A 56,066-nucleotide genomic window follows, 5' to 3' on the forward strand; every position below is an offset into this window, starting at 1 on the left:
GCTCTTCTCCAGCACGAACGGCTCCTCCGCGCCGACGGCGAGCACGTAGCGGACGCTGCTGTCGTCCTGGTCCACCTGGGTGTCGAAGGGCTGGACCCCGGCCGAGGTCCAGTGGTCCACGGCCATGCCGAGCCGCTGCTTGGATTCCGCGGCCTCCCAGGACAGGCGGAGCGAGCCGTCGCCGCCGTCGAGGCGCACCGGCAGCAGCACGCGGCCGGCGTGACGTCCGGCGCGGCGCGGGTCATGGGCGGAGTGGTCATCCACCGGCTGGTCCTGGCGGTTGATGACGGAGGACGTGACGTCGGCGGAGATGTCCCGGTCGGCCGCCACCTCGAGGGAGATGCCGAGTGTTCCGCGGGACTCGTACCCGACGGCACGCCGCTCGGTGGTGGTCACGGTGGCGCCGGAGCGGCACTGCCAGGTGATCCGGCATTCGTAGACGCCCGTAGCGAAATCGACGGAGCGCCGGTAGTCCAGCACGGTGGATTCGTCGAGGCTGAGCGTCTCGCCGTCGATGATCACGGTGAAGTTGTTGGCGTCGGGGACGTAGAGGATCCGCTGGCCGGTCCGGGCGAAGCCGTACGCGTTCTCGGCGTGCTTGATGTCCCAGGTCTCGTGGAAGCCGTTGATGAAGCTGCCCGGAAGTTCGGCGTCGGCGGCCGCCCAGTGGGCGCCGCGGATGCCCAGGTGCCCGTTGCCGAGGCTGAAGAGGGTTTCCAGCGTGCCAGCGTTTCCGCGCAGGTGGACGGTCTCCACGAGCTGCCAGGGGTCGTTGGGGAACCGGGCGCGGTCCGAGGTGATGAGAGCCATGGTTTTGAGGGGTCCCTTCGGGCGGGTGTTGTGCGGCGGGTGACGTTGGGCGGGACGCGGGGTTAGAGCAGTTCGGCGAGGTCGTTGACCACCAGGGTGGCCCCGGCATCCAGCAGGGTCTGCCGGCCGGCTCCCCGGTCCACACCGATCACCGAATGGAAGCTCCCCGCGCTTCCGGCCTGGACGCCGGAGACGGCGTCCTCGACGACGACACACTCTTCGCTGGGCAGGCCCAGCAGCCGCGCGGCGTATTCGTAGGTGGCCGGGCTGGGCTTGCCGGGCAGCCCCTCCGCCACGGCGACGACGCCATCCACCACCACGGGGAAGTAATCGGACAGGCCCGCGGCCTTGAGGACGGCCGGGGCGTTGCGGGAGGAGGAGACGACGGCGAGCTTGAGTCCGCGGGCCAGCGCGGCCTCGATGAACCGCACGGATCCCTCATAGGGCTTCACGCCGCCGGCCTCGACGACGTCGTTGAAGACCTTGTTCTTGCGGTTGCCCAGCCCGTGGACGGTGTTGTGGGCGGGATCGTCATCAAGCGGGCCTTCCGGCAGCACGATGGTGCGTGAGGCGAGGAAGTCACGGACGCCGTCGAACCGGGGCTTGCCGTCGATATGGTCGAAGTAGTCGCTTTCGCGGTAGGGCGCGGCCTCGGGGACAGAGCGCAGGAAGCCGTCAAAGAGGTCCTGCCAGGCGCGCTCGTGCACGATCGCGGTGGGAGTCAGGACGCCGTCGAGGTCGAAAAGGATGGCGGAACCACCGGAGATCGCCGCGGCAAGGCCAGAGGTGGTGGGCAGTTCGGTCATGAATCGAAAGTCCTTTCAGACGGTGGCCAGGCAAGACGGCGGTTATCGACGGCGGCCGTCGGTGGCCGGGGCGGTGCGGGGTGATCCGGTGGCGGACGCCGTCCGGCTCAGCGCCGGCGGCGGGTGCTCTTGCGCTCTACAAGTTTGGTGTCCAGCACGTGGTTGGACGGGGGATTCGGAAGCCCCGGGCGGTGGAGTGATTCAATCAGCAGGTTGGCTGCGAACGCGCCTTGATCGGCTACTGGCTGGGAAATTGTGGTCAGTCCCAGGAACCAGCTCATCTGATGATCGTCTATTCCTATGATGGACACGTTTTTCGGTGCTGACAAACCGAGATCCCTCAGGGCCATGAGCGCATCGAAGGCTGTTTCGTCGCAGCCGGCAAAGATTGCGGACGGCATTCTGCGGTTTTCGACCAGCTCTGTCATGGCCAGGCGGCCGCCTTCGATGCTGGAGCCGGCGTCGATCACCAGGTCAGGATCGACCGTCAGATCGTGTTCCGTCAGGGCGCGCTCAAAGCCCCGCAGCCGCTCGCTGGCAGTGACCAAGGAGGGCTCGCCGGTTCGCACCCGGACAGGATGGCGAGGTCCCAGTGGCCCAATCCCAGCAGGTGGTTGGTGGCTGTCCGCGCCGCTTCCTCGTTGTCGATGCCGACGTTGTCCCAGGGGACGTCGTGCATGCCCACACTCGCCACGGACAGCCCGGAGCCGGCAAGGGCTGCCATTTCGGCTTCGCTCAGGGCGATATTGAGCAGCAGGACACCGTCCACACGCTGGGACAGCCCGGTCAGGTCGCCGAAGAGCTTCCGGTGAACCCTAGGCCGGTTCCGGAGGCTGATGAGGACGGTGTCATAGCCGCTGTCCGCAAACACTTCCTCGGCGGCTTCCACGGCCTGGGCGACGAACCAGGCCGTGGCGGTGGGGACGATGATGGCCACGGAGCCGGTGCTTCCGCCGGCCAGCCGGGAAGCCGCGGAGGAGGGTTTGTAGCCGAGCTTTGCCGCCGCATCGCTGACCTTGGCTTGGGCTATTTCCGAAACATTGGGCAGGTCCCGGAGGGCGCGGGAGACTGTGCAGATGGAGAGTCCGGAAAGCGCGGCGACATCCTGGATGGTCACGCGCGGGGTCCTAGCCTGCGGCACGGGCTCAGCCCTTTCTTCCCTCCGAAGTAGTAGGCCGGTGAACATGGCCGAAGTCGAGTGTAAACGCTTACAAAATTGGTATGCAAGTGGTCTGCCGAAGTAAAGCGATTGGCCATATTCAGGCTGCGCCCGCCCGGCTCAGTGGCCCCGCTCAGCGCAGCACATAGTGGCGCAGGAAGGCGCTGACATCGATGAGTTCCGCTTTGGAGATGGAGTGGCCCATGCCGGGGTAGGTCCGCGCTGTGAGCTGGGTGTGCTCGTGCAGCCACTCCTCGGTGTGCTCCGTGGCGGCATCGTTGATCACGACGTCGTCCTTGTCCCGGCCCCAGAAGAACGGCGGCCGGGCCTCGAAGGACTCGCTCATGGCCAGCAGTTCGTTGTCCAGGACAAAGCCGGACAGTCCGACGACGGCCCGGAACTGCTCCGGCCGGAGCCGAAGCAGGGTGCTGGCCATGGCCATCCCCTGCGAATATCCCAGCAGGCTGACACTGCTGTGCCGCGCCTTGACGGACTCGATCCACGCCAGGACGCCGTTCGTGCTGGAGATGATGTCCGCGAAGTCGTGCGTCAGGAAATAGTCCAGCAGGAACCAGCCGTGGTGGTCCCCGATCACCTTCGGGCCGCGAAGGGCGGCGCAGCTGAAGTCCGGCGGAAGGGAGTCGAACAGCTTCACCATCCGGGACTCGTCCGTGCCGTAGCCGTGCATCATGACCAGCAACGGCGTGCCGGCACGCTTATGTTCCGGCCTGGACCAGACGACTGTCTCCATGGGGCCAGCCTATCCAGCCCGGAAATCCGCAAGAAATCGGACGGCCGCCACGGGGATCCGCGGCGCGGGTGCCCGAAGAGTGCGCGGAACGTGCCGTGCGCCCAGAAAACTCCCGGCGGGGCGCAGGCCGTTTCGTTGAAACAACACCTACCGGGCTGTAGCGTGACGCTGGACAGCATGCTTAGCAATGCCTATTTGTCCCACAGGACACCAAGGAGCAAGCCATGAGAATCGGTTCCGCCATCTTCCTCATCGCGATCGGCGCCATCTTGGCCTGGGCCGTCACACCCGGCCTGATCCCCAACGTGGATCAGACCATGATCGGCTACATCCTCATGGTGGTCGGCGTCATCGGGCTGATCGCTTCACTCGTCCTTGCCTCCGCCGGTCGCAGCCGCACCCGCCGGGTCAGCGAGACCCGCTCGGTGGTCGACCCCAACACGGGCGAGACCATCACCCGCAACGAGAGCCGCGACGCGGGCCTCTAAACCACCGCCGCGCCTCATTGCGCCCAACGAACGACCCCGACGCCGGGCCGGACCCCAAGGGGTCCGGCCCGGCGTCTGTCATTGTGAGCCGCCCCGCCCAGCCCTCTGCGCATGCCCCACCTTTGAAGCCAACGGTGGACATGTCCCCCGGTCCGTGAATCCCCGGAGCCACATGCCCAGTTTTCGGAGCCAGAGGTGGACATAGTTCCAAAATGCTCACTCCACGGCGCGAAGACTGGACATGTCCCGCGGGAGCCGCCAAGTGATTTCTGCGTTCATGTTGTTTTTCATTGACAAAGCAACATGAAAAAAGATAAAGTCAAATAATTCCACTTCATGTGATGGGAGTCACTGAAGCGGTTGGAGAATCCGCAGGACAAACGCAATCAGTACGCAATGGAGGGTAAGTGTTCGCCGAGGAACGCCAACAGTTGATCGTGGGGCTCATCTCCGCCAGCGGCCGGGCCAGCGTCACGGACCTCGCCGAGCGTTTCAGCATCACCACCGAAACCATCCGCCGCGACCTCGCCGCCCTCGAATCCGCCGGCAGTGTGCGCCGGGTCCACGGCGGCGCCGTTTCCCCGGACCGCTTCAGCACCACCGAAGAAAGCATCCTGGAGCGGACGGTCCAGCGGCAGCCGGAAAAGACCCGCATTGCCGAGGCCGCCCTGGCACTTATCCCCCAGGACCGCTCAGGCAGCATCCTGATCGATGCCGGCTCCACCACCGAGGCCCTTGCGGAACTCCTGGCCGCCCGCACGGCAGCCAGCCGCCCTGCCGCGGGCTCCGACGACGAACTGGTGGTCATCACCCACGCGCTGCCCATCGCGTCCAGGCTGTCCGGGGAACCCGGCATCGCACTGCACCTGCTGGGCGGGAAGGTCCGCGGCATCACCCAGGCCGCGGTCGGCCAGTCCACGGTGGAGGCCGCGCGCCGGATCCGTCCGGACACCGCCTTCATCGGCACCAACGGCATCCATGCAGCCTTCGGGCTGAGCACACCCGATCCTGAAGAAGCCGCCGTCAAGGCTGCCTTCGTCCAATCAGCCCGCCGCATCGTGGTGCTGGCTGATTCCTCCAAGCTGGACGCGGAAACCCTGGTCCAGTTCGCCTCGTTGAAAGATCTGGACACCTTGATCACAGACAGGAAACCCAACCGGGAACTCGCCGACGCTCTTGCGGAAGCCGGAGTGGAGGTGGTGGTCGCATGATTGTCACCCTGACCGCCAACCCCAGCCTGGACCGCACGGTGGCCCTGCCCGGCCCCCTGCTCCGCGGTGAAGTCCAGCGGGCCGTCTCGGTCCGGCAGGAATCTGGCGGCAAGGGAGTGAACGTCTCCCGCGCCCTGGCGGCCTCCGGATTGAAGACCATTGCGGTGCTTCCCGGAGCGGAGGCCGATCCGGTGCTTGCCGGGCTGCGGGAGGGCGACGTGCCCTTCGCCGCCCTCCCGATCGGCGAGCCGCTGCGCAGCAACGTGGCACTCACCGAGCCCGGCGGCGTCACCACAAAAATCAACGAACCCGGTCCGATACTGAGTGGGGACCAGCAGGAAGCCCTGATCGGGCTGCTCCTGGACCACTCCCGCGGCGCCGCCTGGGTTGTCCTGGCTGGATCCCTCCCGCCAGGAGTTCCTGTCGACTTCTACGCCACCGTCACCCGGCGGCTGCGGTCCATGCATGACGGCGGCGATGCGCCCCGCATCGCCGTCGACTCCTCAGGCGGACCCCTCGCAGCAGCGATCTCCGGCGACGCCTCGGGAAAGCCGGACCTCCTGAAACCCAATGCCGAGGAACTGGCGGAACTGGCTGCCGCAGCCGGCTTCGCCACGCACAAATCCGCCGAAGAACTCGAAGCGGATCCGGAGGCTGCCGCAGCGGCCGCCGCCGCCGTCGTGCGTTCCGGAGTGGGTGCCGTGCTGGCAACCCTGGGCTCCAGGGGTGCGGTACTTGTAACGTCCGACGGCGCGTGGCTGGCCACGCATCCGCCGGTCAAGGCTGTCAGCACTGTCGGCGCCGGCGATTCCTCGCTGGCCGGCTACCTGCTCGCCTCCAGCCAGGGCGCCGCCCCGGCCGATTGCCTCCGTCAGGCGGTGGCCCATGGTGCCGCCGCCGCTTCCCTGCCGGGCTCCACTGTCCCGGCAGTAAACCAAACCACCCCTGATGCCGTAACCATCACGGCCCTCCGGAAGGATTGACAGTGACACAGCTCATTACTACCGAACTGGTCGAGCTCGACCAGAATCTGGGCAGCTCGCCCGAGGACGTGATCCGGCACCTGGCCGGCAGAGTCGCAGCCAACGGACGCGCCACCGAGGTCGAAGGCCTCTTCGCCGACGCGTTCGCGCGGGAGCAGAAGACCGCCACGGGTGTCCCCGGCGGCATCGCGATCCCGCACTGCCGCTCGACGGCGGTCACGGTACCCACACTGGCCATGGCACGGCTCTCGCAGCCGGTCGATTTCGGCGCCAAGGACGGACCCGCGGACCTCATCTTCTTCATCGCGGCTCCCGAAGGCGCGGACCAGGACCACCTCAAGCTCCTGTCCAAGCTCGCCCGCTCCCTGATCAAGAAGGACTTCACCGCGTCGCTGCGTGCCGCGTCCTCGCAGGCGGAAATCGTTGAGCTCGTCGAAGGCGCGCTGGCGGACAAGCCCGCCCACGCTGCGGCTGAAGCCGCGGCTGCTTCCACGGCCCCCGCCGCCGCCGGTGCCGCCGCCGGTGTTTCCAAGGCCGGCGGGCCCAAGCGCCTCGTGGCCGTCACGGCATGCCCCACCGGCATCGCCCACACCTACATGGCCGCAGATTCCCTCGTGGCCGCGGCCCGGGAAGTCGGCGTGGACCTGCAGGTCGAAACCCAGGGCTCGTCCGGCGCCAAGCCGCTGGATCCCGCGGTCATCGCCGCCGCGGACGCCGTGATCTTCGCCGTGGATGTGGACGTCCGCGGCAAGGAGCGCTTTGCCGGCAAGCCGGTCATCAACGCCCCCGTCAAGCGCGGCATCGACGAGCCGGACAAGATGGTCCAGGAGGCCTTGGCCGCAGCGGACAACCCGAACGCCCGCCGCGTGCCGCATTTCGGGGCCGAGGAGCAGGCTGAGACCGAAGCCATGGAAAAGGGCGAGCACATCGGCCAGAAGCTGAAGAAGGCGCTGCTCACCGGCGTCAGCTACATGATCCCGTTCGTGGCAGGCGGCGGTCTGCTGATCGCCCTCGGCTTCCTGATGGGCGGTTACCTGATCACGAAGTACGCGGATGCGATCGTCGTGGACAACAGCCTCTTCAACCTGCCGACGCAGTTCCCGGACAACGCCTGGGGCCCGCTCGGCGCCTACATCGGCGCCGTACTGTTCAAGATCGGCGCCCTGTCGCTTGGCTTCCTGGTACCCGCTTTGGCCGGCTACATCGCCTACGCCATCGCTGACCGGCCGGGCATCGCGCCAGGCTTTGTCGCAGGTGCGGTCGCCGGGTTCATGGGTGCCGGCTTCCTCGGCGGCATCGTTGGCGGCCTGCTCGCCGGCTACGTCGCACACTCGATCGGCCGGATCAATGTGGCCCGCTGGCTGCGCGGCCTGATGCCGGTGGTCATCATCCCGCTCCTGGCTTCCCTCGTCGCTTCGGGCCTGATGTTCCTGATCCTGGGTGGACCGATCGCGGCGATCAGCAAGGGCCTGAGCGGCTGGCTGTCCGGCCTCACCGGTGCCAGCGCCATCGCCCTCGGCGTGATCCTGGGCCTCATGATGTGCTTCGATCTCGGCGGACCCGTCAACAAGGTCGCTTACTCCTTCGCCGTCGCCGGACTGGGAGCAGCCAGCATCACCAACCAGGCGCCCTGGCAGATCATGGCCGCGGTCATGGCTTCGGGCATGGTTCCGCCGCTGGCCATGGCACTCGCCACGGTCCTGGACAAGCAGCGTTTCAGCCTGGCCGAGCGTGAAAACGGCAAGGCGGCCTGGTTGCTGGGCGCCTCGTTCATCTCCGAAGGCGCCATCCCGTTCGCTGCCGCCGATCCGCTCCGGGTCATCCCGGCCAGCATGCTCGGCGGTGCGGTCACCGGAGCCATCTCGATGGCTTCGGGGGTCGGATCGAAGGCCCCGCACGGCGGCATCTTCGTCTTCTTCGCCATCGACAACTTCGTGATGTTCGTTGTCGCGATCCTGGTCGGAACCGTCGTGACCGCGCTGTCCGTACTGGCGCTCAAGCGCTGGGCAGTCAGGAAGTCCGTTGATACGGTGGAAGCAGTTCCCGTTACCGTCTGAGCCGGTCCAGAACGACTTCCTAGCCGCTACTCAAAGCTGATATTCAAGGAGCAGAAATGACCGAACGTAACGCCACCATCGCCAGCCGCGTCGGGCTGCACGCCCGCCCGGCCGCCATCTTCGCCGAGGCAGCAGGCGAGCTCGATCTGGAAATCACCATTGCCCGCCTGGGCGAGCCGGAGGACGAGGCCATGGATGCCGCCAGCATCCTCTCGCTGATGAGCCTGGGCGCATCGCACGGCGAGGTTGTGGTGTTGAGGGCCGAGGGCGAAGGCGCGGACGCAGCACTCGACCGCCTCGTGCAGATCCTCGAGACGGACCACGACGCCGAATAGCACTGTCCGGCCGCACGCATGGCCCGGCCGCACCCGAACGGGGTGTTGCCGGGCCGTCGTCGTTCCCCCGGTTCCTAGCCCTCTCAACAAATTCATAAGTGACCTTAGTAAGGCTTGTCTTCGCCAATCCACGCCGATAGTTTGGAATTCGCGGCACCTTTTCACCGGGCCGCCGCTGGAATGGTTCCCGGCCGAAGGAGATGACCCCGTGGCAAGCGCACAGGCAAGCACTGAAGTCGGCGTTCCCGTGGCGTTCGACGACGACCTGCGGAAGCCGAGGTAGCCATGCCCAACAGGAAGAAGACCGGGGCTGAGAGTCCGAGCATCAAGGATCCGGAACTGTACGAGGAACTGCGGGACGACGGCGCGTCCAAGCAGAAGGCCGTCCGCATTTCCAATGCCGCCGCCAAGAGAGGCCGCTCTGCTGTGGGCCGCAAGGGCGGCGAGGCGGGCGACTACGAGGCCTGGACGGTCCCCCAGCTGAAGGAACGCGCCAAGGAAATCGGCCTCAAGGGCTATTCGGCGAAGAAAAAGAGTGAGCTCATCTCCGCGCTCAGGAACTCCTGATCCCGATGGCCACGGGCGCCGGACCCGCCGCTTCAGGCGCCTTGGCGTGCGCTTTTCGCCTCATCCTTGGGGGCAGCTTTCGGCGCGGGCTTGGCCGCAGTCTTGGCCACAGTCTTGGCCACAGTTTTCCGCGTGGCCGCGGTCGATTTCGCGGTGGCCTTCGCCGCGGGCTTCCCCTCCGCGGGAGCTTGGCCGCCTCCGCGCTTCCTTTCCAGACTCCGTTTGAGCGCTTCCATCAGGTCGATCACTTCGCCGCTGCCGGCCTCGGCGGCGGGCACACCGAAGGTTTCCTCGGTGTCCAGGGACTCCCCCTTTTCCAGTTTCGCCTCGATGAGCTGGCGCAACTGCAGCTGGTAGTCGTCCGTGAACTGTCCCGGCTCGAAGTCGGCGGCCATCGAATCGATCAGGGCAGCGGACATTTCGCGCTCCTGGGCGGAGATGCGGATGGAGGTTTCGAGGGCCGGGAAGCTGGCCTCCCGCACCTCGTCGGCCCAGAGCAGGGACTGCAGCATCAGCACGTCGTCGCGGATCCGCAGGGCCCCCAGCCGGGTCTTCTCCCGCAGCGCGAACTGGACAATGGCCACCCGGTCCGTGTCCTCGAGGGCCCGGCACAGCAGCACGTAGGCCTTGGGCGATTTGGAGTCCGGTTCGAGGTAGTAGCTCTTCTCGAACATGATGGGATCGAGCTGATCGGCCGGAACAAACTGCACCACGTCGATCTCGTGGCTGTTCTCCGCCGGGATGGCCTTGAGCTCCTCACGGCTGAGGACTACGGTGCGGCCCTCGTCCTCGTAGGCCTTGTCGATGTCCTCGTAGTCAATGATCTTGCTGCAGACTTCGCAGCGGCGCTGGTAGCGTATCCGCCCGCCGTCGGTGTTGTGGACCTGATGCAGGCTGACGTCGTGGTCCTCCGTGGCGCTGTAGACCTTGACGGGGACGTTGACCAGCCCAAACGCTATCGCGCCTTTCCAGATGGCTCTCATGGGACAAGTGAACACCAGTGCCGTACGGAGGTGAAGACCTTTGCCTGACAATGTAGGCCCGCCTGAGCGCAGCAGTCCGTCCAACGGTAAGCAGCGTGTCCGGGTGGATGGGCGCGAGCTCGTGGTGACCAACCTGGACAAGGTCATGTATCCGGAGACGGGCACCACCAAAGCCGATGTCCTGGCCTACTACGCCGCGGTGGCGCCGGTGCTGATCCCGGCCGCCGCCAACCGGCCCGCCACCCGGAAGCGCTGGGTCCACGGAGTGGGCACCCCCGAGGCCCCGGGGCAGGTGTTCTTCCAGAAGAACCTGGACGAATCCGCTCCCGGCTGGGTGCCCCGGGCCTCGATCAAGCACAAGGAGCACACCAACCAGTACCCGCTGGTCAATGATCCCGCCACCCTCGCCTGGCTCGCCCAGATTGCGGCCCTGGAAATCCACGTTCCCCAGTGGCGGGTGGATTCGCACGGGAACGCCATGCCGCCGGACCGCATGGTGCTGGACCTGGACCCCGGGGAGGGTGCCGGGCTGGCGGAGTGCGTGGAAGTTGCCAAACTGGCCCGCACCATCCTGCAGGACGTGGGCCTGGATCCCGTACCGGTGACCAGCGGCAGCAAGGGCATCCACCTCTACGCCGCCCTGGACGGGACCCGGAGCTCCGAGCAGATCTCGGACTTCGCGCATGAACTGGCCCGGGCGCTGGAGGCGGACCACCGGGAGCTGGCCGTCAGCGACATGAAGAAGGCGCTGCGCGCCGGCAAGGTCCTCGTGGACTGGAGCCAGAACAGCGCCGCGAAGACCACGATCGTGCCCTACTCGCTGCGCGGCCGGCCGCGGCCGACGGTGGCGGCGCCGCGGACCTGGCGCGAGCTCAGTTCCCCGTCCCTGCACCAGCTGGACTACCAGGAGGTCATGAAACGGGTGAAGTCCGGCAAGGATCCGTTCGCCGCGATCTCAGGGGGCAGGCGATCCGGCGGCCATCCGGCCGGCGCTCCCAAGGAGGCATCCGACGTCGAACCGGCCGGCGGCGGCGATACCGATCCCCGGCTGGAGCCATACCGCGCCAAGCGGGACTCGGCCTCCACGCCGGAGCCCTTCGCGGCGGAGCGGCACGGCAGCGGGACCGACGCCGGCACGCTGCGGGAGAAGTTCGTCATCCAGGAACACCACGCCAGCCGGCTGCACTACGACTTCCGGCTGGAGCGCGACGGCGTACTGGTGTCCTGGGCGCTGCCCAAGGGTGTCCCCACGACCGGCGCGAAGAACCACCTCGCGGTCCAGACCGAGGACCACCCGATGGACTACGCGGACTTCGAGGGCACCATCCCCAAGGGCCAGTACGGCGCCGGGACCGTCAGCATCTGGGACCGCGGATACTACGAATGCGATAAATGGATCGCGGGCAAGGAAGTCATCGCCACGCTGACCGGCGAGGAGGGCGGCGGCCTCGGCGGGACCCGCAGGTTCGCCCTGATCCACACCGGCCAGGACAACGACCAGTGGCTCATCCATCTGATGGAGGCCCACGGTTCGAAGAAGGGGCCCCCGGCAGCACCTGCGGACAGCCCGGACGTTGATGCCGGGCAGGCAGCGGTCCAGGCCCCGAACCGGGCCCCCGCACCCGGCCCGGACGTCCCGGACTTCAGCCCGATGCTGGCCAGCTCCGGGACTACCGCTGATCTGCCGGACAAGGACTGGCAGTTCGAACTCAAGTGGGACGGCGTGCGGGCCCTGATCGTCGCAGACGCCACGAAGATCCGGCTCATCAGCCGCAACGGCAACGACATGTCCGCGAGCTACCCGGAGCTGACGGACCGTTCGTGCTGGCCGGAACAGGACTTCACCGCCGACGGTGAGATCATCGCCGTCGGACGCTCCGGCCGCCCCGACTTCGGGCTGCTGCAGGGGCGCATGAAGCTCACCAAGCCCGCCGACGTCGCGAAAGCGCAGGCATCGACACCGGTGCGGTTGATGCTGTTCGATCTGCTGTCCGACGGCGGCGCGGATCTCCGCCGCCTGCCACTGCGGGAACGCCGCGCCCGCCTTGAGGAGTTTTTCCGCCCCTCCGGTTGCCCGGTGGAGCTTTCCGGGGTGATCGACGGCGACGCCACCCACATCCTGGAAAGCGTCCGGGAGCTGGGGCTGGAGGGCGTGATGGCGAAACGCACCGACGGCCGCTACGTCGGGCAGCGCAGCAGGTCATGGCTCAAGCTCAAGTTCGAGCGGACCCAGGAGGTGGTGGTCGGGGGCTGGCGTCCGGGAAAAGGCGAGCGCCAGAATTCCGTGGGCTCGCTGCTGCTGGGGATCCCCGAAGGCTCCAAGCTGCGGTACGTCGGACGCGTGGGCAGTGGCTTCAGCACCCGCGAGCTCAAGGAACTGAGGCGGCAACTGGACGCCCTGCCCCGGAAGACCTCCCCCTTCGAGGAGGTGCCCGAGGAGGATGCCTCGGATGCCCACTGGGTGAGCGCCAGGCTCGTCGGCGAGGTCACTTACGGGGAATGGACCGGCAGCGGCAAGCTCCGGCACCCGGTGTGGCGCGGCTGGCGGCTGGATAAGAAGCCGGCAGACGTTGTGGCCGAACACGGCTGAACCCCGGCTGAGGCAAGATCCCGGGACCCGACCCAGAACATGCAAACAGCCCGGAGACTTCCCCTTTGGGATGCCCCGGGCCGTGTGGCTCGTGGAACGGGAGCTGCGTCGGAGGCCGTTTTGCGGCGCCCTTATGCGCTCCTAGTCGTGGTGCGGGAGCTGCGGGCGGCTGGTCCGGTGGGTTGCGGCCTCAGCAGTCTCGTTACCCTGGCGCCCACGGACCGCGTCGCGATCCTTCGGATGGCGGTGCTTGCCCATGCCGTCCGGCCACTGCTGCCCCTGGGACGTGGCGGGCGGCGCGTGATGCACGGGTTCGGGGCCAGGAGCCTCATCGATGGACTCCGCCAAATGGCTGGCTACGTCAGGCTCGATCTCTTCTCCATGGTGATGATCCGCCATTGCTCTTCCTTTCCGCTGTGCATTACCGCTGTGAAATGAAGTGTTCATCCATGGTAGGTCGGCAGGGGTGAGATGTCTCTAGGGGGCTACCAGCGGACCTTCTTTTCTGCGGGGCCCTGTTTTCCGCTTGCATGGGTTGGCTTATGGCTGTGTCCGACGCTCTGTGAAGCGGCGCCACCACGCGACTTGCTGGCCAGCATTTCCTTCTGGGCATCGGTCAGGCGGGATTTGATGCCCTTCGCCGGCTCCTGCTGATTCGTTTCAGGCTTGTTCGTTTCAGGCTTGTTCGTTTCAGGCTTACTGTCGCCGTTTTTGCTCTCGCCGCTTTTTTCGGTGTCTTTGCCAGTCATGAACTGCTCTCCTAGTGTGGCTTTTTTATCAGCACTCCGCTGGATTCAACCCTAAGCGCTTTCCGGACACCTTGGGTACCCCTTTTCCACGTGCCAACGGGACCCGCAGCCGGTGATCCCGGGCCGCCCGGGAGGCGCATTCCCGGCCCAAAAACCGGCTCCGGGCGCCCGTGGAGGAAAAACTTTACGCAGGGCGCAGCTACCCGCGCCGATTCCCAACAATGGCGCGGTGAAACAGCGGAAAAGAATTCTCCGGATTCGGCCCGATTCGGAGCCGAAACACCGGATCATACGGCATCAAACTCGGAAACTCCATGAAAATCGCGTAAAATTGAAGGCCTGCCCGGAGCGGGGCAGCTACAAGTCGCAAGCAAATGACCTCCATAGGAGTTGCCCAAATGCCCAAAGACCGAAGCATGACCGACTCTTCAGCAGGCGTGATGAACGCCAGCGGAACTAACCAAGTCGCACCCAGGGGTGCGAAGAAACCTAAGCTACTTGCCCGCCGTCGACTCCGCGAGTCCGACGTCAACGTTGTCGACCAGCCGATGCTCAAGAAAGCACTCGGCGGCACCATCGTGGGAAACACCATGGAATGGTACGACGTCGGCGTGTTCGGCTACCTGATCACCACCATGGGACCTGTGTTCCTGCCCGAGGCGGACAAGTCCGTCCAGACACTGTTCCTTCTGGGGACATTCGCCGCAACCTTCATTGCCCGCCCTCTCGGCGGAGTCATCTTCGGCTGGTTCGGCGACAAGATAGGCCGACAGAAGGTTCTGGCCACCACGCTGATGCTGATGGCAGCAAGTACCTTCGCCATCGGCCTCCTGCCCGGCTACGCGCAGATCGGCATTTTGTCAGCTGCCCTGCTGGTGCTGCTCAAGATTGTCCAGGGCTTCTCAACTGGCGGCGAGTATGCCGGCGCCACGACCTTCGTCAGCGAGTACGCCCCGGACAAACGCCGCGGCTTCTTCGCCAGCTTCCTGGACATGGGCAGCTACCTCGGCTTCGCCATCGGTGCCGCCCTCGTCTCCGTGCTCCAGCTGACGCTGGGACAGGACACCATGGAGCAGTGGGGCTGGAGGATTCCGTTCCTCCTGGCCGGCCCGCTGGGCCTGATCGCGGTCTACTTCCGGAGCAAGATCGAGGAATCCCCGCAGTTCCAGGCGACCCTGGATGCCCAGGAAGACCTGGCCAAGGATGCAACTGCCGGAGACACCGCCGCTTCCAAGGGCCCGGTGGCCATTGTGAAGGCGTACTGGCGTTCAATCATCGTTGCGATGATCCTCGTCGCGGCCGCCAACACTGCAGGCTACGCCCTTACGTCTTACATGCCGACGTACCTTACGGAGTCCAAGGGCTACGACCCCGTCCACGGAACCCTGCTGACGATCCCCGTGCTCGTCATCATGAGCCTCTGCATTCCGCTGACCGGCAAGCTGTCTGACCGGATCGGCCGCCGCCCCGTGCTGTGGATCGGTGCCCTCAGCACAGTGATCCTGGCTGCCCCTGCGTTCCTGCTGATCGGCGTCGGAGAGATCTGGTCCACCATGCTTGGACTCGGCCTGGTCGCCTTCCCGGTGACGTTCTACGTGGCCAATCTAGCCTCGGCCCTGCCGGCGCAGTTCCCGACCTCCAGCCGTTACGGCGCCATGGGCATCACGTACAACTTCTCCGTGGCCATCTTCGGTGGAACCACCCCGTTCATTGTCGCTGCGCTCATCTCGGCTACCGGCGATGACATGATGCCGGCGTACTACCTGATGGCCACCTCGGCGATCGGTGCGGTTGCCATTTACTTCCTCAAGGAATCGGCCCAGCGGCCGCTGCCTGGTTCCATGCCCAGCGTGGACACCCAGGCCGAGGCCCGCGAGCTGGTCGCGACGCAGGACGAGAACCCGCTGATCGACCTTGACGACATGCCGTTCGCCGCGCCGGCCACGGATTCCGTTGTGGATTCCGAGCCTGCCAGGGTTCCCGTCCGGGCCTGAGCTTGAACCTCTAGTCCAGAGCCCCGCCTGAAGGCCTGTCATGTGTGCTTGTTCCCTTGGGAAAGTACGCAGGGCAGGCCTTAGGCTTGTCCACGGCATCTTTGAGACCCGGAGACGGAGGCTACCCTGCAGTCCCTTCTGCGCCACGTCCGCACCCTGCACAGCTTCGCCCCGGCGAACAAGGACCACGTCTCGGCGTGGCGTGTGGCGATCAGCGTGGCCGTGCCGTCCCTGGTGCTGCTGGCCTCGGGACGCCCGGACCTCATCACCTACGCCGTTTTCGGCGCCCTGACCGGGATGTACGGCCGCTCGGAGCCGCATCAGCTAAGACTGCGGCACCAAGGCCAGGCGGCCTTCCTCCTGCTCGCCGGGGTGGGGGTCGGTGTCTTCCTCTCGGTCAATCACATCCATACGTGGGCGCTCGTGATCACTGAGACTGTGCTTGCCGGTGCCGGATCACTGTTCGCTGACAAGGCGCGCCTGTTGCCCAATGGCCCCTTCTTCGGGATCCTGGCGCTGGGCGCCTGTGCGTCCATCCCCACGGCCGTTCCGTGGCATGCCGCCGTGCTCATCGCTGCCGCGTCGGCCGCTTTCTCGATGGTGGTCGGCTTCGGCGGATGGGTCCGGGGCCGCACCTGGCAACCCGGGTTGGGGCGGGGTGTCGCCCCCCTGCGCGGTGTGCGCCTCCGGGCGGCGTGGATCCATGCTGCCCGCTACGTGGCCGCGGTGGGGGCAGCCGGGTCCGTCGGTGTCCTCAGCGGCAGCGGCCACCCGCACTGGGCCATGGCCGCGGCTGCTGTGCCGCTTGCCGGAGCGGACATGCCCAGCAGCATCCACCGTGGCGTCCACCGCATCGTCGGCACCCTCGTGGGGCTCGTGGTGGTCGCAATCGTGCTGTTCCCCTGGGCGTGGTCCCCGCTGCAGTTCTTTCCGGGGCAGGAGGCCGCTGTCCTGGCCCTGTTGGTGATCGTCCTCCAATTCACCACGGAGCTGTTCATGACCCGGCACTACGGCCTCGCCATGGTGTCCTTTACGCCCGTGATCCTGTTGATGACGCAGCTCGCCGCGCCTGCCGACCCCGGTGTCCTGGTGACCGAGCGTGCCGTCGAGACGCTCGTGGGCGCCGGCGTCGGCATCCTCGTGGTGGTGCTGATCCGCAGCCGGCGCCGCTCCGCCCCGGGACTTTGATCCGGGTTTCGGTGCAGGGGGATCAGCCGGTGATCCCGGCTTACTTGGCGCGCCGCGGCGGCCCTGCCACCAGCCGCGCCGGCAGCACCCGGGCGGCCGCGGCCAAGACTTTGTAGCGCTTGCTCGGTATAGAGACCGCCTTGCCGTTTTCGTTGTCGGCCAAGCCCTCGCGGACCACGCGCTCGGCCTGCAGCCACATCCAGCGAGGCGTCACCGTTTTGTCCATGCCCATCCGGTCGTGGAACTCGGTGTGCGTGAATCCGGGGCACACCGCGGTCACGTTCACACCGTGCGGGGCGTAGGCCATATTGGCCCAGCGGGAGAAGCTGAGCAGCCACGCCTTCGCTGCCGAGTACGTTCCGCGGGGCAGGAAGGCCGCGACGCTGGCCACATTGATGATCCTGCCGGACTTCCGCTCCAGCATGCCCTGCAGCGCGGCGTGGGTGAGTTCCATGGCGGTCTCGACGTGCAGCTTGAGGTGCTTCTTTTCGTCCGCGATGTCGTTTTCCGCGAAGGAATGCAGCAGCCCGATCCCCGCGTTGTTGACGAGGATCCCGACCGGCTGTGCGGGGTCGGTGAGCCGGGCGACGACGGCGGCGACGCCGGCGTCGTCCGTCAGGTCCGCGGCAATCACTTCGGCCCGGGCACCGTACCGCTTTTCCAGCTCCGCCGCCGTCGCCATCAGCCGGACGGCGTCCCGGGCCACGAGCACCACGGGATGCCCCTGTTCGGCGAGCTGGCGGGCAAACTCAGCGCCGATGCCAGCGGTTGCTCCGGTGATCAGGGCGGTGGTGTCCGCCGCTTTCGCAGTGAGTGGGTTCATAGCGACAGCCTAACCTCAGCCCGTGGTCAGGCCGGCGGCTGCCCGGCGGGCAGTTCGTCTTCCGCCGGGCCGCTGCCGTCCGTCAGGTCGCGGTTCCGCAGCTCCTCGGCGGCCAGCTCGTACCAGGTGTGGGCGCCGAAGGACGGGTAGCTGCTATCAAGGTGGCGGTACAGGGCATCGGCCAGTTGGCACAGCGCGCTGTCCGAGAGCGCCCGGACCGTAGCCCCGGGATCCACAGTGCCCTCGAAGTTGTCGGAGAGCTCCAGCCCGCTGACAGTGTTCAGTTCCGCCGGGACCTGGCTGCAGGCCTCCCCCAGGCGGGCGTCAAGACCGGCGAGGACTTCGCCGTCGGCGCCGACGTGAAGCAGGCAGATAGGCAATTCTGCGGGTTCGTCGAGAGCGAGGCGGAACTGCCCGGTGCCGCCGGGAGCAGCAGTTTCGCCGGAGTCGCCGGCGTCCGGGCCATTCTGGATCCCGGCGTCCGCCATGCGCCGCAGGTCCAGCAGCACTTCCGGGTCCAGGTGGGCGGCGCCGTGCAGGTCGATGGTGACGTCAGTGCCTGCTCCGAGGCGGCCGGCCCGCCGCACGATCTGTAACAGGGCGGGTGATTCTGACCGGGTAACGCAGCCGGTGACTTCGAGATTCACACGTCCGGGGTCGACATCCACACGGACAAGCACGCGCAGTTTATGGTTCACGGGGGTTCTCCCAAAGGACACGTCCAAGAGCCAACTGCATAACTCAAATAAAACCATACGAGTTTGTGGTCCAGCTCACAACCCCGCTGGCGCCCCGGCAAACTTTCAGGCGGCAGACGCTCAGGCGCCTTCCGGCGGCTGCTCCGGCCAGTCGACGTACTGGTGGTAGGCCTCGTGTTTGCGCAGGTACCGGTACATGAAGGGGCAATGCGGGATGATCCTCTTGCCTGAAGCAACCACGTCGTCGAGGGCGAAGTGGGCCAGCACCTTGGCGAGCCCCTGGCCCTGGAATTGTTCCGCCGTGTCGGTGTGGATGAAGTCGATATGGCCGGGCCTGTCGATGAACCGGACCTGGACGGCGAGCTTGCCGCCGACGTGCAGCTCATAGCGGTGCAGGGCATCGTTCCGGGTCGTGGAGACGTCCGGGGTAAACGTGTCTTCAGTGGTTGCCGCGTTCTCCGTCATGGTTCGACATTGGCACTTAAAGGCGGGCGTGGCAATGCCGGTCCGGAACCGTCGGGCAGGGCATCTGCCGCTGTCCGCACCGGAACACGGCCCAGGAGCAGGGCGGCGAGGGCAAAACACGCCGCGCCCCCGCCGAGGAGCCCCAGCGTCAGTCCGTTGAGGGCCGCGTCGGACACCGGGATGAAGACGACGACGGCGGCCGTCACCACGGCGGCCGCCGGCCGGCTGCGCGCGTGCGCGGACGCCGTCGGCCGTTCTTCCAGCCTGCCGAACAGCGCCAGGACCGGCAGCAGCAGCGCGGTGACGGCCAGCAGGACCAGCGGCCGGCCCCACCACCAGGCGGCGCTCCCGCCGGCCGGCTGGGGAAATCCGGTCAGCAGGAGCAGCCCGGACATTGCCGCCAGCAAGGGCAGGTGCCACAGGTAGATGGTCATGGAGCGGCGGCCGGCCACCGCCACTAGCCGCCGCACCCACCCGGCGGAGGCGAGCCGGGAGAGCCCTGGACGGAAGAGCTTCAGGGCCGCGGCCTGCGAGATCCCGAGGAACAGCAGGCTCAGGTTGGGCGGATTGAGGTTCACCAGCATGTTTCCGGGGTACAGCCCCAGCAGCACCAGCACCCCCAAGCCCAGGTTGCCGCCGGCGATGATCCCCACCAGCGCGCTCCGCCGCAGAGGCAGCCGCAGATTGTCCGCGATGATGAATCCGAGCTGCTGCACGGCGCACCACAGGAAGATCATGTTGGCGTAGGCCAGGAGCGGCAGCACGCCCCGGAGGCAGTCCACGGCCACCACGAGCGAGGCGAGGCCGGTCAGCGTCAGCCAGGGCGCGCGGGAGTGCAGGGCGGCCAGGAGCGGGAGGTTCAGCTGGGCCGCCAGATAGGCGGCGAGGAACCACAGCGGCATGCCTGCCCCCGTCACCAGCAGCTGGACGACCTGCGGGTCCACTCCTGCCAGCCGCGCGGCCCACAGCCCCGTGTACATGCAGGCCAGCAGGACCGCCGCCGGGCGGATGAGGCGCAGCATCCGCGCCTGCATGAAATCGAACGCGTTGCCGCCGCGGGCGCGCAGCCGGCGCCAGGACTGCAGCCCGGTGATGCCTCCGGCCACGAAGAAAAGCGGCATCACCTGCAGGACCCAGATGACGGCCCCGAACCAGCGCTGGAGCCCCAGCGTGTTTTCCGTGGTCACGGTGCCGTCCGGGTGCAGCACCGGGCTCACCATCATGGTGTGTCCCACCACCACCAGCGCAAGGCAGAAAAACCTGGCAAGGTCGATCGCCAGGTCGCGTTCCGGCACGATTGCCGGTCCGCCGCCTTCCCGCTGCTGGCGAACACGCATTGCGCTCCCTAGAACCTGCACACGCGAAACCTGCGAACGCGGCCGCTTATGTGCCGCGTAGCCTCCATTGTCGGCCTTGGCCGGGCCAACAGCCAGCGTCAGCGCGAGCACCGGCTAGCCTCCCCCGTCCGGGCCCCGCCTCAGCGGGACAGCGTGCCCAAGGCTGCGGCGGCGAAGTTCCGAGCTGCGGCATCCCACTGGCCCAGCAGGCCCTGGAGGTTTTCGCCGTCGGCCCGGTGCGCGGCGGTCTGCTCCTCGAGCATGGCCAGCACGCCGGTGCGGAGCTCGGTGTTGAAGTTGACCTTGCCCACGTTCATGGCGGCGGCCTTGACCAGTTCCCGGGCCGGGATGCCCGAGGCGCCGTGCAGCACCAGCGGGATGCGGGTCCGCACGGCGATGTCCTGCAGCACATCCCACCGGAGCCGGGGCTCCCCGTTGTACTTCCCGTGGACGTTGCCCACCGCCACGGCCAGCAGTTGCGCTCCGGTCCGAACCACGAAGTCCTCCACCTGGGCGGAGTCGGTGAGGCCGGCAGTGCCTTGCGCAGGTGCGCTGCCCGCGGCGTCAGTCCCGAAGGCCCGGTCCTCGTCCCCGGCGAGGCCGCCGAGTTCCGCTTCGATCACGACGTCGGTGTGCCGCAGGGCGTCGAGGGCTGCGCGGACGCCGCGGACCAGGGCGATGTTCTCCTCATACGGCAGGGACGATCCGTCCACCAGCACGGAGTCCGCGCCCGCGGCGACGGCGTCGGCGATCATCGTCGGCTCGGCGGCGTGGTCCAGCTGCACGGCGATTGGAACGCTGGCGGCGTCGGCGAGTCCTCGGAGGGCGGTGATCAGCCGCAGCCCGTTGGGCGTGGCCGCAGTCTTCGGCGCCCCCAGCAGGATTGCCCCGCGGCCGGCCTCCTCCGCCGCGCCCACGACGGCGAGCGCGGTGGTGAAGTCGTAGCAGGTGAAGGCCGGCACGGCCGAGCCCTGCTGGAGGGCGGAGGCAACGAGGGTGTCGAGTCGGGCGCGCATCAGATGCTCAGGCCTCCCACCAGGATCCAGGCCACAAACGTCAGGGCGAAGCCTGCCAGGCCCAGCACGGTGGTGAGCACGGTCCACGTCCTGAGGCCGTCGGCGACAGTCAGGCCGTAGTACCGCACCACAACCCAGAAACCGGCGTCAGTCACGTGGGACAGGCCCAGCGACCCGAACCCGATGGCAATCACGATCACGGCGATCTGCGCGGGAGTGTAGCCGCCGCTGGCGACGGCCGCCGAGAGCAGGCCCGTGGTGGTGACGATGGCGACCGTGGCCGAGCCCTGGGCGGCGCGGAGGGCGAGCGAGATGATGAAGCCGAGCAGGAGCAGGGGCACGCCCAGCGTGTCCAGGGTCTTCGAGAGCGCCGCGCCGATGCCGGACACCTGCAGGACGCCGCCGAAGACGCCGCCGGCTGCAACCACCATGAGGATTGACGCGATGGGCGGAAGCGCGCCTTCGAAGATCTCGCCGGTTTCCTTCAATGACCAGTGCCCGCGGACGGCGAGGAGGAAGAAGGAGAGGGCCACCGCCACGAGGAGGGCGAAGAACGGGTTGCCGAAGAAGGAGGCGACGCCGTACCAGTAGTTCTGCTTGTCGATCACGAGTGTTCCGACGGTACCTAGCAGGATCTGGGTGATCGGGGCGGCGATGAGGAAGATGATCAGGCCCGGACGGGGCGGTGCGATGGCGTGGTGGCCGGGACCATCGTGGCCGGCGCGCACCAGGGAATGAGAGCCGAATTCGTCAACCTGCGCTTTGACGGCTGGAAGCAGCTCGTAGTCTTTGCGGTTCATGATGCTGGCCACCCAGTAGGACAGGAAGCCGAGCGGCACGCAGATCGCCAGCGAAATCAACGCAATCAAGCCGATGTCGGCGCCGAGCACTCCGGCTCCGGCCACGATGCCCGGGTGCGGCGGGACTGCTACGTGGATGGAGAGCATGATGCCCGCCATCGGCAGGCCGAACTTGATCGGGTGCAGATTGGCGATCTTGGAGAAGGCGTAGACGATCGGCACGAGCACGATGATGCCCACCTCAAAGAAGACGGGGATGGCCACGAGGAAGCCGACTGCGGTGAGCGCCACGGCCACGCGTTTGGCGCCCAGTTTCCGGGTGAAGTGGTTGGCGAGCGACTGCACGCCGCCGGACACCTCGATCATCCGGCCCAGCACGGCACCCAGGGCGATCAGGATTGCGACCTTGCCCAGGGTGCTGCCCACACCGTTGCACACCACGGTGAAGACGTCCTTGAGCGGGATCTGGGAGGCCACGGCCACCAGGATGCTGACGGTCAGCAGGGCCACGAAGGCCTGGATCTTGAAACGGATGATCATGAGGAGCAGCAGTGCCACACCGGCGGCCGCAATGGTCAGCAGCAGTGGAGTACCCAGCTCCACGGCCGGCTTGATGACGGGCGCGTCTGCGGCGCGCACCATCAAGGGATTGAACAGGGGTGTCATGAGGGGGCGTCTCCTTTGACAGGACAGTCTTCGAAAAGGCTAGCGGTTGTGAGGTGCGACGACGGGGGGAAGGGGGATCCGCTGTCGGGCTTGTTGGGGTGGGGGCTAAGCGGTGCGCTTGGCGGGGGCGAGAACCTTGATGACGGCGGAGTCGTCGGCCGCGGCGAGACCCTGGGCCTGGCCCAGGAGGTAGAGCTGCTCGGCGGCGGCCGCCACCGGGGCGGCCAGGCCGGCGGCGCGGGTGGCCTTGCCCACGATGCCCATGTCCTTGACGAAGATGTCCAGGCGGCTGAGGACCTCGGCGCCATCCTCCGTGTAGGCCTCGAGGATGCGGGGGCCGCGGTTGGAGAGCATGAAGGAGCCTGCGGCGCCGGCTTCGAGGGCGGCGAGGGTCTTGGCCTGGTCCAGGCCCAGGGCGTCGGCCAGGGCCATGGCCTCGGCGGCCGCGGCGATGTGGACGCCGCAGAGCAGCTGGTTGACGGTCTTGAGGGCCTGGCCGTCGCCGGGCTTGTCGCCGACCACGGTAAGCGTGGAGGCCAGCAGTTCCAGGACGGGGCGGGCGGTTTCGAGGGCGGCGGGCTCGGCGCCGACGACGATCAGCAGATCGCCCTCACCGGCGCGCTTGGGCCCGCCGGAGAGCGGCGCGTCAACCAGCGCGACGCCGATTTCGGCCAGCCGGGCGACGGTGGCCGGGATGGCCTCGGTGCCGACCGTGCTGGTCAGGATGACGACGGCGCCCGGCTTCAGCACGGAGGCGACGCCGTTCTCACCGAAGAGGACGTCGTTGAGCTGCTCGCCGTTGCGGACGGCGAGCAGCAGGGCGTCGGATTCTTCGGCTGCCGCACGGGCGGAGGCGAAGGTCCGGACGCCGGCGTCTTCAGCAAGCTTCAGGCGCGGCTCGACGATGTCGAAGCCGTGGACGGTCAGCTGGGTGGCCAGTCGGGTGGCCATGGGCAGGCCCATGGCGCCAAGGCCCAGGACGGTGACTTTGTATTCTGCGGTCATGGTTTTCTCCGTTGAAACGAGGGATTGAGGAGCGGGTGATTGAGCTTTGCGCCGGTGATTGAGCCCGTCGAAATCAAGGCCACCGGTTGCTGAGCTTGCGGGTGACCTGGGCCAGGGACTCGTCGTCGCCCACATTGCCGGCAAAGACGATGTACGGGATTCCCTTGGCGGGCCCGTCCACCGGCTCCCACAGGCTCACGATGCCCGGCAGCATGGGGCCGCGGACAATCGCGTGGCGGATCTGAAGGCCATGCGCGGCGACGTCGGAGGACGTGATGCCGCCCTTGGCGATCACGAAGCGCGGCGGGAAGGTCTTGAGCGTGCGGTTCACTACCGCGACGACGGCGGCGGACACCGTGCGGGCGATCCGCAGGCTTTCGGCGGCGTCGCCGGTTTTGATCAGCAGGCGGCTCGTGTGGACGATCACGTCGCCGCGGCGAAGGTCCGCCACCACGCTTTCGACCGTCTCGTCCAGGTAGCCCTCGGCGCTGTCGCAGAGGAGCGTGTCGACGTCGATCTCCACAACGCGCGCCGCGCCGTGCTGCGAGGTGAGGGCATTGAGCTGGCGCGTCGTGACGCCGACATGCGAGCCCACGACGATGAGGCCGCCGGCGTTAGACGGCGTGTTGCCGGCATAGGCTTCTTCGCCGCTGAGCTCGGTGCGGATTTCCTGGCCGATGCGGGCCCGGACGAACGGCGGCCCGACGCGGTAGAGCAGCTTCTTGCCGCGGCGCTCGGCTTCCTCCAGGCCCAGGGCAAGGGCGCGGAGATCATTTTCGGAGACGATGTCAGCCACGATCGGGGTGGAATCCGTGGCGGAGTCGATGGCGTCGGCGATGGCCTTCGCGGACACCTGCGGATCCACGGCAGAGCCGTCCGAAGAAGCGGCCGAAGACGAGGCGGCCCGGATGATGTTCAGGTCCAGGACGATCACCGAGTCCGCGGAGAAACGGCCGTGTGACTTCTCCTCGACATACTTGGCCATCTCCGAGTTCGCGAAGCCGAAGCTGGCATCCCGGGCGAATTCGGTCTCGGCCACCGGGGTGAGCCGGCCGGCGTCGGCACCGGTGCCGCGCATGTAGTGAACGCCGCCGATCGTGACGCGGCCGGCGTCGGGGAATGCGGGGACAATCACGACGCCGTCCGTCGCCTCACCGCTTACAGCGGTGACCGTGGCCGCAATGACGTCCGGTTCCAGCGGGTAGTGGCCGCGGAGGGTGGAATCGCTGCGGCTGACGAAGCTCAGGCGCAGCCCGGGCTCCCTGGCCGCTGCTGCAAGCGCATTCCGGACCACTTCTTCATTGCGGACTGCCGCCTCTGCCGGGTCAAGGCTCCGGGTGTTGGTCAGCACGTAGACGGCGCACTGTCGCTGGCCGTTGATTTCGTGGGCGAAGGCCCAGGCGAAGTCCGCGACCTCCCAGCGGGTGAGGACCGGCAGGTCCGAAACGGACTGGGTGCCGGTGGGGTCGTCGTCGAGAACCACCAGGACGCGGGGGAATGCCTCGGATGAGGCGGCCAGGCTATCTGCCACAAGGCGGGCGGGTATCTGTACCTCCGCGGGAAAAGCGGCCAGCACATCTGCTTCGAGGGGCACTTTGCACTCCATTGTGTGTATAGATCTGCGATACATCAGTATCCACAGGATAGGAATTTGTAAGATGTCTGACATCTGATTTCTGAGTGCTAGTGTGGCATATGGCACAAAGACGCGCAAGTAGGCCCCGCAAGTAGGCCCCGCAAGTAAACTTGGCCATCAAGCAGAACTGAGTCGCTGGACGGGGAAAATTGGCTAGGAAATCGTTGGTCGGCGTGGTGGCGGATGAACTGCTGGACCGGATCATAGCCGGTGAGTTTCCGCCCGGCGCGAGCGTCCCCGGGGAACTGGAGCTAAGCGCCCGTCACGAAGTCAGCCGCATGACCGTGCGCGAGGCGATGAAGACCCTTGAGGCCCAGAGAATCCTCAGCGTGGAGCGCGGCCGGGGCACGTTCGTGAACCCGCTGAACCGGTGGGCCTCCCTCGAGGCCGTGCTGCGGGCGGCGTCGGAAGGCAAGAACGACGCCGCGGCAGCCATTCAGCTGATTGAGCTCCGCCGGATGCTGGAAACCGGGGCCTGCGAGCTGGCCGCACGGCGGATCGCACACGCCGATATCCAGGTTCTCCGTGGATTCCTGGCAGCGATGCGGCTGGCGCACGGCCAGAACGACGTGGCTGCGTTCGTCGAGGCGGACCTGGCCTTCCATGACCTCATCCTGCAGGCTTCCGAAAACGTTTTTGTCGCAGTGTTGTTTGAGCCGCTGCACCGGGTCCTGGAAAAGCGCCGGACGGAGACGTCCAAAGTGCCGGAGATCCAGGAGCATGCCATCGGCCACCATCAGAGCATCGTGGATGCGCTCGCCTCACGCGATCCGCACCGCGCCCGCGACGCGATGGACGCCCACATGCAGCAGACACTCGATGACCTCAAGACCTACGTCCTGGCGGACCGTTCCGCCTGACCCGGCCTGACGCGGACGCTTCGAGTCGGCCGGACGCTTCTAGTTGGCCGGCCCGCTCAGGCGAGCGAGAGGAAGAGCTTTTCCAGTTCAGCCCGGTCCAGGCTGGGGTCCTCCTGCTGCATGCACTGCTGCAGGCCCGTGGCGATGATGGAGAATCCCGCCTTGTCCAGGGCGCTCGAGACAGCAGCCAACTGGGTAACGACACTCTTGCAGTCGCGGCCCTCTTCGATCATCCGCGTGACCGCCGCAAGCTGTCCCTGGGCACGGCGCAGGCGGTTGATGACTGACTTCATGTCGGCGGGATCGAGTTGCATTGGTTCCTCCGGGATCAACAAGCTCCCTCCATCGTATACCCCCCTCAGTATTTACCATACCCCCGGGAGTATGCTATGCCCTTATAGTGCTCCGGAGTCCGTGGCGCTAGGGGCATAAGTACCTAGCGCAGCATCTAATTTCGGCGTATTGCTGGACGTGTGAACGCCGCCAGGTTCCTCGAGCCGGGCGCCGGCCATACCGGCGCCAAAGGCCCCGCCACAGGGGCATTCAGCCCAGAGCCGCGGAGCGCAGGGGCATGGAGCCCGCGGCCATGGAGCCGGTACGTCGCCATGGGAGACTCTTTCACGGCAGGCCTCGGGGACCCGGAACCGCTGAGTCCTGGCGGCATCAGGGGCTGGGCGGACCGCATCGCCGAGGAGCTCAGCCAAGGGCGCGGCGATTTCAGGTACGCAAACCTCGCCATCAGCGGCCTCCTCCTGCGCCAGATCATCGACCAGCAGCTTGGCCCGGCCATCGATCTGAAGCCCGATCTCGTCACGCTCTCTGCCGGCGGGAACGATCTGGTGTTCCATCGCGGCGACCCAGACCGGATGGCCGCCACCCTCGACGCCGCCGTGACAGCGCTCAGCGCCACCGGGGCCACTGTGGTGCTGTTCACGGGCCCGGACTGGGGCGAGACCCCCTTACTCGGCCACACGCGGGGCAAGGTCGCCGTCTTCAACGAAAACATCCGCACCATTGCCGCCCGGCACAACGGCGTCATCGCCGACCTGTGGACGCTGCGGCAGCTGGCCGATCCGCGGATGTGGGATCGGGACCGTCTGCACTTTTCGCCGCTGGGGCACCACACCATAGCCACGATGGTCCTGGACACCCTCAATGTGCCCCACAGCCTGCGCCCCCTGGAACCCAAGCCCATGCCCGCCGGCAGCTGGCGGGAAACCCGGGCCGAAGACCTGGCCTGGGTGACGCACTACCTGTTCCCTTGGATGATGAGCCGGATCAGGCCGCGGGCCGACGATCCGCCCCTGACGGCCAAGCGGCCCGAGCCCGGTCCCGCCCTCGGATCCCCCGGCGCCGGCTCCGCACCCCTAGTCCGGCCGGGATCCGTCGGCTAGTCTGCAGGAACGGCCCACAGCCGGGTATCGATGGCGATCACGAGGAGCGAAGTTGTCTAATCACACCTACAGCATTTCTGAAATTGTCGGAACCTCGAATGAAGGCGTCGACGCTGCCGTACGGAACGGGGTTGCCGAGGCCGCGAAGACCCTGCGAAACCTTGACTGGTTCGAGGTCAAGGAAGTCCGCGGCCACCTCGAAAACGGCCAGGTTGCCGACTGGCAGGTGACCATCAAGCTCGGATTCCGCCTGGAGCGCTGACGTCCGACGCCGGGGTGCCGGCCCCCGCAAGGGGGGCCGTCCCCGGACAAACCACGCGCCGCCGTCGGGGACCGGGAGGAAAAGATCCATGCGGTACACGCACCTGGGCCGCTCCGGCCTGACGGTCTCCCGCCTCTGCCTGGGCACCATGAACTTCGGACCCCAGACCGGGGAGGCGGACGCCCATGCCATCATGGATTCGGCCCAGGAATCCGGCATCAATTTCTTCGACACGGCCAATGTCTACGGCGGCTCCAGCCACCGGGGCTGGACGGAAGAAATCCTGGGCCGCTGGTTCGCCCAGGGCGGCGAGCGCCGTGAACGCACGGTACTGGCCACCAAACTTTTTGGCACCATGACGGACCGGCCCAACGAGTCCAAGCTGTCGGCCCTGCACATCCGCCGGGCGCTCGACGCGAGCCTCAAACGGCTGCAGACGGACTACATCGATCTCTACCAGTTCCACCATGTCGACCGGAACACGCCGTGGGACGAGATCTGGCAGGCCATCGACGTCGCTGTCCAGCAGGGCAAAATCCTGTATTCGGGCAGCAGCAACTTCGCCGGCTGGCACATTGCCCAGGCCCAGGAAACTGCCGCGCGCCGCAACTACAACGGCCTGGTCAGTGAGCAGTCCATCTACAACCTGCTCACCCGCAACGTGGAGCTGGAAGTCATTCCGGCCGCGCAAAAGTACGGGCTGGGGCTCATTGCGTGGTCACCACTGCACGGCGGCCTGCTGGGCGGTGTCCTGAAGAAGGAGCGCGACGGTGTCCGCCGCACCACGGGCCGGGCCCTCGAATCGCTCAAGTCGCACCAGAAACAGATCCGGCGGTATGAGGACTTTGCCGATGAACTGGGTGAGGAACCGGGGGATGTGGCCCTCGCCTGGCTGCTGCACCAACCCGCCGTGACCGCCCCGATCATCGGTCCCCGCACCCGGGAGCAGCTCGACGCGGGCGTCAGGGCCCATAAATTGAATCTCGACGCCGATGCGCTCAAGCGCCTCGATGAGATCTTCCCGGGGCACAGGACCGCACCGGAGGATTACGCCTGGTGAAGCCCCCGGCCGCCGCTTGCTCGCGGCTTCGGCCCGGACTCGCAGTATCGAAACGTCGAGTCCGGACGAAGCCCGCGAGCCGGCAGAACCAGCGTGGATTTCCGGACCGAATTTCCCGGACCTCTGTGGAAGTCTGTGATTTTCCCAGCCCGGGTGGCTCTTTGATACTAAGCATGATTAGTATTGAGGCAGAAGGATGAAGCGCACCCGGCGATCCGGGTGTCTCCTCAATGAAAGAAGAAGGAACAATAAAATGGGTTTTCTCGGATTTCTGCTTCTGGGTCTTATCGCCGGAGCCATTGCTAAAGCAATCCTCCCCGGCCGTCAGGGTGGTGGCATCATCGTGACGCTGATCCTCGGCGTCGTTGGTGCCCTCCTCGGCGGCTTTATTGGCAGCGCACTTTTCGGTGTGGGTCTCAACGAGTTCTTCTCGCTGTCGACCTGGCTGCTGGCCATCGGCGGCGCGATCATCGTCCTGCTGATTTACGGCATGATCACCAGGCGCTCGGCCCGCTAAGGCGGAGCCTGACCGGAACCCGTTCCCGGGAATTTCCACGGGACCGGGTTTTTGGCACACGGCCAAGGAAACTGGCCAAGACCTAAGCCAGCCACGTCTTCAGGGGCGTCTACTTCAGAGCAGGGGTACAGCATGAAAGGCAAACTTCTCTTCGGTACCGGAATAGCCGCAGGCTACATTCTTGGATCGCGCTCAGGGCGGGCAGCCTATGAAAAGCTCAAGGCCCGGGCCGCAGCCCTCTGGGAAAGCAAACCGGTCCAGGACAGGGTGTCGGCAGCAACGGAGGCGGTCAAGGACAAAGCACCGGAGGTGTCCGAGCAGCTCACCGAAGCCGCCCACCGGGCAGGCACCGTCATCAGCTCCGCCGTTCACCGGGATGCCGCCATGAAAGGCACCACCAGCGGCGCCCGCCCCGAGACCGTCAGTCCGGTTACCCCGGATGTCCTTTCCGACCCCGCCCTCAATGACCAGGCCGGGCAAGACTGGTCCGACGAAGGCGGTGCCACACCCGCCGGCGCCGCCACCAACGTCGATCCCGACAAGGTGCCCTAACGGCCCGTTGTTGCGCCGCCCGGCGCGCGCGGCCCGGCGTCACGCATCACCGCTCCGACAACCACCGTGGCATCCAGCTCCTCGGAGCTGAGCACCCGGGCGGTGAGGCCGTTGCGGAGGAAGATCCCGACGGTCTGCGGCGCCTGCCGGCGGCTGGTCTCGATCAGCAGGTGACCGCCCGGTGCCAGCCATTGCCGCGCCGCGGCGGCGACCCGGCGCTGCACGTCCAGCCCGTCAGCACCGCCGTCGAGGGAGACCCGAGGCTCGTGCAGTCGGGCCTCCTGGGGCATTGTTTCGATCACAGCCGAGGGCACATAGGGCGCATTGACGGCCAGCACTCCGACCCTCCCCCGCAGCCGCGCCGGGAGCGCGTCATAGAGATCCCCTTCGTGGACCTCCCCGCCCAGTGCGAGGAGGTTCCGGCGCGCGCACACCACGGCGGAAGGCTCGACATCGGCGGCGTGCAGCTCGACCGGCCCCGCGAGGGCGGCGAGAGCTGCCCCTACCGCGCCGGAGCCGCAGCAGAGATCGACGACGACGGGCGCCGGGCGGCCGCCGTCGGACGGTTCCAGGAGCAGTGCGGCCTGGCGGACGAGTAACTCGGTGCGGCGGCGGGGCACGAAGACCCCCGTGTCGACGGCGATCCGAAGTCCGCAGAATTCCGCCCAGCCGAGGATGTGCTCCAGCGGCAGGCCGGAAACCCTCCGGTCGATCATTGCTTCGAGCTGCTCCGGCGTCGGGGCGGCCTCGATGAGCAGGCGGGCTTCTTCTTCGGCGAATACGCAGCCGGCTGCCCGGAGTCTCGAGACGATGGCGGGCTGTGGTTGGCTGGGTCTAGGTTGGACGGGTTTTGGTTGGAATACAGACATGGGAGCGCCTTTCGATCTGGTGTCAGGCGCTCCCGCGGTCATCTAGCCGCGGCTGGCGGTCCGGCAGCGGCCGGAGAGCACCCTTTCTGGACTTGCGTGAATGGGACTCACCTCCTTCTGCTGTTGCTGGATATTCCCCATGCTACCGAATGCCGGCTGCCACGTGCCGAATCATGCCGGATCATTGTGCCCCTGCTCAGCACTCCACGACGTTGACGGCGAGGCCTCCGCGGGAGGTTTCCTTGTATTTGCTTTTCATGTCGGCTCCTGTTTCGCGCATGGTTTTGATGGCTTTGTCGAGGGATACTTTGTGGCTGCCGTCGCCGTGCAGGGCAAGGCGGGCGGCGTTGATGGCTTTGACGGCGGCGATGGCGTTGCGTTCGATGCAGGGGATCTGCACGAGCCCGCCGACGGGGTCGCAGGTCAGGCCGAGGTTGTGTTCGATGCCGACTTCGGCGGCGTTTTCAACCTGTTCCGGGGTGCCGCCGAGGATTTCGCAGAGCCCGGCGGCGGCCATGGAGCAGGCCGAGCCGACCTCGCCCTGGCAGCCGACTTCGGCGCCGGAGATGGAGGCGTTGGTCTTGAACAGGATCCCGACGGCGGCCGCGGCCAGGAGGAAGCGGATGACGCCGTCGTCGCCGGCGCCGGGGACGAACCTGGTGTAGTAGTGCAGGACGGCCGGGACGATGCCGGCGGCGCCGTTGGTGGGGGCGGTGACGATCCGTCCGCCGGCGGCATTTTCCTCGTTGACGGCGAGTGCGAAAAGGTTCACCCATTCCATCGCGAGCAGCGGGTCGGCGGAGCCGGCGCCCCGCAGGCCGGCGTCTGTTGCGGTGAGGGTGCGGAACAGTGCCGGGGCGCGGCGCGGGACGTTCAGGCCGCCGGGCAGGATGCCCTCGGCGGCGCAGCCGTTGTCCACGCATTCGCGCATGACGGCCCAGATCGCCAGCAGCTTCTCCCGGAGGTCGGCTTCGCTGCGCCAGGTGAGTTCGTTGGCGAGCATGACGTCGGAGATGGACATTTGCTCCCGCCGGCAGATGGCCAGGAGTTCGTCGGCGGTGGCGAAGGGGTAGGGCAGCACGGTCTCATCCGCCACCACGCGGTCCTTGCCGTCAACGTCACCGTCGGTGTTTCCGTCGACGACGAATCCCCCGCCCACGGAGTAGTAGCTGCGTTCGCGCAGCACCTCGCCGCCGCGGTCCAGCGCCCGGAACGTCATGCCGTTCGGGTGCGCGGGCAGCGACGTGCGGCGGTGCAGAACCATGTCCTCGTCCCAGTTGAAGTCCACCCGGTGGTGCCCGCCGATCCTCAGTTCGGCGTCCAGGGCCGCGGCCGCCACCTGGTCCTCGGCGGTGGCGGTGTCCACGGTCTCGGGGACCTGGCCCTGCAGGCCCAGGACCACGGCCTTGTCCGAGCCGTGGCCGCGGCCGGTTGCGCCGAGGGAGCCGAACAGCTCGGCCCGGACCCGGGCGGTGGCGGTGAGCTGCCCGGACGCTGAGAGGCCGTCGGCGAACCGTTTGGCTGCCCGCATCGGGCCGACCGTGTGGGAGGAGGAGGGCCCGATGCCGACGGAAAACAGGTCCAGCACGCTCAGCGCCATCAGGGAACCTCGGGGGACGCATATTCCCGCATGGCATCGAGCAGCCAGCGGCCGAGGAACTCCGCGAAGGAGGCGCGCGGGAACACCCGGAACGTCTCCTCCCCCGTTTTCAGCAGCATGGCGGGGATATTGCCGATCTCCGTGGCCAGGGCCATGCCGGGCCTGAACACGCGCGGGTGCAGGTCCAGCGGGCAGCCCTTCTCCAGCACGTCCCGGGCCCGCGGGCCGCTGAGTTCGAAGGTGGTGCGGTTGGCGGAGAGGTCCACCACCTGGCCTTCGGCGCCGTCCAGGGCCTCGGTGAGGGCCCGGACCAGGTCTCCGCCCAGGGTGTCATGGGCGTCTTCCGGCGCCACGGCGAGGAACTCGCTGGGGCCCAGCCAGAGCACGGTGATTCCTTCACCGCCGCCGGGCTCACCGCCGCTGACGTCGCCGCAGCGGGACGGCAGGCCGCCGGTCACCGAGGCGATCCTGGCCCCTGCCGCGGAGCCCCGGTCGACCCGGATCCCCGCCATCGTCTGGAAGGGAATCTCTCCCAGTTCCACGGTGCCGTCCACGGAACCGGCCTCGAAGGCCGCCGCGAGGTGCGATGCCGGGCTTCGGCGGGCCGCCCGGAGTCCGTTGAGGTATGCGGGTGCTGCTGTTTCAGCCATCTTTGCGGGTCCCTTCAGGGTCAAAAAGTACGGTTTCTGCCACGACCACGTCGACCAGCTGGTTTCCGGCGGCGGCCACGAGGGTTTCCCCGATCCGGTTGCGGCCGTTCCTGATCAGGGCCAGGGCGAATGATCTGCCCAGGGCGGCGCTGTGGTAGCTGGAGGTCACGAAGCCCTCCATGGGGACCGGGCCGTAGGCGGGGTTCAGGCTGATGCCCTGCTCCACCAGCTGGGTGCCTTCCGGCAGCCGGATCGTGCCGTCCACGGGCAGGACGCTGACCAGGTGATTCCGGTCGGTCCGGGCGGCGTCCGTGCGGGCGTAGGAGCGTTTGCCGATGAAGTCCTTGGCCTTGGACACGACCCAGTCCATGCCGGCGTCCTGCGGGGTGACGGTCCCGTCGGTGTCCTGGCCGACGATCGGGTAGCCCTTCTCGGCCCGCAGCACATGCATGGTCTCGGTGCCGTACGGGGTGATGTTGAACCCGGACCCGGCGGCTGCCACCGCTTCCCAGGTGGCCAGCCCGTACCAGGCGGGCACGTTGATTTCGTAGGCCAGTTCGCCGGAGAACGAGATCCGGCAGATCCGCGCCCGCACGCCGGAGGCGAGGGTGGTTTCCCGGAAGGTCATGAACGGGAAAGCCTCAGCCTCCAGCCCGCCGTCCGCCGCCAGGTCCGGGGCAAGTTTGGCGATCACCGCCCGGGATTTGGGCCCGACGACGGCGATGGTGCTCCACTGTTCCGTCACGGAGGTGCAGTGCACGTCCAGTCCAGGCCATTCGGTCTGCAGCCATTCCTCCAGCCAGTCCAGGACCTTCGCGGCGCCACCGGTCGTGGTGGTCATGAAGAAGCGCTCGTCATCCAGGCGCAGGGTCACGCCGTCGTCGAAGATCATTCCGTCCGGCGTGCACATGACCCCGTAGCGGGCCGAACCCGGCGCCAGTTTCTTGAACGCGTTGGTGTAGATGCGGTTCAGGAATTCGCCGGCGTCTTTGCCGCGGATTTCGATCTTACCCAGCGTGGTGGCGTCCATGAACCCCACCGAATCCCGGACGGCGGCGCATTCACGCAGCACCGCGGCGTCCATGTCCTCCCCGGCGTGCGGGTAGTACCAGGGCCGCTTCCACTGCCCGACGTCCTCGAACAGGGCGCCCCGGGCCGCGTGCCAGGGGTGGATGGACGTCAGCCGTGCCGGGTCGAAGAGTTCGCCGCGCTGCCGCCCGGCCAGCGCCGCGAACGCGACCGGCGTGAACGGGGCCCGGTACGCGGTGGTGCCGATCTCCCCGATCCCGGCCGTTCCGCCGCCGCCGTGCTTGAGGGCCGCGGCGATCACGCCGATCGCGTTAACGCCGGAGGTCTTGCCCTGGTCGTTGGCGGTGCTGATCGAGGTGTAGCGCTTGATGTGCTCCACCGAGCGCATCCCGGCACCCGTGGAGCGCAGGACGTCCGCGACGGACTGGTCGCGCTGGAAGTCCACGAAGTGGTGGTGCCAGTCCTCCGGTCCGCCCTCCTGGCCCGGCACCAGCCAGAGCTGGCGGGTCGGAGCCGAGGCGCGCGGCGCCCCAGGCACTGAAGGTTCGACGTCTGCGCCGGAATTTTCAGGGCTGAAGCCGGCGGCGTTGGCGGCCGCAGCTCCGGCGGAAATCCCCTCCGCAAGGCAGTCGCCGGTTTCGAAACTGCCGCGGCCCGCGCCTGCCACCTGCTGGTTCGGAACCACCGTGCTCGGAATGAAGGCCGCCAGGTCATCGTCCCAGCGCAGCTTGCCCTGGCGTTGGGAGTGCAGGTGCACCACCGGTGACCAGCCGCCGGATACTGCGAGCAGGTCGCAGGCGATCTCTTCGATGCCGGAGGTGAGTCCGCCGTCGTCGTTGATGCTGCGGACGGTGACCCCGTCCAGCCGGCCACCGGTGCCGTTGCCGGTGGTGTCGGCCACGGCGCTGCCGATCAGCACCCGGACGCCGGCCTCCACTGCTGCGGCGGCCGTTTCGGTGAGTTTCGGGCGGGCGTCGACGACGGCGGCAACCTTGCCTCCGGCAGCCAGCAGGTCCGCGGCCAGAAGGTACGCGGAGTCGTTGGTGGTGCCGATGACCACGCGGGAACCGGCGGCGACGGCGTAGCGGTTGAGGTAGCTGCGGACCGCGGAGGCGAGCATGATGCCGGGGCGGTCATTGTTCTCGAAGACCAGGGGACGTTCGTGCGCACCGGGGGCCAGGACCACCTGGCCGGCGCGGATGTGCCAGATCCGCTGGCGGGACACCCCAGCCGCGGCCGGGGTGGTGAGGTGGTCGGTGCGGTTCTGGGCCGCGATGACGTAATTGGCATCCCAGGAGCCGAACGCGGTGGCGCGGTTCAGCACCGTGCACTCTTCCGCGGAGACGAGTTCGGCTTCAACGTCGGCCACCCAGTCCAGTGCCGGCCGGCCCTCGATCGTCTCACCACGTGCCGGATCGGTGGACCCGGAGAGCCCGGAACCTGACAGCAGGGAACCGCCGAGTTCGGGCTGGTCATCGATCAGGATCACCCGTGCGCCGGTGCGCACCGCCTCGCGTGCCGCGGCCAGCCCGGCGGGCCCGCCGCCGATGACAAGGACGTCGGTGTGGACGTACTTCTTGTCGTACTCGGCACGGTCCTCCTCCGGGTCCAGCCGGCCCAGGCCGTTGAGCAGTTCCGCTGCCAGCCCGTCGACCAGCGGCACGGTGGTGGCCGGCAGCATGGACTCGGCGACGTGCCCGGGGAACCGCGGGGCGATCCTGACCAGGGCGTTGGGTTCCTCCACGCCGGCGGCCATGATGCCGCGAGGCCTGTCCTCGTAGAGGGAGTTCCCTGCACTGATGTGGCCGTTGGCCAGGAGCGCGGAGGCGAGGGTGTCGCCGGGGTGGCCGGGGTATTCGCGGCCGTCCAGGGTGAACCGCCACGTGACGCTGCGGTCAATCCTGCCGCCGGCGCTCAGGCGTGCGGGCTGCTGCTGGGCGGTCATTTGAGGGCTCCTTCCGGGGATGCCGGGCTGGTGGCTGTGGTGATCGTTGCTGGGGCGGGGCGGGGTTCGCCCATCCGGTAGACGGCCTGGATGTCGTAGCTGACCGTGTCGCGGAGCATGTTGAACCATTGCCGGCAGCCGGTGCTGTGCAGCCAACGCTCGGCGAAGGCGCCCTTGGTGTTGTCACGGTAGAACAGGTACTCGGCCCATTCGCGGTCGTTCAGCTCAGCGGGGTTGTGGGGGTAGGCAACGTGGGCCTGGCCGCCGTAGGAGAATTCGGTCTCGTCCCGGGGACCGCAGTCGGGGCAGGGGATCAGGAGCATGTCCTTACCTTTCTAGTGGGCCACGGCGGCCGCGCCGTGTTCATCGATCAGGGCACCGGTTTCGAAGCGTTCCAGCGCGAAGGGCCTGTTGAGCGTGTGCGGGGTGCCGGTGGCGATCGTGTGCGCGAACGTCAGACCCGCGGCGGGGGTGCCCTTGAAGCCGCCGGTCCCCCAGCCGCAGTTCACGAACATGTTCTCCACCGGGCTCAGGCCGACAATCGGGGAGGCGTCCATCGTGGTGTCCACGATGCCGCCCCAGGTCCGCAGCACGTGGGCCCGGGCGAAAATCGGGAAGAGTTCGACGGCGGCGGCCATCTGGTGCTCGATCACGTGGAAGGAGCCGCGCTGGCCGTAGCCGTTGTAGGAATCCACGCCGGCGCCCATCACCAGTTCGCCCTTGTGCGCCTGGGAGACGTAGACGTGGACGTGGTTGGACATCACCACCGTCGGGTGCACGGGCTCGTGCAGTTCCGAGACCAGGGCCTGCAGCGGGTGGGACTGGATCGGCAGCCGGAACCCGGCCATCTCGGCCAGCACGGAGCTGTGGCCGGCCGCGCACAGGCCGACCTTTCCGGTGTGGATGGTGCCCAGGCTGGTCTTGACCCCGACCACCCGGTTGCCGTCCTTGAGGAAGCCGGTGACCTCGCAGTTCTGGATGATGTCCACGCCGAGTTCGTCGCATTTGCGCGCGAACGCCCAGGCCACGTGGTCGTGCTTGGCGATCCCGGCCCGCGGCTGGTACGTCGCACCCATGACGGGGTAGCGGATGTTGTCGTTGATGTTCAGGATGGGGCAGAGTTCCTTGACCTGGGCCGGGTCCAGCCATTCGGCGTCCACGCCGTTGAGCTTGTTCGCCCCGACCCGGCGGATGCTCTCGCGCACATCGCCCAGGGTGTGGGCCAGGTTCATCACGCCGCGCTGGCTGAACAGGAAATCGTACTCGAGCTCCTCGGGCAGGATCTCCCACAGCTTCAGCGCGGTCTCATAGATCGCGGCGCTCTCGTCCCAAAGGTAGTTGGAACGGATGATGGTGGTGTTCCGGGCCATGTTTCCGCCGGCCAGCCAGCCCTTCTCCAGGACCGCGATGTTGGTCATCCCGTGGTTCTTCGCCAAGTAGTAGGCGGTGGCCAGGCCGTGGCCGCCGCCGCCGACAATCACGGCATCGTAGGAGGTCTTCGGCTCCGGGTTGCGCCAGAGGAAGTCCGGGTGTTCCGGCAGCTGCTCCGTGCTCACTGTGCCGCTCCCATCATTTCCGCCTCAAGCGCCAGGTCTTCAGAGCCTGCGCCCGCCTCGCTGCCCGCATCCACGGCATTCAGCCGCGGGTAGAGCGGGAACCGTGCCGCCAGGGCGGCAACGCGGCCGCGGAGCCCGGCCTCGGTCGCCTCGTCGGGCAGGTCATCCACGGCGGGGGCGGTGAGCGCCGAGGCGATGATGTCCGCCACCTCGGTGAACTCCGCGGACCCGAAGCCGCGCGTGGCCAGCGCCGGGGTACCGACCCGCAGGCCGGAAGAGACCATCGGCGGGCGCGGGTCGAACGGAACCGCGTTGCGGTTCACCGTGATGCCGATCCGGTGCAGCCTGTCTTCGGCCTGCTGTCCGTCCAGCTCCGAGTTGCGGAGATCCACCAGGACCAGATGCACATCGGTGCCGCTGCTCACCACCGAAATGCCGGCGGCTCCGACGTCGTCCTTCAGCAGCCGGGAGGCCAGGATCCGGGCACCTTCCAGGGTGCGCTCCTGGCGTTCCCTGAATTCTTCGGAGGCGGCGATTTTGAAGGCAACGGCCTTGGCCGCGATCACGTGTTCCAGCGGACCGCCCTGCTGTCCGGGGAAGACCGCGCTGTTGATCTTGCGCGCGTACTGTTCCTTGCTGAGGATCACTCCGCCGCGCGGGCCGCCCAGGGTCTTGTGCGTGGTGGTGGTGACGACGTCCGCGTACGGGACCGGGTTCGGGTGAAGTCCCGCGGCCACGAGGCCGGCGAAGTGCGCCATGTCCACCATCAGGTAGGCGCCCACGAGGTCGGCGATCCGGCGGAAGCCGGCGAAGTCCAGCTGCCGGGAGTAGGCGGACCAGCCGGCCACAATCAGTTTGGGGCGGTGCTCCAGAGCCAGGGCCTCCACCTCTGCCATGTCCACCAGATGATCATCTTTGCTCACGTGGTAAGGGACGACGTTGTAGAGCCTGCCGGAGAAGTTGATGCGCATGCCGTGGGTGAGGTGGCCGCCATGGGCCAATGCCAGTCCCATAATCGTGTCGCCCGGATCCAGCAGGGCGAACATGGCCGCGGCGTTGGCCTGGGCGCCCGAGTGCGGCTGCACATTCGCGGCCTCCGCCCCGAACAGTGCCTTCACCCGGTCAATCGCCAGTTGTTCGATGACGTCCACGTGCTCACAGCCGCCGTAGTACCGCTTCCCGGGGTAACCCTCCGCGTACTTGTTGGTCAGCACCGAACCCTGCGCCTCCATGACCGAGGCAGGAGCGAAATTCTCCGACGCGATCATCTCCAGCGTGGACTGCTGGCGCACCAGTTCACGGTCGATCGCCCCCGCCACTTCGGCGTCCACATCCGCAAGCACCCGGGTCAACTGCTCTGCCATGGTCTCTCCCAATCGCTGAAATACTGCTGTTGTTACACTGATATATTAGAACTGATGCAATAGTATGTTTGAGATCACAGGGCGTCAATACCCGTCCCTGCACCGGTACTCCACCCTCGCCAACGGGAGCGAATAATGAGCATGGCCCTGGACAACGCCGCCGAAGCGCCTGCGGCCGGCGCATCCCTCGCTGAACAGGCCTACCTCCAGTTGCGGGACAAGCTGATAATGCTGGACATCCGCCCGGGCGCGCCCATCAATGATGCCCAGATCGCCGCCGAGCTGGGCATCGGCCGCACACCGGTCCGCGAAGCCATCAAACGGCTGGAAGGTGACCATCTGCTGGTCTCCTACCCGAGGCGCGGAACCTTCGCAACCGGCGTCGACATCACCGAACTCGCCGACGTATCCGAAATCCGGGAGCTGCTCGAGCCACTGGCCGCCCGGCGCGCCGCCTCCATGGCCAGCGAGGAGCTGCGGCAGGAGATCCGACGGACGGCGGCAGCCATCAGTGCCATGAAGGGGAACGAAGCTGACCACCGGACGCTGATGCGCTACGACATCACCGTGCATCGCCTCATCTACCGTGCCGCGGCGAATCCGCATCTGGAAGACGTGCTGATCCGTTACGACAACCTGGCCACGCGCATCTGGTGCCTGGTCCTGGACAAGATGCCGTCGTTGGGCGGCCACGTCGCCGAACATGCGGAGCTGCTCAACGCCATTGCCGACGGCGACGCCGAACACGCCGCCGAGCTCGCACTGCACCACGTCACCAGCTTCGAGCAGTCCGTCCGCAAGGTTTTGTAGTCCTTCCGTCCGGCGCGCGGGCAGCGGCGCGGAAGACGCGGACGCGACGCACGGCGCGCTGCCCGGGTGACCGGATCCCAGACGGCCTTGACGTCGTTTGAGACTATGGCTTCTATGATGGCCGACGACTTCTCCCCACTTGACCCCGAATCCGGTGCGCAGCATGGCGGCGTGCAGTCCGTGGACCGCGCCATCACGGTGCTTGAAATCCTGGCCCGCACCGGCGATGCCGGCGTCAGCGAGATCGCAGAAGAAATGGGTGTCCACAAATCCACGGCGTCGCGCCTTCTCAGCGCGTTGGACGCCCGCGGCATGGTGCAGCAGAACAGCGAACGTGGCAAATACCAGCTGGGTTTCAACATCCTGCGGCTGGCCAGCGCCATCCCCTCCCGGCTGAGCCTGGTCAAGGAAGCCAGGCCAGAGCTGGAGGATCTGGTGGGCAAGTTCGGCGAAACCGTCAACCTTGCCGTTCTGCGGTCCCACTACGCCGTCAATGTGGACCAGGCCATGGGTCCGTCCACGCTGGCCACGCAGGACTGGATCGGTGGACTGACGCCACTGCATGCGACTTCCAGCGGCAAGGTGCTGCTCGCCGCCGTGTCCGCGGAGGTCCGCAGCCGTATCCTTGCCGAGGCCGGTTTGGAACCCTACACTCAACGGACCATCACCTCCCGGGACGAACTGGAAAAGCAGCTGGCCGGCATCAATGAGGCCGGCTATGCCACGAGCTACGAGGAACTGGAACCCGGCCTGAACGCCGTCGCCGTGCCGGTGCGCAACCACCGCGGAGTGGTGATCGGCTCCGTGAGTATTTCGGGACCGGCTTTCCGTTTTGACCCCGAACGGATACCCGGCCTGATTGATGAACTCAAGCAGGCCGGGCACTCGATCAGCGCGAAGATGGGCTACATCGACGCTTAGGCGCTCTTGGGGGGCGCTGTGGCGCCCTTCCGCAGGAGGTCAGCAGGGAGATTAGCTAGTAGTCCCGACGTCGCTGATCTTTTCCGTCACCCAGCTGTGGAACGCTTCGATGTGGTGTTCGCTGGGCACCAGCACGCCGCCGTTCGCATAGATTTTTGATCCCATTGCCGGCTGGCAGCGTTCGCAGGCGTCGAAGTCCTGCTCATTGACGCGGTGAAACAGTTCCACCGAGGCGCTGACGTCCTTGCCGCTTTCCACCACGCTGGGCAGGTACAGCCAGTCACATTCAACAATGGTGCGGTCCGCCGCCATCGGGAACATGCGGTGGATGATCACGTGGTCCGGGACGAGGTTCACGAAGACGGTGGGCTTGATGGTGACGGCGTAGTAGCGGCGGTCCTGGTCCTCCCCCACCCCCGGGATCCGGTCCAGGCCCTCAGAGCCGTCAATGGTGAAGCCCTTGATGTCATCGCCGAATTCCGCGCCGTGGCCCACAAAGTACTGGGCCGCCAGTCCGTCGGCGAACTCCGGAAGCACTTCGGTCAGCTCCGGGTGGATGGTGGCGCAGTGGTAGCACTCCATGAAGTTCTCGATGATGAGTTTCCAGTTGGCCTTGACGTCGTACCGGATGCGCCGGCCCAGGCTCAGGTTGGCGATGTCGTAGTCGTCCACCGCGCGCAGGTCACCGAGCCGTTCCTCGATTGCGCCCATGACGTCGGCCTCGAAGGACGGCGGCTCATCGGCCAGGCAGACCCAGACGTAACCGAGGTACTCCCGGACGTGGACCTTCACCAGCCCGTACTCATTGCGGTCGATATCGGGCATTTTGGTCAGGTTCGGGGCCGCGATGAGCTTGCCCTCGAGGTCATACGTCCAGGCATGGTAAGGGCACTGGAACGAGCGGTTGGCCTCGCCGGATTCCTCCATGCAGAGCTTGACGCCGCGGTGCCGGCAGATGTTATAGAAGGCGCGGACCTCGCCCTTCCTGGTGCGGTTGATGAGCACACTCTCACGTCCCACCTGCACCGTCTTGAAGGATCCGGGCTTTTCGAGGTCGGCCGTGCGAACGGCGCAGAACCACATCTGTTCGAAGATGCGCTCCTGTTCTAAACGGAAGACCTCCTCGCTCACGTACGTGTGGCCCGGCAGTGTGGGGATCAGGCTCGGTGAGACTACTTCGGTGGTCATTTATGCTCCTCTGCGGTGACGGACGTCGGGGTGGTAATGCGTGTGGTAATGCGTGTGGCCGGGGCCGGCTTTCAGGGCGATGGGACAAGGTTGCCGGCAGCACCGGCCGCTACAGCATTCAGCTGACGCCGCCACCGGGTAAAGAGCCGTGGCTGGTTGGCGCCCAGCACAGCCACGGGATCGGCACCGCGGTAGTAAACAGCCAGGAAGCTGTGCTCCGCGGGATCGCCGGCCTCGATGGCCACGCGGTCAGCCTCCCGGGCATGGCCGGCGAACTGAAGCTTTACGTTGTATTGGTCCGACCAGAAATACGGCAGGCTTACGGGACGTTGCGGGGCAGCCGGGTCCAGGACAGCAGACACTGCCAGTGCCGGCCGCTCGGCAGCCGCGCTCCAATGCTCAACGCGGTGATGCCGCCCGGACCGCTCGTCCCACCATGCGGCGCAGTCGCCCACGGCAACCACGCCCGGGATGCTGGTGCGGCCCATCGCATCGCAGAGGACGCCGTCGCCCAGTTCGAGGCCTGAACCGGCCAGCCAAGCAATATTCGGTTCGGCTCCGATGGCCACGAGCACGACGTCGGCGGGCAGGTAGCGTCCGCCGTCCAGTCGGATTCCGGTGACGTTTCCCTCGCCGCTGTAATAGGAGTGGATACTCGCGTCACAAACCAACTCAACACCATTGAGCCCATGGAGCCGGGCCATGACTGCACCCATCTCAGCCCCCAGCGGCCCAGCCAAGGGCACAGACGAGGAACAGATCACCGTGACCTCCATTCCCAGCGCACGCGCCGTGGAGGCCACTTCCGCTCCGATGAACCCGGCTCCCACGATGACCAGGCGTCCGCCGGGGAGAAGTTCCGGCGCCAGGTCCTGCGCATCCTCCAGCGTCCGGAGCGTGAAGACATTGTCCAGTCCCGCCAGTTCCGGCAGTGTGCGCGCCGAGGCGCCGGTGGCGATCACGAGCCCGTCGGCCTGGACAGCCCGGCCATCACTGAGGGTGACAGTCCGGGAGGCCGCATCCAGCCGTACAGCCTTGGCGCCGAGGATCCATTCGGCCTGCAGCGGTTCGGCGTCCGGCCCGATCCCCGGAGCTTCCAGGAACAGGTGGTCGCCGTGCAGCTTGCCTGCCAGAAAATCCTTGGACAGCGGCGGCCTGTCATAGGGCCGGTGCGGCTCGTCGCCGATAATGAGGAGCCTCCCGCAAAATCCCTGCGCCCGGACTGCCCGGGCCGCGGATATTCCGGCGAGGGATGCCCCCACGATTGCCAAAGTCTGCATGGCCGCCTTCCCGTAACGTTAGATGCAACGAATTGCGTATGGCGCAACAATCGTCTTCATGCGAGACAGCGTGACTTACGACACAAGCCAGTGTCAATACCCCGAGCGTGTTCCGCTCAAGCCCTTGACAAGGGCGAGTGGTATAGATCACGCTGTTGCGTATTGTGATCGGCGTTGATGATGGTACAACGCGGTAAGCGGGCCCGGCCCGTTACCAGTGAAGTCACCAGTGAAGAAGAGGTTCATCAGATGCACAACGCATGCCCGCTCAGCGCACTGGCTCCCGGAGAGGCAGTCCGACTCGACACGTCCCCGCCCATCGCCGTCTTCCATACCGAAGACGGCGAACTCTTCGCACTTGACGACACCTGCACCCATCAGGACGCCTCGCTGGCGGACGGCTGGGTGGAAGGGTGCGAGGTCGAATGTCCCCTGCACGCCTCCAAATTCAATCTGCGGACCGGAGCGGTCGACGCACCGCCGGCCAAGCTAGCCGTCCGCGTCCACACAGTGATGGTGGTGGACGGCCAGATCATGGTCCAGGAATCCGAGGACGTTCCCAATCTTCCTCCCGGCCTAACCGTCGACGGACACGCCTAGGCCCTTCGCAGCACTCCAACCCAAGCACAGAGGTGAAGATCTTGACGCTACAACTGAGCAATGAGCTCCAGGAGTTCGCAGCCCCGCCGGCGCAGCTTCCGGCCGCGCAGACCGCGCCGGCACCCGGGCGGCAGGCGACGCCGTTCGTCCTGACAGTGGCTTGTCCCGAACGCCGCGGAATCGTCCACGCCGTCTCCAGCTTCCTGGCCATGCGTGGCTTCGATATCGCCGAACACCAGCAGTTTGACGACCATGTGAGCAACACGTTGTTCCTGCGCACCGCATTCACCGGAACGCTCGCCGCCGTTCCCTCCCCCGGATCACAGGACTGCGGCCAGACCAGCAGCGAAACCGACAGCACGGCGGCTTCCCTCGCCGTTGACTTCGCCGCCGTCGCCGACGAGTTCGGTATGACGTTCCGCTTCCACGACGACCGCCCGCAGCGGGTGCTGGTCATGGTCTCCAAATTCGGCCACTGCCTCAACGACCTGATCTTCCGCTGGCGGGCCGGCAGCCTCGGCGCCGACATCGTCGCCGTCGTATCCAACCATGAGGACCTTCGCCCCATGGCGGAAGCCGCAGGCCTGCCGTTCATTCACGTCCCCGTCACGGCGGCCACCAAGCCGGAGGCCGAGGCCCGGATGCTCAGCCTCGTGGACGAATACCAGGCCGACCTCGTGGTGCTGGCCCGCTACATGCAGGTGCTCTCCGACGAACTGTCCGGAGCCCTCCTCGGCCGGGCCATCAACATCCATCACTCCTTCCTCCCGGGGTTCAAGGGCGCCAAGCCCTATCACCAGGCCTACGAGCGTGGCGTCAAGCTGGTCGGCGCGACCGCGCACTACGTCACCGCCGAACTCGACGAGGGCCCCATCATCGAGCAGGAAGTTTTCCGCGTGGACCACACCGCGGACCCGGAATCACTGGTCACCACCGGCCGGGACGCCGAGGCCATGGCGCTCTCCCGGGCAGTGAAGTGGCACTGCCAGCACCGGGTGCTCCTCAACGGCTCCCGGACCGTTGTCTTCCGCTAGAAACCGCCACACTTGGCGCCCCCGACCCCCAAAAAAGGGCGCGCCGCCTGCAGCATGCCGTAAGTCAAGATTAGGAGCTTCCGTATGAGGGCTACACCCCGCGTCGTAATCATCGGCGCCGGCATTGTCGGTGCGAATCTGGCAGATGAACTGTCCACCCGTGGCTGGACCGAGGTGACGGTAGTGGAACAGGGTCCGCTGAACCTGGCCGGCGGCTCCACGTCGCACGCACCCGGCCTGGTGTTCCAGACCAACCCGTCCAAGACCATGGCGGAGTTTGCCACCTACACGGTCAACAAGCTCCTGGCCCTCAGTGACGAAGGCGTCTCCTGCTTCAACCAGGTGGGCGGTCTGGAGATCGCCACCACCCCCGAACGGCTGGAAGACCTCAAGCGCAAGCTGGGGTACGCCACCTCCTGGGGCATCGAGGGCCGCCTCATTGATCCCGACGAGTGCTCCAAGCACTATCCGCTGCTGGACCAGGGCATGGTGCTCGGCGGACTCTACGTGCCCTCCGACGGTCTGGCCTCCGCGGCCCGGGCAGTCCAGCTGCTCATCCGCAAGGCCACCGCCGCGGGGGTGACGTTCATCGGTTCGACGCCGGTGACCGGCGTCGAACAGTCCGGCGGCCGGGTCACCGGCGTGCAGACGCCCGACGGCGTGATCCCGGCCGACATCGTGGTGTCCTGTGCCGGGTTCTGGGGGCCGAAGATCGGCGCCATGGCCGGAATGGCCGTGCCGCTCCTGCCCCTGGCCCACCAATACGTGAAGACCACCGTGGTGCCCGAACTCACCGGCACCAACCTGGGCACCAATGCGCTGGACCTGGCCAACGGCGCCAGGCTGCCCATCCTCCGGCACCAGGACAAGGACCTGTACTTCCGCGAGCACGGGGACAGGATCGGCATCGGCTCCTACGCCCACCGCCCTATGCCCGTGGCGCTGGACACTCTCCCGGAAGTCGCGGCCGCGCAGATGTCCGAGCACCGCATGCCGTCCCGGCTGGAGTTCACGGAGGAAGACTTCCTGCCCTGCTGGGAGGACAGCAAGCAACTGCTGCCCGCCCTGCGCGGGGCCGGGATCGCCGACGGCTTCAACGGCATCTTCTCCTTCACCCCCGACGGCGGCCCGCTGATCGGCGAGTCCCCCGACGTCGAGGGTTTCTACGTGGCCGAGGCCGTCTGGGTGACCCACTCGGCCGGCGTGGCCCGCGCCGTGGCGGAGCTGCTCATCGAGGGTCAGTCCCGGACGCCGCTGCACGAATGCGAGGTCTCCCGGTTCGAGAAGGTGCAGACCTCCGAGAGCTATGTCAGCGAAACGTCCCAGCAGAACTTCGTGGAGATCTACGACGTCCTGCACCCGCTGCAGCCGCGGCAGTCACCGCGGGACCTGCGCGTCAGCCCGTTCAATTGCCGGCAGAGGGAGCTTGGCGCGTTCTTCCTGGAGGCCGGCGGCTGGGAACGTCCGCACTGGTTCGAAGCCAACCGCGCCCTCCTCGCCGAGCTGCCGCCCGAATGGCAGGCTCCCGAACGCGAGCCTTGGGCCAACATGTTCCACTCCCCCATTTCCGCAGCGGAGGCGTGGAAGACGCGTACCGGCGTCGCACTGTACGACATGACGGCGCTGAAGCGGCTGGAAGTTTCCGGCCCCGGCGCGCTGGCACTGCTCCAGCGCCTGAGCGCCGGTCAGATCGATAAGAAGCCGGGCGCCGTCACCTACTGCCTGCTGCTCGCCGGCGACGGCGGGGTACGCAGCGACATCACCATAGCGCGGCTGGATGAAACCACCTTCCAGGTGGGCGCCAACGGCAACATCGACGTCGACTACCTCACCAGGGAGGCCCGGAAGCAGACGTCCGAGAACGTCAGCCAGTGGGTCCAGGTCCGCGACATCACCGGGGCCACCTGCTGCATCGGGCTCTGGGGTCCGCTGGCCCGGGAAGTCGTCGCGAAGGTCAGCACCGACGACTTCAGCAATGACGGCCTGAAGTACTTCCGCACCAAGCAGGTCCGGATCGGCGGGATCCCCGTTACCGCCATGCGCCTGTCCTATGTGGGCGAACTCGGCTGGGAGCTCTACACCTCCGCCGACTACGGACTCAAGCTCTGGGACGTCCTTTTCGCTGCCGGCCAGGACCAGGGCATCATTGCCGCCGGCCGCGGAGCCTTCAACAGCCTGCGCCTGGAAAAGGGCTACCGCCTCTGGGGCACCGACATGACGCCCGAACACGAGCCGTACCAGGCCGGGCTTGGCTTCTCCATCGGCAAGAACAAGGAATCCTTCGTGGGCTCCGAGGCCCTTGTCGCACGCCGCGGGCAGCCGGCCACCAAGCAGCTCCGCTGCCTGACGGTGGACGACGGCACCTCAGTGGTGCTGGGCAAGGAACCCGTGTACTTCAACGGCGAACCCACCGGTTACGTCACGAGCGCCGCTTACGGTTACACGGTGGGCAAGCCGATCGCCTACGCCTGGTTGCCGGCGCACACCGCCGAAGGCGACACCGTCGAAATCGAGTATTTCGGGAAGCGCATCGCCGCCACCGTGACCGCCGAGCCCCTGGTGGATCCCGGAATGGAGCGCCTGCGCGGCTGAACGGTTCCACCCTGGCTCTACAACGAAATTCCGAGACCATGCCCAAGGAGACTTACCTGATGACGAACGAGAGCTACGACTACGTGATTGTAGGCGGAGGGAGCGCCGGATCAGTGCTGGCGGACAGGCTCAGCGCCGACGGAACACGCACTGTCCTGGTCTTGGAAGCCGGCCGCAGCGACTACCCGTGGGACCTGTTCATCCAGATGCCGGCGGCCCTGACCTTCCCCAGCGGCAACAGGTTCTATGACTGGCAGTACGAGTCCGATCCCGAACCCCATATGCATGCCCGGAAGATCGCCCACGCCCGGGGCAAGGTGCTTGGCGGTTCCAGCTCCATCAACGGCATGATCTTCCAGCGTGGCAACCCGCTTGACTACGAACGCTGGGGGGCGGACCCCGGGATGGAATCCTGGGACTTTGCGCACTGCCTGCCGTACTTCAAGCGAATGGAAACCGCGTTGGCGGCAGAACCGGACGATGAACTGCGCGGCCATGACGGTCCGCTGGTGCTGGAGCGCGGCCCGGCCCGCAATCCCCTGTTCCAGGCGTTCTTCCGTGCCTCCGAGGAGGCCGGCCACAAGCGGACCCACGATGTCAACGGGTACCGGCAGGAGGGTTTTGGCCCCTTTGACCGCAACGTGCACAAGGGCCAGCGGCTCTCGGCGTCACGGGCCTACCTGCGGCCCAGCCGCGGCCGGAAGAACCTGACGGTCCGGACCCGGGCGCTGGTGTCGAAAATCAACTTCACCGGGACTGTGGCCACCGGCGTCAGCTACCGCAGGAACGGCCGCCTCCGCACGGTCAGCGCCAAAGAGGTGGTCCTGTGCGGCGGTGCCATCAACACCCCGCAGCTCCTGCAGCTCTCCGGTGTGGGCGACCCGGCGCACCTGAAGTCGCTGGGAATTCAGCCGGTGGTTGACCTGCCCGGCGTCGGTGAGAACCTGCAGGACCACCTGGAAGTGTATGTCCAGCATTCCTGCACTCAGCCGGTCTCGATGCAGCCCAACCTGAGCCTGTGGCGTTACCCGCTGATCGGGCTCCAGTGGCTGCTCGGCCGCCGCGGGCCCGCCGCCACCAACCACTTCGAAGGAGGCGGGTTCGTCCGCTCCAATGACGACGTCGCCTACCCCAACTTGATGTTCCACTTCCTTCCGGTGGCCGTGCGTTACGACGGGCAGAAAGCTGATGCCAAGCACGGCTACCAGGTCCATGTCGGCCCCATGTATTCGGATGCCCGGGGAAGCCTGAAAATCACGTCCACCGACCCCGCAGCCCACCCGTCAATGCTGTTCAACTACCTGTCCACGGAACAGGACAAGCGCGAATGGGTGGAAGCCATCCGCGTCACGCGGGACATCCTCGGCCAGCCGGCCCTGGCTCCCTTCAGCGGCGGCGAGCTTTCCCCCGGCCCGTCCGTGCAGACAGACGCGGAGATCCTGGACTGGGTGGCGAGGGACGCCGAAACCGCACTGCACCCCTCCTGCACGGCCAAGATGGGACCGGCCTCGGACCCGATGGCCGTGGTTGACCCGCTCACCATGAAAGTGCACGGAACTTCGGGTCTGCGGGTTGCGGACGCCTCGGCCATGCCGTACGTGACCAACGGCAACATCTACGCACCGGTCATGATGCTGGCGGAAAAAGCCGCGGACCTGATCCTCGGCCGGCAGCCCCTGACGGCGGAGAACGCCGAGTTCTACCGGCACCGGGCCGTCACGCCGGGCGACGCCGTGGAGGTCCCGTCCGCCGAGCCGGCCACGGCCGCCGCGCCGGCTCCGAGCCTGGGCCGCGCATGAACAGCGTCCAGCTCTCCGGGACGGTGACCGAGACCTTGACCGGGACGCTCCGCGGTGCGTATCTCAACGGCCGGTGGACTGCGCCCGTAGCCGGAAACACCCGAATCATCACGTGCCCCGCGGACGGCAGGATTGTGGCGGAAGTGGCCGAATGCACTGCCGCGGATGCCGAGGCAGCTGTCGCCAGCGCCCGTAAGGCATTCGACGACGGCGTGTGGCCGGGAACCAGCGAAAAGGAACGCGGCCGGATCCTGCTCCGCACGGCGGAGCTGCTGGAACGGGACAAAGCCGCGTATGCGACGGCAGAAGCCCTGGACACCGGCAAACGCTACGTCGAAGCCGAATACGACATCGACGACGTCGCCGCCTGCTTCCGCTACTACGGCGGCATCGCCGGGACGGACGCCGGACGGGTCATCGACACCGGCGTCCCGGGGACCATCAGCCGGGTGGTCCACGCCCCTGTGGGCGTCTGCGGCCTCATCACCCCCTGGAACTACCCGCTCCTCCAGGCCTCGTGGAAGGTGGCGCCCGCCCTTCTGGCCGGCAACACCTTCGTCCTCAAACCCAGCGAGCTGACACCGTCCACCTCCATCCTCCTCATGGACACCCTCCGCGAGGCGGGCCTGCCCGACGGCGTCGCCAACCTCGTGACGGGCGCCGGCCCCGAAGTCGGCGCGGTGCTGAGCAATGACCCACTGGTTGACCTCGTGTCCTTCACGGGCGGACTCTCCACCGGCAAGCGCATCATGGCAGCGGCCGCTTCCACCGTGAAGCGCGTGGCGCTCGAACTCGGCGGAAAGAACCCCAACATCGTTTTTGCCGACGCGGACCGGGAAGCGGCCATCGATAACGCCCTGACGGCGGTATTCCTGCACTCAGGCCAGGTCTGCTCGGCAGGCACCCGGCTCCTCGTCGAAGAGTCGGTTCACGACGAGGTGGTTGCGGAGCTGGTCCGGCGGGCACGGACCATCAGGCTGGGGGGCCCTTTCGACGACCGGGCCGAAACAGGGCCGCTGATCTCCGCCGCGCACCGTGACAAAGTCCACGCCTACGTCCAGGCCGGCATCGCCGAAGGCGCCAGCCTGCTGTGCGGCGGCTTCATCCCGGACACCGGGCCCCTGGCCGAGGGCAGCTACTACCCGCCCACCATCCTGGATGCCTGCCGCAGCGGAATGCAGGTGGTGCAGGAGGAGTCCTTCGGACCCGTCCTCACTGTGGAAACCTTCACCACGGAGCAGGCAGCCGTCCGGCTCGCCAACGATACGGTGTACGGCCTCGCCGGTGCCGTGTGGACTTCCGACGCATCCCGCGCCCAGCGTGTTGCCGGCGGACTGCGGCACGGGACCGTCTGGATCAACGACTACCACCCCTACGTTCCGCAGGCTGAATGGGGCGGCTTCGGTCAGTCAGGCAACGGCCGCGAACTCGGTCTGCAGGGCCTGGCGGAGTACCGCGAAACCAAACACATCTGGCAGAACATCGACCCCAAGCCCAGCCACTGGTTCGAGCCTCCACAGGCAGGAGTACAGCAATGAACAGTCCCGACATATCAGTGCGCAACCTTTGGAAGGTCTTCGGACCCGGAGGTGAGAAGATACCCAACGATCCCGAGCTGTCGGCCCTGAACTCGGCGGAACTGCTGGAACGCACCGGTTGCGTGACCGCCGTCCGCGACCTGAGTTTCGACGTCGCCAAAGGCGAGGTTTTTGTGGTCATGGGCCTGTCCGGCTCCGGGAAGTCCACCTTGATCCGCTGCCTGACCCGGCTGATCGAACCGACCTCCGGGCAGGTCCTGGTGGACGGCAAGGACGTGCTGCAGGCAGGGACCGCGGAGCTGCGCGAATTGCGCCGGCGGAAGATGTCCATGGTGTTCCAGCACTTCGGCCTTCTCCCGCACCGCACCGTCCTGGACAACGTCTCCTACGGCCTGCAGATCCGAGGCGCCGCCAAGGACGAGCGCTATTCCCGCTCACGGGAAATCATCGAACTGGTGGGGCTCAAAGGGTATGAACAGCACTTCCCGGACCAGCTGTCCGGAGGCATGCAGCAGCGGGTCGGCCTGGGCCGCGCCCTCGCCGGCGACCCGGACACCATCTTGTTCGACGAACCGTTCTCCGCCCTCGATCCGCTGATCCGCCGGGACATGCAGGCTGAAATCATCCGTCTGCACAAGGACATGGGCAAGACCATGGTGTTTGTCACCCACGACCTCTCCGAGGCGCTGAAACTGGGGGACCGTATCCTGATCATGCGCAATGGCGAGACCGTCCAGTGCGGCACCGGCGACGACCTGGTGGGATCCCCGGCGGACAAGTACATCGAGGATTTCGTGTCCGAAGTCCCCCGCGCGGATGTCCTGACGCTGAAATGGATCACCCGGCCAGTGGGAATCGGCACCCCTTCCGATGCTCCCGTCCTCGGCTCAAACACCATCATCCGCGACGCCATTCCCACCGTGATGAACTCCTCCTGCCCTGTCCTGGTGGAAGACGCCGGGAAGATCACGGGCCAGATCGACCGCGACAGCATCCTCTCGGTGCTCCGCAGCCCGGAAGTAGCGGCCTGATGTCCACACTCGTCCGTGACAGAGCGCCGGTCCAGACCGGCGGCACCCCCGTGCGTGAACCCCGCCGCCGGCCCAGCCGGCGCACGGTGCTGCTGGCAGGTGCAGGCGTCCTCTGGCTTCTGGGCTTCCTGGTCCTGCACGGCACCGGTACCCTGAAGCTGCCGGCCTCGGAACTGACCGATCTGCACCGCACCCTCAACCAGTTCAACGCATGGGTTGCCGCAAACCGCAACGGCAACCCCGTCTTCCTGTTCGTACTCTCCCCTCTCCGGGCCGCCGTCGACGCCGTCGCAAACGTGTTCATCACAGTATTCGCGGCCAGCGCCACAGGCCTGCGCCTACCGGAAATCGGTTGGCTGGGGACGGTCGGGCTGCTGAGCTGGATCGCCTACGCCGTGGGCAACGCCCGGGTGGCGCTGCTTACGGCGGCCGTCTTCATCTTCTTCGGCCTGCAGGGACTGTTCGTCGAAGCGTCGTACACCTTCGCCCTGGTCATCACGGCGGTGCTGCTCACCCTGCTGATCGGCATTCCGGTGGGCGTGGCGGCAGGAGTCAACCGACACGTGGCAAAAGCGGTCACCCCGGTGCTCGACTTCATGCAGACGCTCCCCACGTTCGTGTATCTGGCTCCCCTGGCACTCATCTTCCTGATCGGCCCCGCATCCGCAGTCATCGCCACCGTGATCTACGCGGCACCTCCGGTGATCCGCCTGACGGCGCACGGGATCCGATGCATTCCGGCCGATACGCGGGAAGCGTCGGACTCGTTGGGAACCACTGGCCTGCAGCGTCTTTTGACGCTCCAGCTCCCGATGGCCCGGCGCACCATCGTGATGGGCATCAACCAGACCACCATGGCCGCCCTGTCAATGGTCACCATCGCGGCGCTCATCGCGGCTCCGGGGCTCGGCCAGGTGGTGGTCCGGGCGCTGCAGTCGCTCGACGTCGGCACCGCAGTCAACGCGGGACTGTCGATTGTCCTGCTGGCCATTGTCTTGGACCGCGTGACCACGGCCGCGAGCCAAAGGGCCGAACCAGGGGCGCGCCAGCGCAGCAAGTCATCCCGCCGCACCCGGCTCGTGCTTCTCGCCGTCACACTGGTGCTCGCGGCGGTGCTGGTGCAGCTGTCCCGGACCATGCTCTGGGCTGCAGCGTTCCCCAAGGACCTGAACATCGGACCCGCCATTGTCAGCGGAGTGACGACCGCCAGCGGGTGGCTGCAGACCCATCTGTCCCTGTTCACCGTGTCATTCAAGGAAGCGGTGACCACCGGCATCCTGAATCCGTTCCAGTCGCTGCTCACCGAAACCCCGTTCTTCATCCTTGTGGCCGTTATCGCACTGGCCGCCTACGCGATCGGAGGCTGGAAACTTGCCGCCCTGACCACGTTCTGCCTGGCCGTGATCATCGTCCTCGGGCTGTGGAGCGACGCCATGGTCACCTTGGCCGGAACGCTGGTTGCCACGGTGGTGGTGATGGTCCTGGGCGTGGTGTTCGGCGTGGCAATGGGCCGGTCCAACAGGATCGACCAGCTCATGCGGCCGATGCTTGACGCCGGCCAGACCATGCCTGCCTTTGTCTACCTGGTCCCGTTCCTGGGGCTTTTCGGAGCCACCCGGTTCACGGCGATCGTGGCCGGCATCATCTACGCGGCACCGGTGGCCATCAAGATCACGGCGGACGGCATTGCCGGGATCTCCCCCACCGTGGTGGAGGCCGCCGTGGCCAGCGGCTCAACCCCCTGGCAGGTCATCACCAAGGTGCAGCTGCCCATGGCCCGGCAGTCGCTAGCCCTCGCCGCCAACCAGGGCCTGATCTACGTACTCGCCATGGTGGTGGTAGGCGCCCTGGTAGGAGCCGGGGGCCTCGGCTACGACGTCGTCGCGGGATTCGTCCAGAGTTCGCTCTTCGGCAAGGGCCTCGCGGCCGGCCTGGCCATCGTTTTCCTGGGCATCCTGCTGGACCGCATGACGCAGGCCGCCGCCGCCACCCCCGTAAGGAAGATCCCGACCACCCAAACACCCACAACATCAGCGCCCGCAACATCAACGCCTTGAGCGGAAACGCGACAGGCCCAAGGAAACACACGCTCTCCAAAACCCGCCCCAGAACAAGGAGATGTACCCATGGCTAGAGCCGGACAGCTATTGAAACGAACTATGCCGACGGTCGCAGGTGCCCTCGCAGCCGGCTTGCTGCTTGCCGGTTGCGGCGGTGCGACAGTCAACCAGGCAGCGGCGGGCACAGGCGCGGCGGAGGCGCCCTGCGGAACCGTGAACGTGGCGCTAAACGCCTGGGTTGGATATACCGCGAACGCGGCTGTTTACAGCTACGTGGCCAAGAACAAGCTCGGCTGCACGGTGGTGCAGAAGGACCTTTCGGAACAGATTTCCTGGCAAGGCTTCAGCTCCGGCGAGGTGGATGTGGTGATCGAAAACTGGGGCCACGACGACCTGGTGAAGCAATACATCACGGACCAGGCTGTGGCCGTTGACGCCGGGCCCACGGGCAACGACGGAAAAATCGGCTGGTACGTGCCACCGTGGATGGCGGCAAAGTACCCGGACATCACCGACAGCAACAACCTGAACAAATACGCCTCGCTCCTGACCACGTCCGAATCAGGCGGCAAGGGCCAGGTCCTGGACGGCGATCCGGCCTTCGTCACGAATGATGAGGCCTTGGTCAAGAACCTCGGACTTGATTACAAGGTGGTCTTCTCCGGTTCGGAGGCGGCGCTGATCCAGTCCTTCCGCACCGCGGAGAAGGACAAGACGCCGCTGCTGGGGTATTTCTACGAACCGCAGTGGTTCCTCGCCGAAATTCCGCTGGTGAAGGTCAACCTGCCGAAATGGACCGAGGGTTGCGACGCAAATGCCGAGAAGGTGGCTTGTGACTATCCTGATTACAAGCTGAACAAGATCATCTCCAAGAAGTTCGCGGACAGCGGTTCGCCGGCAGCCAAGCTGGCAAAGGCCTTCAAGTGGACCAACGAGGACCAGAACTCGGTTGCCACGGACATCCAGGCTGGCACGAAACCGGAAGCCGCTGCCCAGAAGTGGGTGGAGGCCCATCCCCAGGTGGTGGAAGGCTGGCTTAAGTAGCAGGCAGCACAACAACAAATAGGCGGGCGTGTCCTCATCCGAGGACACGCCCGCCTTGTGCTCCGGGAGCGTGGCAGCCTCGACGTCCCGGTGTTGAGCAGCCGGTGTTGAGCAGCCGGTGTTGAGCAGCCGGTGTTGAGCAGCCGGTGTTGAGCAGCCGGTGTCGCAGCTTGGGCGACGGCGGACGTTCTGGGAGACTGGATCGGGCCGGAGCCTGCCCAGGCAGGGAACTACGCCGGCAGTCCGCGAATGGACCACCTCCGGCAGCTTGGAATATCTCGTTTATGGTGCTTCTCGACCGGTCAACGCTCATGGTGGTCTTCGCCGTGATGTCGCTGACCATGCTGGCCCTGTTCTACTTCGACACCTACCGAAAAAGCCGGGCACCCTTTGCCGGCTGGTGGTGCCGGGCCGTCGGCTCCTTCTTCTGCGCCGCGATCTTCTACTTCCTGCGCGAGTCCTCGTCCCAGGCCTGGGCCTCCAGCGTGGGGAACGGCGTGATGGTGCTCGGTTCCGGTTGCGTCTGGGCAGGCGCACGCTCGCTGGCAGGCCGCCGGGTCCGGCCGTGGCTCCTGGCCGTCCCCGGCGGCCTGGCCTCAGCAGTGGCATTCGCCCTCCGCTCGTCAAACGACACGGATGGCCAGCATCGCCTGCCTCGCCATGATGGGCGCCGCGATCGGCCTGGCGTCCGTTGAACTGTGGCGCGAGCGCGCGACGTCCTGGCACCTGGTGCGCTCCCTCGCCGTAGCCACGGCGGTCTGCGCTGTCTACTATCTCGGCCGGACCGCGGGACTGGCCCTGCTGGGACCCGAGAGCCCCACCTTCCAGCTGCTGTTCGGCGCCGGCGTCACCCTGCTGATGGCCATGGTGCTGCTGGTGGTGGTTTCCTCCAGCATCACGGCGCTGAACAACGCCCGCCGCACGGAGGACCTCAAGGAACTTGCCTCCCGCGACGCACTCACCGGCCTCTTGAACCGCGGCGGCTACCTGCAGCAGGCGCAGCAGCGGCTCCGTGCCAACCTTGACGCGGGCGTCGAAACGGCGATCGTCATGGCAGACCTGGACCGGTTCAAAGCCATCAACGACCGGTTCGGACACGATGCCGGGGACAGCGTCATCCGCGCCTTCAGCGACGCCTGCCGCTCTACCCTGCGGGCCGCGGACCTCGTCGGACGCTACGGCGGCGAAGAATTCGCCATGCTGCTGACCGGCGTCGACGCCGAGGAAGGTGTCCGGATAGCACAGCGGATCAATGCCGCCCTGGCCGAGCACAGCGGCCTGCCGGACGGTGCGGGGGCACCGACCGCGAGCTTCGGCATAGTTGACACCCGCAACAAGGCAGCCGGCCTCCAGCGACTCATGAGGGAAGCCGACAGAGCCCTGTACGAGGCAAA

At 66.8% G+C, this 56,066-nt stretch carries 53 protein-coding genes (2 of these 53 only partly in view); 27 read left to right on the forward strand and 26 right to left on the reverse strand.

Going from position 1 to position 56,066, the window contains the following annotated elements; translation table 11 throughout:
* The 5 genes from ACQCSY_RS07760 to ACQCSY_RS07780 form a co-directional block, all read right to left on the reverse strand.
* Positions 1-810: the 5' end (the start) of a glycoside hydrolase family 65 protein gene (locus ACQCSY_RS07760; RefSeq protein WP_427134580.1), read on the reverse strand. Its footprint begins 1,521 nt before the window's first position; the window shows 810 of its 2,331 coding nt (coding positions 1-810); its start codon is at positions 808-810; its stop codon lies off the left edge, out of view.
* A 62-nt stretch (positions 811-872) separates the two neighbouring features.
* The gene (locus ACQCSY_RS07765) at positions 873-1,616 is read right to left on the reverse strand and encodes an HAD family hydrolase (protein WP_427134582.1); all 744 of its coding nucleotides are present in this window, start codon (positions 1,614-1,616) and stop codon (positions 873-875) included.
* Between the two features lie 107 nt (positions 1,617-1,723).
* Positions 1,724-2,185, reverse strand: a complete 462-nt coding sequence (locus ACQCSY_RS07770; protein WP_427134584.1) for a LacI family DNA-binding transcriptional regulator — start codon at positions 2,183-2,185, stop codon at positions 1,724-1,726.
* Positions 2,119-2,733 carry a LacI family DNA-binding transcriptional regulator gene (locus tag ACQCSY_RS07775; protein WP_427134586.1) on the reverse strand — a complete coding sequence of 205 codons (615 nt, stop codon included), beginning with the start codon at positions 2,731-2,733 and terminating at the stop codon, positions 2,119-2,121. Before ACQCSY_RS07775 ends, ACQCSY_RS07770 begins: the two co-directional genes overlap by 67 nt.
* A gap of 175 nt (positions 2,734-2,908) precedes the next feature.
* On the reverse strand, positions 2,909-3,526 hold the full coding sequence (locus ACQCSY_RS07780) for an alpha/beta hydrolase (protein WP_427134588.1): 618 nt from the start codon (positions 3,524-3,526) through the stop codon (positions 2,909-2,911).
* A gap of 224 nt (positions 3,527-3,750) precedes the next feature.
* Here ACQCSY_RS07780 and ACQCSY_RS07785 point away from each other — a divergent pair, with 224 nt between their 5' ends.
* From ACQCSY_RS07785 to ACQCSY_RS07810, 6 genes are all read left to right on the forward strand, one after another.
* Entirely contained in the window at positions 3,751-4,014 is a 264-nt protein-coding gene (locus ACQCSY_RS07785; protein ID WP_427134590.1) for a DUF6458 family protein, read from the forward strand.
* 407 nt (positions 4,015-4,421) lie between these two features.
* Positions 4,422-5,225, forward strand: a complete 804-nt coding sequence (locus tag ACQCSY_RS07790) for a DeoR/GlpR family DNA-binding transcription regulator (RefSeq protein ID WP_427134592.1) — start codon at positions 4,422-4,424, stop codon at positions 5,223-5,225.
* Entirely contained in the window at positions 5,222-6,208 is a 987-nt protein-coding gene (locus ACQCSY_RS07795; RefSeq protein ID WP_427134594.1) for a 1-phosphofructokinase family hexose kinase, read from the forward strand. Before ACQCSY_RS07790 ends, ACQCSY_RS07795 begins: the two co-directional genes overlap by 4 nt.
* Positions 6,209-6,210: 2 nt before the next feature.
* Entirely contained in the window at positions 6,211-8,265 is a 2,055-nt protein-coding gene (locus ACQCSY_RS07800; RefSeq protein WP_427134596.1) for a PTS fructose transporter subunit IIABC, read from the forward strand.
* A 56-nt stretch (positions 8,266-8,321) separates the two neighbouring features.
* Entirely contained in the window at positions 8,322-8,600 is a 279-nt protein-coding gene (locus ACQCSY_RS07805; RefSeq protein ID WP_427134598.1) for an HPr family phosphocarrier protein, read from the forward strand.
* 285 nt (positions 8,601-8,885) lie between these two features.
* Complete coding sequence (locus tag ACQCSY_RS07810) at positions 8,886-9,167, forward strand: DUF7218 family protein (protein WP_427134600.1); 282 nt, start codon at positions 8,886-8,888, stop codon at positions 9,165-9,167.
* Positions 9,168-9,199: 32 nt separating this feature from the next.
* Here ACQCSY_RS07810 and ACQCSY_RS07815 read toward each other — a convergent pair whose 3' ends face one another.
* Positions 9,200-10,150, reverse strand: a complete 951-nt coding sequence (locus ACQCSY_RS07815) for a Ku protein (RefSeq protein ID WP_427134601.1) — start codon at positions 10,148-10,150, stop codon at positions 9,200-9,202.
* Between the two features lie 145 nt (positions 10,151-10,295).
* On the opposite strand from ACQCSY_RS07815, the gene ACQCSY_RS07820 reads away from it, so the two are divergent.
* Positions 10,296-12,740: an ATP-dependent DNA ligase gene (locus ACQCSY_RS07820; RefSeq protein ID WP_427135735.1), complete on the forward strand. Its 2,445-nt coding sequence runs from the start codon at positions 10,296-10,298 to the stop codon at positions 12,738-12,740.
* 141 nt (positions 12,741-12,881) lie between these two features.
* Here ACQCSY_RS07820 and ACQCSY_RS07825 read toward each other — a convergent pair whose 3' ends face one another.
* The gene (locus ACQCSY_RS07825; protein ID WP_427134603.1) at positions 12,882-13,139 is read right to left on the reverse strand and encodes a hypothetical protein; all 258 of its coding nucleotides are present in this window, start codon (positions 13,137-13,139) and stop codon (positions 12,882-12,884) included.
* Between the two features lie 86 nt (positions 13,140-13,225).
* Positions 13,226-13,489, reverse strand: coding sequence for a hypothetical protein (locus ACQCSY_RS07830; RefSeq protein WP_427134605.1), 264 nt, complete (start codon positions 13,487-13,489; stop codon positions 13,226-13,228).
* 398 nt (positions 13,490-13,887) lie between these two features.
* Between ACQCSY_RS07830 and ACQCSY_RS07835 the strand changes: the two genes are divergently transcribed.
* Together ACQCSY_RS07835 and ACQCSY_RS07840 are read left to right on the forward strand one after the other, a co-directional pair.
* Positions 13,888-15,483 carry an MFS transporter gene (locus ACQCSY_RS07835; RefSeq protein WP_427134606.1) on the forward strand — a complete coding sequence of 532 codons (1,596 nt, stop codon included), beginning with the start codon at positions 13,888-13,890 and terminating at the stop codon, positions 15,481-15,483.
* Positions 15,484-15,609: 126 nt separating this feature from the next.
* Positions 15,610-16,671 (forward strand): FUSC family protein, encoded by a 1,062-nt coding sequence (locus ACQCSY_RS07840; RefSeq protein WP_427135737.1) that lies wholly within the window; start codon positions 15,610-15,612, stop codon positions 16,669-16,671.
* A 40-nt stretch (positions 16,672-16,711) separates the two neighbouring features.
* On the opposite strand, the gene ACQCSY_RS07845 is transcribed toward ACQCSY_RS07840, so the two are convergent.
* The 8 genes from ACQCSY_RS07845 to ACQCSY_RS07880 form a co-directional block, all read right to left on the reverse strand.
* Positions 16,712-17,494, reverse strand: a complete 783-nt coding sequence (locus ACQCSY_RS07845; RefSeq protein ID WP_427134608.1) for an SDR family NAD(P)-dependent oxidoreductase — start codon at positions 17,492-17,494, stop codon at positions 16,712-16,714.
* A 26-nt stretch (positions 17,495-17,520) separates the two neighbouring features.
* Positions 17,521-18,192, reverse strand: coding sequence for a hypothetical protein (locus ACQCSY_RS07850; RefSeq protein ID WP_427134610.1), 672 nt, complete (start codon positions 18,190-18,192; stop codon positions 17,521-17,523).
* Between the two features lie 120 nt (positions 18,193-18,312).
* On the reverse strand, positions 18,313-18,657 hold the full coding sequence (locus ACQCSY_RS07855; protein WP_427134612.1) for a GNAT family N-acetyltransferase: 345 nt from the start codon (positions 18,655-18,657) through the stop codon (positions 18,313-18,315).
* Positions 18,654-19,994: an acyltransferase family protein gene (locus tag ACQCSY_RS07860; RefSeq protein WP_427134614.1), complete on the reverse strand. Its 1,341-nt coding sequence runs from the start codon at positions 19,992-19,994 to the stop codon at positions 18,654-18,656. Before ACQCSY_RS07860 ends, ACQCSY_RS07855 begins: the two co-directional genes overlap by 4 nt.
* A 140-nt stretch (positions 19,995-20,134) precedes the next feature.
* Positions 20,135-21,010 (reverse strand): class II fructose-bisphosphate aldolase, encoded by an 876-nt coding sequence (locus ACQCSY_RS07865; RefSeq protein WP_427134615.1) that lies wholly within the window; start codon positions 21,008-21,010, stop codon positions 20,135-20,137.
* Positions 21,010-22,476 (reverse strand): GntP family transporter, encoded by a 1,467-nt coding sequence (locus tag ACQCSY_RS07870; RefSeq protein WP_427134617.1) that lies wholly within the window; start codon positions 22,474-22,476, stop codon positions 21,010-21,012. Before ACQCSY_RS07870 ends, ACQCSY_RS07865 begins: the two co-directional genes overlap by 1 nt.
* A gap of 105 nt (positions 22,477-22,581) precedes the next feature.
* Positions 22,582-23,481, reverse strand: a complete 900-nt coding sequence (locus tag ACQCSY_RS07875) for an NAD(P)-dependent oxidoreductase (RefSeq protein WP_427134619.1) — start codon at positions 23,479-23,481, stop codon at positions 22,582-22,584.
* Between the two features lie 73 nt (positions 23,482-23,554).
* Positions 23,555-25,075 (reverse strand): four-carbon acid sugar kinase family protein, encoded by a 1,521-nt coding sequence (locus ACQCSY_RS07880; protein WP_427134621.1) that lies wholly within the window; start codon positions 25,073-25,075, stop codon positions 23,555-23,557.
* A 191-nt stretch (positions 25,076-25,266) separates the two neighbouring features.
* Here ACQCSY_RS07880 and ACQCSY_RS07885 point away from each other — a divergent pair, with 191 nt between their 5' ends.
* Positions 25,267-25,977, forward strand: coding sequence for a FadR/GntR family transcriptional regulator (locus ACQCSY_RS07885; RefSeq protein WP_427134623.1), 711 nt, complete (start codon positions 25,267-25,269; stop codon positions 25,975-25,977).
* Positions 25,978-26,033: 56 nt separating this feature from the next.
* Here ACQCSY_RS07885 and ACQCSY_RS07890 read toward each other — a convergent pair whose 3' ends face one another.
* Positions 26,034-26,291 (reverse strand): metal-sensitive transcriptional regulator, encoded by a 258-nt coding sequence (locus tag ACQCSY_RS07890; RefSeq protein WP_427134625.1) that lies wholly within the window; start codon positions 26,289-26,291, stop codon positions 26,034-26,036.
* Between the two features lie 159 nt (positions 26,292-26,450).
* Between ACQCSY_RS07890 and ACQCSY_RS07895 the strand changes: the two genes are divergently transcribed.
* The 5 genes from ACQCSY_RS07895 (at position 26,451) to ACQCSY_RS07915 (ending at position 29,762) form a co-directional block, all read left to right on the forward strand.
* Positions 26,451-27,371: an SGNH/GDSL hydrolase family protein gene (locus ACQCSY_RS07895; protein WP_427134626.1), complete on the forward strand. Its 921-nt coding sequence runs from the start codon at positions 26,451-26,453 to the stop codon at positions 27,369-27,371.
* 52 nt (positions 27,372-27,423) lie between these two features.
* A complete protein-coding gene (locus ACQCSY_RS07900) occupies positions 27,424-27,633 on the forward strand; it encodes a dodecin (protein WP_427134628.1) in 210 nt (69 codons plus the stop codon).
* An 88-nt stretch (positions 27,634-27,721) separates the two neighbouring features.
* Positions 27,722-28,693: an aldo/keto reductase gene (locus ACQCSY_RS07905; RefSeq protein ID WP_427134630.1), complete on the forward strand. Its 972-nt coding sequence runs from the start codon at positions 27,722-27,724 to the stop codon at positions 28,691-28,693.
* Positions 28,694-28,946: 253 nt separating this feature from the next.
* Positions 28,947-29,210: a GlsB/YeaQ/YmgE family stress response membrane protein gene (locus ACQCSY_RS07910; RefSeq protein ID WP_427134631.1), complete on the forward strand. Its 264-nt coding sequence runs from the start codon at positions 28,947-28,949 to the stop codon at positions 29,208-29,210.
* 132 nt (positions 29,211-29,342) lie between these two features.
* Positions 29,343-29,762, forward strand: a complete 420-nt coding sequence (locus ACQCSY_RS07915; protein ID WP_427134633.1) for a hypothetical protein — start codon at positions 29,343-29,345, stop codon at positions 29,760-29,762.
* On the opposite strand, the gene ACQCSY_RS07920 is transcribed toward ACQCSY_RS07915, so the two are convergent.
* The 7 genes from ACQCSY_RS07920 to glyA all read right to left on the reverse strand — a co-directional run bounded on the left by ACQCSY_RS07920 (position 29,759) and on the right by glyA (position 38,775).
* Positions 29,759-30,631 (reverse strand): putative protein N(5)-glutamine methyltransferase, encoded by an 873-nt coding sequence (locus ACQCSY_RS07920; RefSeq protein WP_427134635.1) that lies wholly within the window; start codon positions 30,629-30,631, stop codon positions 29,759-29,761. The genes ACQCSY_RS07915 and ACQCSY_RS07920 overlap by 4 nt on opposite strands.
* Before the next feature lie 196 nt (positions 30,632-30,827).
* Positions 30,828-32,231: an L-serine ammonia-lyase gene (locus ACQCSY_RS07925; protein ID WP_427134637.1), complete on the reverse strand. Its 1,404-nt coding sequence runs from the start codon at positions 32,229-32,231 to the stop codon at positions 30,828-30,830.
* Positions 32,231-32,881 carry a sarcosine oxidase subunit gamma gene (locus tag ACQCSY_RS07930; RefSeq protein ID WP_427134638.1) on the reverse strand — a complete coding sequence of 217 codons (651 nt, stop codon included), beginning with the start codon at positions 32,879-32,881 and terminating at the stop codon, positions 32,231-32,233. The genes ACQCSY_RS07925 and ACQCSY_RS07930 overlap by 1 nt, the downstream gene beginning before the upstream one ends.
* Positions 32,874-35,855 (reverse strand): 2Fe-2S iron-sulfur cluster-binding protein, encoded by a 2,982-nt coding sequence (locus ACQCSY_RS07935; protein WP_427134640.1) that lies wholly within the window; start codon positions 35,853-35,855, stop codon positions 32,874-32,876. Before ACQCSY_RS07935 ends, ACQCSY_RS07930 begins: the two co-directional genes overlap by 8 nt.
* Positions 35,852-36,178, reverse strand: a complete 327-nt coding sequence (locus ACQCSY_RS07940; RefSeq protein WP_427134642.1) for a sarcosine oxidase subunit delta — start codon at positions 36,176-36,178, stop codon at positions 35,852-35,854. Before ACQCSY_RS07940 ends, ACQCSY_RS07935 begins: the two co-directional genes overlap by 4 nt.
* Before the next feature lie 12 nt (positions 36,179-36,190).
* Positions 36,191-37,411, reverse strand: a complete 1,221-nt coding sequence (locus tag ACQCSY_RS07945; RefSeq protein WP_427134644.1) for a sarcosine oxidase subunit beta family protein — start codon at positions 37,409-37,411, stop codon at positions 36,191-36,193.
* Complete coding sequence (glyA, locus tag ACQCSY_RS07950; protein WP_427134646.1) at positions 37,408-38,775, reverse strand: serine hydroxymethyltransferase; 1,368 nt, start codon at positions 38,773-38,775, stop codon at positions 37,408-37,410. Before glyA ends, ACQCSY_RS07945 begins: the two co-directional genes overlap by 4 nt.
* Before the next feature lie 135 nt (positions 38,776-38,910).
* Between glyA and ACQCSY_RS07955 the strand changes: the two genes are divergently transcribed.
* Both ACQCSY_RS07955 and ACQCSY_RS07960 read left to right on the forward strand, forming a co-directional pair.
* On the forward strand, positions 38,911-39,585 hold the full coding sequence (locus ACQCSY_RS07955; RefSeq protein WP_427134648.1) for a GntR family transcriptional regulator: 675 nt from the start codon (positions 38,911-38,913) through the stop codon (positions 39,583-39,585).
* A 105-nt stretch (positions 39,586-39,690) separates the two neighbouring features.
* Positions 39,691-40,506: an IclR family transcriptional regulator gene (locus ACQCSY_RS07960; RefSeq protein ID WP_427134650.1), complete on the forward strand. Its 816-nt coding sequence runs from the start codon at positions 39,691-39,693 to the stop codon at positions 40,504-40,506.
* A 51-nt stretch (positions 40,507-40,557) separates the two neighbouring features.
* Here the strand turns inward: ACQCSY_RS07960 and ACQCSY_RS07965 are convergent, their stop codons facing one another.
* Entirely contained in the window at positions 40,558-41,694 is a 1,137-nt protein-coding gene (locus tag ACQCSY_RS07965) for an aromatic ring-hydroxylating oxygenase subunit alpha (RefSeq protein ID WP_427134652.1), read from the reverse strand.
* A gap of 71 nt (positions 41,695-41,765) precedes the next feature.
* Positions 41,766-42,974: an NAD(P)/FAD-dependent oxidoreductase gene (locus ACQCSY_RS07970; protein ID WP_427134654.1), complete on the reverse strand. Its 1,209-nt coding sequence runs from the start codon at positions 42,972-42,974 to the stop codon at positions 41,766-41,768.
* 249 nt (positions 42,975-43,223) lie between these two features.
* On the opposite strand from ACQCSY_RS07970, the gene ACQCSY_RS07975 reads away from it, so the two are divergent.
* From ACQCSY_RS07975 to ACQCSY_RS08020, 10 genes are all read left to right on the forward strand, one after another.
* Positions 43,224-43,574: a bifunctional 3-phenylpropionate/cinnamic acid dioxygenase ferredoxin subunit gene (locus tag ACQCSY_RS07975; RefSeq protein WP_427134656.1), complete on the forward strand. Its 351-nt coding sequence runs from the start codon at positions 43,224-43,226 to the stop codon at positions 43,572-43,574.
* A gap of 149 nt (positions 43,575-43,723) precedes the next feature.
* Entirely contained in the window at positions 43,724-44,608 is an 885-nt protein-coding gene (purU, locus tag ACQCSY_RS07980; RefSeq protein ID WP_427135739.1) for a formyltetrahydrofolate deformylase, read from the forward strand.
* Positions 44,609-44,692: 84 nt separating this feature from the next.
* Positions 44,693-47,200, forward strand: a complete 2,508-nt coding sequence (locus ACQCSY_RS07985) for a GcvT family protein (RefSeq protein ID WP_427134658.1) — start codon at positions 44,693-44,695, stop codon at positions 47,198-47,200.
* 59 nt (positions 47,201-47,259) lie between these two features.
* A complete protein-coding gene (betA, locus tag ACQCSY_RS07990; protein WP_427134659.1) occupies positions 47,260-48,999 on the forward strand; it encodes a choline dehydrogenase in 1,740 nt (579 codons plus the stop codon).
* Positions 48,996-50,537 carry an aldehyde dehydrogenase family protein gene (locus ACQCSY_RS07995; protein WP_427134661.1) on the forward strand — a complete coding sequence of 514 codons (1,542 nt, stop codon included), beginning with the start codon at positions 48,996-48,998 and terminating at the stop codon, positions 50,535-50,537. Before betA ends, ACQCSY_RS07995 begins: the two co-directional genes overlap by 4 nt.
* Positions 50,534-51,568, forward strand: coding sequence for a quaternary amine ABC transporter ATP-binding protein (locus ACQCSY_RS08000; protein WP_427134663.1), 1,035 nt, complete (start codon positions 50,534-50,536; stop codon positions 51,566-51,568). Before ACQCSY_RS07995 ends, ACQCSY_RS08000 begins: the two co-directional genes overlap by 4 nt.
* A complete protein-coding gene (locus ACQCSY_RS08005) occupies positions 51,568-53,625 on the forward strand; it encodes an ABC transporter permease (RefSeq protein WP_427134665.1) in 2,058 nt (685 codons plus the stop codon). Before ACQCSY_RS08000 ends, ACQCSY_RS08005 begins: the two co-directional genes overlap by 1 nt.
* Positions 53,626-53,694: 69 nt before the next feature.
* Complete coding sequence (locus ACQCSY_RS08010) at positions 53,695-54,672, forward strand: ABC transporter substrate-binding protein (RefSeq protein WP_427134667.1); 978 nt, start codon at positions 53,695-53,697, stop codon at positions 54,670-54,672.
* 284 nt (positions 54,673-54,956) lie between these two features.
* Positions 54,957-55,367, forward strand: a complete 411-nt coding sequence (locus ACQCSY_RS08015) for a hypothetical protein (protein ID WP_427134668.1) — start codon at positions 54,957-54,959, stop codon at positions 55,365-55,367.
* Positions 55,309-56,066: the 5' portion of a GGDEF domain-containing protein gene (locus ACQCSY_RS08020; RefSeq protein ID WP_427134669.1), read on the forward strand. It continues 70 nt past the right edge of the window; 758 of the gene's 828 nt are visible here — the first part of the coding sequence; it begins with the start codon at positions 55,309-55,311; the stop codon falls past the right edge of the window. Before ACQCSY_RS08015 ends, ACQCSY_RS08020 begins: the two co-directional genes overlap by 59 nt.

This window comes from Pseudarthrobacter sp. S9 (assembly GCF_050156545.1).
GTDB lineage: Bacteria > Actinomycetota > Actinomycetes > Actinomycetales > Micrococcaceae > Arthrobacter.

Excerpts from the sequence above, each read along its gene's own strand:
- ACQCSY_RS07765 (WP_427134582.1), bottom strand. The coding sequence starts at position 1,616 with ATGACCGAACTGCCCACCACCTCTGGCCTTGCCGCGGCGATCTCCGGT.
- ACQCSY_RS07780 (WP_427134588.1), bottom strand. The coding sequence starts at position 3,526 with ATGGAGACAGTCGTCTGGTCCAGGCCGGAACATAAGCGTGCCGGCACG.
- ACQCSY_RS07785 (WP_427134590.1), top strand. The coding sequence starts at position 3,751 with ATGAGAATCGGTTCCGCCATCTTCCTCATCGCGATCGGCGCCATCTTG.
- ACQCSY_RS07795 (WP_427134594.1), top strand. The coding sequence starts at position 5,222 with ATGATTGTCACCCTGACCGCCAACCCCAGCCTGGACCGCACGGTGGCC.
- ACQCSY_RS07805 (WP_427134598.1), top strand. The coding sequence starts at position 8,322 with ATGACCGAACGTAACGCCACCATCGCCAGCCGCGTCGGGCTGCACGCC.
- ACQCSY_RS07810 (WP_427134600.1), top strand. The coding sequence starts at position 8,886 with ATGCCCAACAGGAAGAAGACCGGGGCTGAGAGTCCGAGCATCAAGGAT.
- ACQCSY_RS07815 (WP_427134601.1), bottom strand. The coding sequence starts at position 10,150 with ATGAGAGCCATCTGGAAAGGCGCGATAGCGTTTGGGCTGGTCAACGTC.
- ACQCSY_RS07820 (WP_427135735.1), top strand. The coding sequence starts at position 10,296 with ATGTATCCGGAGACGGGCACCACCAAAGCCGATGTCCTGGCCTACTAC.
- ACQCSY_RS07825 (WP_427134603.1), bottom strand. The coding sequence starts at position 13,139 with ATGGCGGATCATCACCATGGAGAAGAGATCGAGCCTGACGTAGCCAGC.
- ACQCSY_RS07830 (WP_427134605.1), bottom strand. The coding sequence starts at position 13,489 with ATGACTGGCAAAGACACCGAAAAAAGCGGCGAGAGCAAAAACGGCGAC.
- ACQCSY_RS07835 (WP_427134606.1), top strand. The coding sequence starts at position 13,888 with ATGCCCAAAGACCGAAGCATGACCGACTCTTCAGCAGGCGTGATGAAC.
- ACQCSY_RS07845 (WP_427134608.1), bottom strand. The coding sequence starts at position 17,494 with ATGAACCCACTCACTGCGAAAGCGGCGGACACCACCGCCCTGATCACC.
- ACQCSY_RS07855 (WP_427134612.1), bottom strand. The coding sequence starts at position 18,657 with ATGACGGAGAACGCGGCAACCACTGAAGACACGTTTACCCCGGACGTC.
- ACQCSY_RS07860 (WP_427134614.1), bottom strand. The coding sequence starts at position 19,994 with ATGCGTGTTCGCCAGCAGCGGGAAGGCGGCGGACCGGCAATCGTGCCG.
- ACQCSY_RS07865 (WP_427134615.1), bottom strand. The coding sequence starts at position 21,010 with ATGCGCGCCCGACTCGACACCCTCGTTGCCTCCGCCCTCCAGCAGGGC.
- ACQCSY_RS07870 (WP_427134617.1), bottom strand. The coding sequence starts at position 22,476 with ATGACACCCCTGTTCAATCCCTTGATGGTGCGCGCCGCAGACGCGCCC.
- ACQCSY_RS07875 (WP_427134619.1), bottom strand. The coding sequence starts at position 23,481 with ATGACCGCAGAATACAAAGTCACCGTCCTGGGCCTTGGCGCCATGGGC.
- ACQCSY_RS07890 (WP_427134625.1), bottom strand. The coding sequence starts at position 26,291 with ATGCAACTCGATCCCGCCGACATGAAGTCAGTCATCAACCGCCTGCGC.
- ACQCSY_RS07905 (WP_427134630.1), top strand. The coding sequence starts at position 27,722 with ATGCGGTACACGCACCTGGGCCGCTCCGGCCTGACGGTCTCCCGCCTC.
- ACQCSY_RS07910 (WP_427134631.1), top strand. The coding sequence starts at position 28,947 with ATGGGTTTTCTCGGATTTCTGCTTCTGGGTCTTATCGCCGGAGCCATT.
- ACQCSY_RS07915 (WP_427134633.1), top strand. The coding sequence starts at position 29,343 with ATGAAAGGCAAACTTCTCTTCGGTACCGGAATAGCCGCAGGCTACATT.
- ACQCSY_RS07920 (WP_427134635.1), bottom strand. The coding sequence starts at position 30,631 with ATGTCTGTATTCCAACCAAAACCCGTCCAACCTAGACCCAGCCAACCA.
- ACQCSY_RS07925 (WP_427134637.1), bottom strand. The coding sequence starts at position 32,231 with ATGGCGCTGAGCGTGCTGGACCTGTTTTCCGTCGGCATCGGGCCCTCC.
- ACQCSY_RS07930 (WP_427134638.1), bottom strand. The coding sequence starts at position 32,881 with ATGGCTGAAACAGCAGCACCCGCATACCTCAACGGACTCCGGGCGGCC.
- ACQCSY_RS07935 (WP_427134640.1), bottom strand. The coding sequence starts at position 35,855 with ATGACCGCCCAGCAGCAGCCCGCACGCCTGAGCGCCGGCGGCAGGATT.
- ACQCSY_RS07940 (WP_427134642.1), bottom strand. The coding sequence starts at position 36,178 with ATGCTCCTGATCCCCTGCCCCGACTGCGGTCCCCGGGACGAGACCGAA.
- glyA (WP_427134646.1), bottom strand. The coding sequence starts at position 38,775 with ATGGCAGAGCAGTTGACCCGGGTGCTTGCGGATGTGGACGCCGAAGTG.
- ACQCSY_RS07955 (WP_427134648.1), top strand. The coding sequence starts at position 38,911 with ATGAGCATGGCCCTGGACAACGCCGCCGAAGCGCCTGCGGCCGGCGCA.
- ACQCSY_RS07960 (WP_427134650.1), top strand. The coding sequence starts at position 39,691 with ATGGCTTCTATGATGGCCGACGACTTCTCCCCACTTGACCCCGAATCC.
- ACQCSY_RS07965 (WP_427134652.1), bottom strand. The coding sequence starts at position 41,694 with ATGACCACCGAAGTAGTCTCACCGAGCCTGATCCCCACACTGCCGGGC.
- ACQCSY_RS07970 (WP_427134654.1), bottom strand. The coding sequence starts at position 42,974 with ATGCAGACTTTGGCAATCGTGGGGGCATCCCTCGCCGGAATATCCGCG.
- ACQCSY_RS07975 (WP_427134656.1), top strand. The coding sequence starts at position 43,224 with ATGCACAACGCATGCCCGCTCAGCGCACTGGCTCCCGGAGAGGCAGTC.
- ACQCSY_RS07985 (WP_427134658.1), top strand. The coding sequence starts at position 44,693 with ATGAGGGCTACACCCCGCGTCGTAATCATCGGCGCCGGCATTGTCGGT.
- betA (WP_427134659.1), top strand. The coding sequence starts at position 47,260 with ATGACGAACGAGAGCTACGACTACGTGATTGTAGGCGGAGGGAGCGCC.
- ACQCSY_RS07995 (WP_427134661.1), top strand. The coding sequence starts at position 48,996 with ATGAACAGCGTCCAGCTCTCCGGGACGGTGACCGAGACCTTGACCGGG.
- ACQCSY_RS08000 (WP_427134663.1), top strand. The coding sequence starts at position 50,534 with ATGAACAGTCCCGACATATCAGTGCGCAACCTTTGGAAGGTCTTCGGA.
- ACQCSY_RS08005 (WP_427134665.1), top strand. The coding sequence starts at position 51,568 with ATGTCCACACTCGTCCGTGACAGAGCGCCGGTCCAGACCGGCGGCACC.
- ACQCSY_RS08010 (WP_427134667.1), top strand. The coding sequence starts at position 53,695 with ATGGCTAGAGCCGGACAGCTATTGAAACGAACTATGCCGACGGTCGCA.
- ACQCSY_RS08015 (WP_427134668.1), top strand. The coding sequence starts at position 54,957 with ATGGTGCTTCTCGACCGGTCAACGCTCATGGTGGTCTTCGCCGTGATG.